The following is a 56,270-nucleotide window of genomic DNA, read 5'->3' as shown; positions in this document are numbered from 1 at the left end:
CCCTGGGCAACAACGACGATTTCATGGAGGCCTATCACTACTTCTTCGATCCCGAAGAGCTGGAAATCGAGGACGGCTACCTGTTGTTCCTCGAGGACGAGGAAGAGAAGTTCGTGTGGGGCTTCAAGCAGTCCCAGCTCGAGGTGCCGGATCCTATTGTCTACCGCCGCAACAACGCCAAGGGCAACTGGGTCAGCGAGGAGGGCACCTTCAGCGAATTCACCCTGGACATGTTCGCCTGGGTCTTCGAGGAATTAGCTGCCGAGCTGGAGGACTAGTGCTCTACCGTTCCCACGAACCGCACGGCTACCAGTGCCCGTTCTGCGAGCTGGTCAACAACCTGCCCTTCAGCGAGGACAACCTGTGCGCCCCGACGGACATGATCTACCAGACCGGCCAGGTCGCGGCGATCATGGCCTGCGACGGTTTCGGGAACTTCGGCGGGCACGTGATGATCATCCCGACAGCCCATCTTGAATCCCTGTACGACCTGGATGAGCAGATCGGCGCCGCGATCATGCGCGAGACCCGGCGTATCGCGCTGGCCATGAAGCTGGCGTGGAATCCGGACGGCACCAGCACCCGCCAGCACAACGAGCCTGCCGGGAACCAGCATGTCTGGCACTACCACCAGCATGTCTTCCCGCGGTACTGGGACGACGAGCTTTACCGCCAGCTGCGCCACCGGGTTCCTGTCGAGGACCGCGCCGCGAAGGCCGAGCAGCTGCGCGCGGCGCTCTTCAGCGACGAACACCCGCAGCGGCTCTACGAGTCCGACCTGCGGTGCTGAAAACCGCGGCTTAAACCAACGAAGTCCTGCACTTCCCTTCCGGGAGGTGCAGGACTTCATTGCTTGGACGGTTCGCCGGAGCTAGGCTTCGCGGGTCACCACGGCGTCCGCGAAGGAGATCAGCGCGCTCTTCACGGTGCCTTCAGGCAGCGGGGCCAGCACCTCGATAGCGTCGTCAGCCCAGCGGCGAGCCACGCTCCAGGCGTCCTGGATGGAGCGATGGGCGGCGACGGCTTCCACGGCCTTGGCCAGAGCCTCGTCGCTGGTCAGGTCCGAATCCACCAGCTCGACGGCCGCCTGCGCGGCGGCGTCGCCGTTCTCGGCGGCCTGGCGCAGCAGCAGCACCGGCAGGGTCGGCACGCCTTCGCGCAGGTCGGTGCCCGGGGTCTTGCCCGAGTCGGCTTCCTTGGAGGCGATGTCGATGACGTCGTCCGCGACCTGGAAGGCCACACCGACCTTCTCGCCGTACTCGCGCAGCACTTCGATGAATTCGGGGATGCCGCCGAAGCGGGCGCCGAAAGCGCCGGAGGTCGCCAGCAGGGAGGCGGTCTTGTCGCTGATCACCTGGATGTGGTGGGCGATGGCGTCGTCGCCCTCGCGCGGGCCGATGGATTCGTGCAGCTGGCCCAGACACAGGCGCTCGAAGGTGCGCGACTGCCATAGCACCGCTTCGGGGCCCAGGTCGGCGCCGAAGACTGAAGCGCGGGCGAAGATCAGGTCTCCGGCCAGGATGGCCACGGAGTTGCCCCAGACCTCATGGGCGGTGGGAGCGCCGCGGCGCATCGGCGCGGAGTCCATGACGTCATCGTGGTACAGGGTTGCCAGATGGGTCAGCTCGACCACGGCGGCGGCCTTGATGACCTCGTCGGTCACGCCGCCGCCCAGCAGGGAAGTCAGCAGCACCAGCAGCGGGCGCACGCGCTTGCCGCCGGCTTCCACCAGGTGTCGGCTTGAGGCATCAATCAACGGGTCGGAGTTGGCCAGCGCATCGCGCAGCAGCTTCTCCACCTTGGCCATGCCCATGGAGATGGCAGGTCCGAATTCGGGATCCTCGGCGATCAGTGCAAAGCCCGAGGGAAGATTGATGGCCGCAGCAAGCACTGCGGTTTCAGGATTCAGCTCAATCGAGTCGGACACCTCGTGTCCGGCTGCGGTCCAGTTGCTCTTGGAATCAGTCACTGTTTTACGGCTTACTATCTTTCATCGGCTTGGTCATCGCATTGAACGAGGACTGCTTGCCCGCGCTGGTGGCGCACAAACATCACTTCACTCTATCCGATGCGTTCCACTGAACGCTCGCAGACCGGCGCTTGCCGCGTTTTATGGCATGGCAATGGGCCGCGAAACTGGTCAACACCGAGTTTACCGGGTCGCGCGCGATGGCGCGGCGCAACCCGCTGAAAGTCACAGCTGCATCCGGCGTGGTGACAGCGGACACCTCCTCCAGTCGCCGGTGGTCATTGCGCGGTAGGCTTAGCCCTATCATGTCTGCAGATTCGTCCGTTCTCGGCGCCAGCGGCCTTCATGCCTCGGCACCAGCGTTAACCAGCATCACCTTCGAGTACGAAGGTGCCTCCGAGCATCTCATCTCCGATTCCCTGCGCCACGGCAGCATGGTCTGGACGCGGCGCGGACGCGGGCTGGTGGGATTCGGGACCGCCGCGCGGTTGACTACCCGCGGCGAACAGCGCTTCGTCGAGGCGCGCACCTGGTTCGCGCAGCTGCTCTCACAGGCGCAGATCACCGACCCGATCAACCGGCCCGGCAGCGGCTTGATCGCGTTCGGGTCCTTCGCCTTCTCCTTCACCAGCGCCTTCGACTCGCGCTTGGTGATCCCCCAGATCGTGCTGGGGCAGGATGACGAGAAGTCGTGGATCACGGTGACCGGTAGCGCCGAACAGCTGGCTGGCCTGACTCTCGACTCCGCGCTGGAACGCGCCCGGGCCGCTAAGGACGAAGCGGCACTGGCCCCGACGACCCAGGGCGAGATCGAATTGACCAGCGGACAGCTGACCGCCGGCGCCTACCTTGACGCGGTGCGCCAGGCGCTGGGCACGTTCAGCGAGTCAGGCATCTCCAAGCTGGTGCTCGCCCGGGACATCATGGCCCGCAGCACCACACCGATCGACCTGTCCCATGTCGTGACCGCGTTGACCGAACGCTACGGCAACTGCTGGACCTACTCGGTGGACGGGTTGGTGGGCGCCACCCCCGAGATGCTGGTGCGTGTCACCAACGGACTGGCCGAGGCCCGCGTGCTGGCCGGCACCCTGGACCGGGCCACCGAAGGGGCTGACGCCCCGGACTTTGCCAAGCGCCGGCTCTTCGACGACCCCAAGCAGCGCCACGAGCACCAGCTGGCCATCGATTCGCTGACCGAAGCGCTGAACCCGATTTCCCACGGCATGAAGTCCCCGGACGAGCCGTTCATCCTGCAGCTGCCCAATGTCTGGCACCTGGCCAGCGACGTGCGCGCCGAACTGCGCCCGGACGAGCGCGGGGCGCTGCCCTCAGCATTGGACATCGCGGAGATCTTCCACCCGACCGCCGCGGTGTGCGGCACTCCCACGAAGCAGGCCGGAGCGGTGCTGCGCCAGCTGGAAGGCCTGGACCGCGGACCCTACGCCGGCCCGGTGGGCTGGGTGGACTCGCGCGGCGACGGCGAATTCGGGATCGCGCTGCGCGGAGGCATCCTGGAGGATGCAAACCACATGCGCCTCTACGCCGGGTGCGGCATCGTTCCCGGCTCGGTGCCCGAAGACGAGCTGGCCGAGTCATGGGCAAAAATGCGCCCGATGCGCCAGGCGCTGGGCGCCGAGTAGTGCCCTAGCCGGCTTCCTCGTGCTGGTCAGGTAGTGGTCGGGATTTGAGCACAAGTTTTACTTATGCTCCCCGACACGTGTGTGAGGTGAATCTCATCCTCGTTGTAGCGTGGTTATGATTGTGCGTACGCAATGATCCACTCGCATTACCCGAAAGTAGGTTTTGATCCTATGCGTCTGACCAAAAAACGTTTTGCCACCACCCTGGCAGCAACTTCCGTGGCACTTCTGGCCCTGACCGCCTGCGGCTCCGATAGCGGTTCGGCCGAGCCTTCGGCAGACGCCGCAGGTGGGCCGACCTTCCTCAACGCAGGCAAGCTCACCGTTTGCTCCGACATCCCCTACGAGCCATTCGAGTTCGTCAAGGACGGCAAGAACGTCGGCTTCGACATGGACATCGCCGCGGAAATCGCCAAGGATGCCAAGGTTGAGCTGAACGTCATCGACGCAAGCTTCGACTCCATCGAATCCGGCCTGTTCAAGTCCCAGTGCGACATTGCCATTTCCTCGCTGTCCATCACCGATGCGCGCGCCAAGAAGATGAACTTCTCGACCCCGTACATGGATGACGACCTGGTGCTGATTTCCAAGGACGGTTCGGGCATCACCGATCTGGCCACGGCCAAGGACAAGAAGGTGGGTGTGCAGCAGGCCACCACCGGCGAGAAGTACGCCAAGGAACAGGGCCTGAGCAACATCGTGGGCTACGAGGACGCGGGCTTGCAGACCCAGGCCCTGCTGGCCGGCCAGGTTGACGCGCTGCTGGGCAACCAGTCGGTGCTCGGCTACGCGATCAAGGACAAGCCGGGCTACGCGGTGGTCGCCGACTTCAAGACCGGCGAGCAGCTGGGCGTCGGAGTGCCGCTGGAGCAGGCCGCCACCCTCGAGTTGGTCAACGGCACCCTGAAGCGCCTGACCGACTCGGGTGAAATGAAAGAGCTGACCGTGAAGTGGTTCGGCGAGAAGTAAGTCCTCGTCGCTAACGGACTATTTAGACGCGGGGGCCTAGCGACGCCCTGATCCGGGCGCTGCGGCGGCCCCCGCGACCTTTATGAGAGGTACACCATGGCAATGACCACGAGTCAGCGCGCCCGCCTGAGCAAAACCATCCAGATCATCCTGTTTGTTGCGATCATCGCCGCAGTGGTCTTGTCCCTGGACTGGGAAAAGACCCGCTATGCCTTCTTCTCCTTCGAGAAGCTGGGCCCGATGTTCCCGGACATGATCATTGTCGGCTTGAAGAACACCATCTTCTACACCGTTATCTCCTTCGCCTTCGGCCTGGTTGTCGGCCTGCTGCTGGCGTTGATGAAAATGGCGTCCTTCGCCCCGTACCGCTGGTTCGCCACCGCTTTTGTTGAATTCTTCCGCGGCATCCCCGCCATCCTGGTGCTGTTGGCCTTCGGCTTCGGCCTCCCCCAGGCCTTCGGCACCACCTGGCCGCAGCCGGTGAACATCATGCTGGCATTGGGGCTGGTATCTTCGGCCTACATCGCAGAGACACTGCGCGCGGGCCTGCAGGCAGTGCCCAAGGGGCAGACCGAAGCGGCACGTTCGCTGGGCATGCCTGCCTGGCGCGCCATGGTCACCATTGTGATCCCGCAGGCGTTTAAGATCGTCCTGCCTCCGATGACCAACGAAATCATCCTGCTGACCAAGGACTCCTCGCTGGCCTTCATCCTGGGCGCGTCGATGGCCCAGTACGAAATGACTAAATTCGGCCGCGATGGCATCCAGTCGCTGGACGCCGGCATCACCCCGCTGGTCGCCGCCGGCCTGTTCTACCTGGTCATCACGATCCCGTTGAGCCTGGTAGCCCGGAAGTTTGAATCCCGCTCGGCTCGGACCAAGCGCTAGAAAGGACCGAAAATGACCACGACCAACAACTCGATGGCAGAACGCGCCGCCGGCGTGGAGATCTCGGACCTGCGCAAGTCCTACGGCAGCAACGAGGTGCTCAAGGGCATCAGCCTGAACGTCAAGCCCGGCGAGGTAGTCTGCCTGATCGGCCCTTCGGGCTCGGGCAAGTCCACCCTGCTGCGCTGCGTGAACCTGTTGGAGAAGCCGAACGGCGGCACCATCCACGTGGGCGGCTTCGAGGCCACCGACCCCGAGGTCAACCTGGACAAGATGCGCCAGAACGTCGGCATGGTGTTCCAGCAGTTCAACCTGTTCCCGCACCTGACCGTGCTGGAGAACTGCACCGTAGCCCAGATCAAGGTGCTCAAGCGCGACAAGGCCAAGGCGCAGGCCACCGCGAAGCTGAACCTGGAACGTGTGGGTCTGGGCGACTTCGGCGGGCGCTACCCGGACGAGCTCTCCGGCGGCCAGCAACAGCGCGTGGCGATCGCCCGCGCGCTGTCCATGGAACCGACCCTGATGCTCTTCGACGAGCCGACCAGTGCGCTGGACCCGGAGACCGTGGGCGAAGTGCTGGCCATCATGAAGAAGCTGGCCCGCGAGGGCATGACCATGCTGGTGGTAACCCACGAGATGGCCTTCGCCAAGGAGGTCGCCGACCGCGTGGTTTTCATGGACGGCGGCGTCGTGGTGGAGGAGGGCGTTGCGGCCGAGGTCATCGGCAATCCGCAGCAGCCGCGAACGCAGGACTTCCTGCGCCGCGTGCTCGACCCTACCCACGTGGATATCTAGTCCTCCCCCGGAGATAGGAATCGCCGAAGCCCCGGCAGGCATCCTGGCCATCAGCCAGTTCGCCTGCCGGGGCTTCGCCGCGTCCGGGCGGTTCCGGGTCCAGATCAGGCCGCAGGCCAGGGCAGCTCGCCCAGGCGCTTATTCAGTTCCAGATGGTGCGCGCGCAGTGCCTGGCGGCTCGCCGGGATCTCGATCAGCCGCAAGTCCCCGGGGGTGCCGCTAGACAGCAGCGAGCCGAGTTCTGCGCGGGTGAGCACCCGGTGGTAGCTCCAGCCGTAGCCTTCGGCGAGCGCCCTCAGGTCCATCTGCTGGGGCGTGGCGAACAGCCGCTCCACGCTATTGCCGTAGCGCCGGGACTCGTCCACCTGGCCGTGCTCTAGTGTGGAGAAAATCGCTCCTCCCCCGTCGTTGTAGACAACAACGTCCACCGTGGGCTTCTGCTCGCCCAGGGTCCAGAGCATCGAGCTTGCGTCGTGGGCGAAGGTGATGTCCCCCATGACGGCCACGGTGCGCTGCCCGCTGCCTGCCGCCAGGCCCAGGGTCGTGGAGATGGTCCCGTCGATGCCGGCCAATCCGCGGTTCGCATGGCAGGTGCTGGCTTCCGCCACACTGGGATCCGCAGCCAGGTCGAAGTCGCGCACGATGTTCGAGGACCCCAGCAGCAGCTGCGGAATGCGGGCGTTCCAGATTTCCTCCGCCACTGCGGCCCCGTCCAGGGTTCCGGGTTCCTGCAGTGCTGCGCGGATCGGCTGGGCCTGCGCATCCAGTTGTTGCCAGCCTTCCAGCCAGCCCCGGGGTGCGGTGCCGGCGAAGTCAACGAGCTGCTGGGGATCTGCCACGGGTGTTTCGCGCCGGCGCCCGGCCTCGTACCAGGGGGCAGGAGCCGGTTCCCAGATCACCGAGTCGATGTGCGCTGCGGCGAGCAGCCGGCCGACCGGGCGGCTGAGCGTGGGACGCCCGAACAGCACCACGCGTTCGATGCGCTCAAGACCTACCGCGATCAGCGGGCGGTAGTGGCGGATGGCGTGGGCGGAGAAGCGCGCGTTGGAGGACGGCTCGGCGAAGAGCGGCAGCCCCAGGTGCTGGGCAAAAGCCTGCGCCTCGGGACCCGCAGCGTGTCCGGCGACAACCACTGTGCGCCGCACGGCGGCGTCGGTGGGCTGCGGCCAGGCGGCTCCGGACAGTTGGGTTCCTGCGCTTGCCCAGTCCCCCGGCTCAATGCCGGTCCAGGCTTGGGTCTCCACTCGGGAGTCGTCTTCAGGCGTCAGCGGGTCGCGGAACTGCAGGTTCAGCTGCACCGGGCCGGCAGGCATCTGCCCCCTGCCGCGCAGCGCGGCCAGGGCCATATCAAGCGCAGGTGCCGGACTATCCCCGGCGGGCACGTTCAGCGCCGCACGGACGTGCTCGCCGAACAACGTTTTCTGCCGGGTGCTCTGGCTGGCGCCGGTTCCGTGCAGCTCGTCCGGCCGGTCGGCCGAGAGCACCAGCAGCGGCGTGCCGGTGTGGTTGGCTTCCATGACGGCGGGCAGCATCTGGCCGATGGCCGAGCCGCTGGTGGCGGCGATGGCAGTGGGCGCGCCGGTGGCCTGGGTTAGTCCCAGCGCCATGAAAGAAGCCGAGCGTTCGTCGATGCGCACATGCACCCGAAGCTTCCCTGCGGCTTCGGCTTCGGCCGCGGCGTAGGCCAGCGGGGCGCTGCGGGAACCGGGAGAAATCACCAGGTCTCTGATTCCTGCGGCAATCAGTGCCGAGAGCACCTCGCGGGCCGTGGTGATGGCACGTTGTCCATCCTGCTGCGCACTCACGCGTTCAGTCACCTCTAGTCTTGGCCGGAAAGCATCTTTCCAAGTCTATCGAGTCGCCGGTTGCCCGGTACCCGGAGGTCCATCCCGGGACGCGGACCGCGGCGGGAAGCCTGTCGCTTCCCACCGCTGCCTGCCTGTCACCGGAAATGGCTAGTGCTTGCCGTGCCCGTTGCCGTGGCCATGCCCGTGACCGTTTCCGTTGTTGCCCTGGCGCTCGGTGAAGACTTGGACCACGCTGGGCCGCGGGCCGTAGAACTGGCCCTTCTTCACCTTGCCCGGAGCGGCTACGAAATCGGGGAACAGCGACGCCGGCTGGGCGAAGCTGCCGCCCTCGCCCGGATGCTGCACCGCAACGAACACCGAACCGTCCTTGTCATGGATCACCGGGCCGCAGGTCTCGGCCCCGGTGGGCACCGCGAGGAACTGCTCCACGCGGCCCCGGTCCTTGCCGGTCAACGTCACCTTGTGCAGCGCGTCGGAGTAGCCGATGGTGCCCGGGGCGCCGTCGGTGGAGATCCATAGGTTGCCCGCCGAGTCGAAGGCCAGGTTGTCCGGGCAGGAAATCGGGGAGACCTTCTGCGCCGGATAGCCGGAGAAGTAGGTGGAGGAGTTGACCTTCGGGTCGCCCGCCACCAGCAGGATGTTCCAGGTGAACTTGGTGGCCGTCGCGTCGTTGCCAGCTTCGGTCAGCTCCAGGACGTGCCCGTCGCGGTTTGCCACGCGCGGGTTCTGCTCGGTGGCGCCTTCCTTGCCTGCCTTGCCGCGGTCGGAGTTGTTGGTCAGCGCCACGTACAGCTTGCCGGAGACCGGGCTCGGCTCCACGTCTTCGGGGCGGTCCATCTTGGTGGCGCCGATCTTGTCGGCGGCCAGACGGGTATACACCAGCACTTCTTCCACGCTCATGCCGTCCACCATCGACTTGCCGCCGCGCACCAGCGGAAGCCAGGTGCCGGTGCCGTCGAAGGCACCGTCCGAGGGCAGCGCCCCGCTGCCGTCGATTTCAGCGGCCGGCGAGTTGCCGGCGAACTTCGCGACATACAGGTCGCCATCCGACAGCAGGGTCATGTTGTGGCGGCGGTCGTTCTTGCGGTAGGTCCCCGAGGAGACGAACTTGTAGATGTATTCGAAGCGCGAGTCGTCGCCCGAGTAGGCGACGGCCTTGCCGTTCTTGGCGATGCGCACATTCGCGCCCTCGTGCTTGAAGCGGCCCAGATTGGTGTGCTTGACCGGGATCGACTTCGGATTCTGCGGATCGATCTCGACAACCCAGCCGAAGCGGTTCGCCTCGTTCTCGAATCCTTCATGGTGCAGGCCGAAGCGCGGGTCGGTGTCTTCCCAGCCGCGTTCGGTGGCCTTGGCCGCGATGCCGTAGCGGGCTTCCTCGGCGGTTCCGCGGCCGCGGAAGTACTGGTCGATGTTCTCCTCGCCGGAGAGCACGGTGCCCCACGGAGTGGTGCCGCCGGCGCAGTTGTTCAAGGTGCCCAGGATCTTGGTGCCCGTGCGGTCCGCTGCGGTCTTGAGCAGGTCGCTGCCCGCAGCCGGCCCGTCCACGGTGAACTCAGTCTGCATGGTGATGCGGCGGTTGCGTTCGCCGCCTTGGACGTAGGTCCACTTCTTGTCGTTCTTCTTGCGAGAGACCTCGACAACGCTGAAGCCGTGGGCGTTCATGGCGATGCGGCGGGCTTCGTCCTTGTTCGCCTCGAACCAGTCGGCGTCGAACATCATGTCTTCGTTGGTGTATTCGTGGTTGGCGACCAGCACGCCGGTGCGGCCGGAGTACTTGTCCACGATGATGTCCAGGTAGTCGCAGTTGTATCCGAACTGCTCGGCCTGCTTGCGTGCGGTCTGATTCTGCGCGTCGAATTCCGGCGAGCGCTTGAACAGCGGGTCGCCCCAGCGGATGATGCTGTGCCAGCCGTAGCCTTCGGGCACGGTCATGGTGTCCACCGAGCGCGAGACCGGGTCGATGGCCTGGAAACCGAGCTTCCCGCCGTGGGAGCCGTGCTTGCCGGCGACGGCCACTTCAGCAGCGGATGCCGGCGGGGCGCCGAACAGCTGCGGGCCGACGACCAGTGCGGAGGCACCGATGGCACCGAGCCCAAGCATCTGGCGGCGGGAGAGCGCGGAGTCGGCGATGTCCCGGAAGTACGCGTTGGATGAGTTGTTGCAGTCCGGCTTGACGCAGGCATCCCCGCATTTGAAGTGGCAGGTCGCTGCGGAACGTCCGCCGCGGGTATGGCCAAGCATCGGCAGCAGGGTACGGGTGGGATTCATTGATCCGTCACTTCCTCGGTGTGGCTCGCTCGTCAGGGGGTGAAGCGATTCGAGGTTTTCATCCCGAAGTGGTCAAAAGCCGTACTGGAGGTTAACACGAGGATAATTCTGGGTGCGGCTCCCCTAGTTCTCCAACAGCTGCGCGTAGCAGTCGCGCACCCGCTGGTGCCACCAGGCCTCGCGTTCCTGTCCCGGATGCAGCTTGGCCAGCTTGTGCGGCTGCGGCTTCACGCGGCGCACCGGCAGGTACCCGGCGGTAGCCAGCAGCGGCTCGTCGGTCACGTCGTCCGCGAAAAGGGTTCCGGTGGACAGCCCGCAGGCATAGGGAAGCTCGGGCAGGGCGCTGGCCAGCGCGGCGGCCTGAGCCAGGCCCACAGAGGTGTCCAGGGCGCTGGAGACCACGACATCGAGTTCGGCCTGCGCAGCGATGTCGAGCACGGTCTGGATGCCTCCCAGCGGCTGAGCCTTGATGATCATCAGGTCGGCGGCCCCGAGCCGGGAGACTTCCAGCGGATCGGTGTGCTTGCGCACTGCTTCGTCCGCGGCGATCTTCAGGTCGATCCGCGCGGAACGCAGTCGCGCGCGGACCTCGGCCAGTCCGGTGATGCCGGGCACCGGCTGTTCCGCGTATTGCAGATCGAAGTCGCTGAGCCGGGTCAGCGCTGCCACCGCGGTGGGGATGTCCCATCCCATGTTCGCGTCCACGCGCAGCGCGGCCTGCGGGTACAAGCGCCGGGTTTCGGCCACCCGGGCAAGGTCCTCATCTACGCTCTGCCCCTGCTCGGCCACCTTGATCTTGATGGTGTGCGGCGCATCGTAGCGTTCAAGCACGCGGCCGACTTCGCCGACCGGAACGGCCGGCAGCGTGGCATTAACCGGGATGCTGGTGCGCAGCGGCTGCGGGAAGGGCTGGTAGGCGGCTTCGATGGCGGCGGCCAGCCAGCGGGATGCTTCCTGCGGACCGTATTCCAAGAAGGCGGAGAATTCTCCCCAGCCCGCCGGTCCTTCGATCAGCAGCGCTTCGCGCTGGGTCACCCCGCGGAATCTCACCTGCATGGGCAGCTGGACTACGTGGCTGTGGGCGAGGATTTCTTCCAGGGCAGGCAGGGGAAAGTTCATAGTCCCAGCCTAGCCATGGTGGCGATAGTTACATGCCCAAAGCATGCATTGAAGCACGTGAGTTATGACAGGCTAGAGATATGAGCCGCCATTCCGCCACCCTGAAGCCGCGCCACGTGCAGTGGTGGTCCGGCGGGTTGCTGTTGCTGGCGTTGTTCATTGTCGAGTACGTCTTTTTTGTCCAGATGCGCGCCGGCCAGTGGGCCGACCAGGTGGGCTTCACCGTGTGGTCCCAGTGGTGGCCGTCCACCAATTCGGGCAACCCGGTCCGCCAGTTCCTCGATTTCCTGCCGTTGATCTGCGGAGCCATTGCCACGGTGTTCCTGCTCTACCGCGTCATCCGCGACCGAAGATTCCTGCGGGCGGTGATTGCGGTTGCTGCTGCAGGTGCCGCCATGGCCACCACGCAGATCCTCAAGCACCTGATCCTGATCCGCCCAGATTTCAACTTCGGCACCTCGGGAAATTCATTCCCTTCGGGACACACCACGGCCGCCGCCGCGGCGATGGGACTGATGTACCTGGTCTCGCCGCCGACGCTGCGGCCTGTGGTTCAGCTGGTCGCGTGGGTTTTCGCCACGGCGGCCGGAGTGGCCACGTTGGTGTGCGGCTGGCACCGTCCCAGCGATATCGCCGCCGGTTTCCTGGTCGCAGCGTTCTGGATGGTCCTTGCCAGCGCGGTGCTGCAGCGCATCCAGCCGTTGAGCGGCGAGGTCAGCAAGACCAGCTGGTCGCGAAGCCTGGGCGTCCTAAGCCTGGTCGTCTGGGTGCTGGTGCTGCTGCTGTCCTATCTGCTGCCCCACCCGCACATCCAGAAGGTCCCGCAGGAGCTGCTGCTGGCCTATGCGGTACTGGGCATCGTGCATGTGGTGGCTGCGTCCCTGATCTCGGGGCTGGTGCTGCGCTCCGTTGTCATCGGCCCGGCCCGCATCTGATCCGCCGCAGTACCGGCTAGCGACCCTGGGCGATCAGGGCGTTCAGCTGGGCGGCGGCCTGTTCGGAACGAGGGATGGTGACCGCGAAGCGGCGTTTGTCCTTCAATTCAACGGCCAGCCCTTCATGGCGGCGCAGCACCACGGCGGATCCGCCGGGGAAGAAGCGCCATCCCCAGCCGCCCCATTCCATGGGCTGGATCTCCTCGGCGAGGACCGATTCCATGTCCTTGACCTCGATGGTGCGCAACGGGAACCCCAGAAGGGCGCTGGACACGCGTAGCCTTCCGCCGGCCACCGTCACGCGGATCCTCGCCAGCCCGAGGACCAGCGGGGTGAGCAGGACGATGAAGGCGATTCCCATGATGAAGCTGACGATGTCTCCACCTTCAGTGGTGCTCATGAAGATCATGAAGATACCCATGCCCGCCATGAAAAGTCCTAGCAGCCACAACCACCCGGGGGCGTTCATTGTCTCGCTGAATTCATCACCTAGTGCGATTTCAGCCGCCGGCGGGGCCTTCACTGTGGCTGCCTGCCGCTTCTCCTGTACCTTAGCCAAGCGGTCACGGCGCTTGTTCTGGCGATTGAGCTGGTACTGCTGGAATACCCCGCAGATCCAAACAGGAACAAGGCTGACCAAGGTCGCTGCGATGCTGGCGAAGATCCAGGGTCCCGCTACGGCTTGGGTCGGATCACCGGCGAGCGCCGTAGGCACAGAGCTGGAAACATAGACCCCTGCGGTGGTCCAAGCCATCAGGCTTCCCACAAAAAGAAGCCCGAGCAGCACCAGTGGCTTGCGGGTCAGGTATAACGATGCCCATGCGACCAAGCCTCCGAGGATCGCGAAGGTCATGGAGGCGGTGAAGAACACCGCGCTGTCGGCGAATCCGTCCGGCAGGGCGCTGTCGGACCAGTGGGTCGCTGTGATGCTGGGCAGCGACGCCCCCAGCAGCGTCCGGGTCAGCGCGATCACCGCAATGGGCAGGAAAAGCAGGATGATCAGTGGTGTACGGCTTCTGACCTCAACGCGTTCGCTGGAAATGATCTGCCCCTTTCGGCTTCGGCGCTCCGCCCCGTTCTCGGGCCGGTCGCCGGATAAGTCATCTTCAAGTCTAGGAAATGTGCCTTGACTTGCCAATTAATCCCCCGGGCTGCAGCCTCCCAAAGGGTACGGAAAAGGCCCCGTCACCCGGGAAAACTTCCCGGGTGGCGGGGCCTGATTCCTGCCGTCTACAGGGTAGACAGGGCCTTCTTCGGATCGGTCATCGCATCGGCGACGTAGCGCAGGAATCCTGCAGCGGTGCCGCCATCGCAGACACGGTGGTCGAAGCTCAGGGTCAGTTCGCAGATGGAACGGACCTTGATCTTGCCGTTGACAACCCATGGCTTCTCAACGATCCGGCCCAGGCCGAGGATGGCAGCTTCCGGGTAGTTGATGATCGCCGCGGAGCCGTCCACGTTGAACACCCCGTAGTTGTTGATGGTGAAGGTGCTGCCGGACAGGTCGGAGACCCCGGCCTTGCCTTCGCGGGCCACGCCGGCCAGTCGGGCGAACTCGGCCGACAGCTCGTTGGCGTTCAGCTTGTGGGCGTCGCGCACGTTCGGGACCACCAGACCGCGGTCGGTCTGGGCCGCGAAGCCCAGGTTGACCCCGTCGAAGATGGTGTGGCGCAGCGAGCCGTCGTCCTCCACGTCGATGCGGCTGTTCAGCTCAGGGAAGCGCTGCAGGCCGGCCACGGCGAAGCGAGAGATCAGCGCCATGATGCTTGGCGCCTGGCCCTCGGATTCCTTGATCTTTCCGCGCAGCTTCAGCAGCTTGGTGACATCCACGTCCACCCACACTGTCGCTTCCGGGATTTCCCGGCGCGAGGTGCTCATGGCGGCGGCAATGGTCTTGCGCACGCCGGAGAGCACCTGGCTGGAAGCGACCGGCAGGCCGGTGCGCTTGTCTGCGCCTGCGGCAGCGCCCTCGGACGGCTTCTGCGGTGCCGGCGCGGCGGCCGGAGCGGGAGCTGCCGCCGGGGCTGCCGGGACAGCGGCCGCTGCGGCTGGCTGGCCCTGGCTGATCAACGCCTCCACGTCGGCACGCAGGACCAGGCCCTCGGGGCCGGTGCCGCGCACTGCGTGGAGGTCGATGGAGTTCTCGCGGGCCAGCTTGCGCACCAGCGGGTTGATGACGCGCACGGCCTGCGTGGAGGTCTCGCTGGACGCGGCCGCGGTGGTGATGCCTGCGCGCGGGCGGCGACGGCGGCTGGTGCTCGGCTTGGAGGCGCCGGTGCCGTATCCGATCAGCACGTTGCCGCTGGCTTCGTCCTCTTCGGCCACCTCCGGCACCTGGGTGCCGGCCATTTCCTCTTCACGGTAGGACAGCGCGCCCTCGGCGGCAGGTTCGGCGGCCGCAGGGGCTGCGGCTTCCGGCTCGCCGCCTCCGGTGTTCACGGAGATGAACGGTTCGTCCACCAGCATCATCTGGCCGGCATCGCCGTGCAGGGTCGAGACCACGCCTTCGAACGGGCACGGGATCTCCACCAGCGACTTGGCGGTCTCCACCTCGGCGATGGGCTGATCGACGATGACCGAGTCGCCCTCGGCGATCATCCAGCGCACCAGTTCAGCCTCGGTCAGGCCTTCGCCCAGATCGGGCAGCAGGAACGTCTTAATGCTCAATTTAAGCCTCCCACTGGAGCTGGTCGACCGTATCAAGGATGCGCTCGACGCTTGGCAGGTTGTACTTCTCCAGCGTTGGCGCCGGGAACGGGATGTCGAAGCCGGTCACGCGCAGCACCGGAGCCGCCAGCGAGTGGAAGCAACGCTCCTGCACGCGGGCAACGATCTCGCTGGCCACGGAGGCGAAGCCCTGGGCTTCGGCCACCACGATGGCGCGGCCGGTCTTGCGCACCGAGGCTGCCACCGATTCGTCGTCGAACGGAACGATGGTGCGGATGTCGATGACTTCCAGGCTGATGCCCTCCTCCGCTGCGACCTTGGCGGCCTGCATGCAGGTGGAGACGCTCGGGCCGTAGGTGATCAGCGTGGCATCGGAGCCGGCGCGCGCAATACGTGCCTTGCCCTCGGTTTCCGCGGCCTTGCCGGCCTCGTACTGGGCGGCCAGCTCTTCGAGGTTGACCTGCTCCTTGGACCAGTACAGCTTCTTCGGCTCGAAGAAGACCACCGGGTCCTCGGAGTCGATGGCCTCGCGCAGCATCAGGTAGGCGTCGGCCACGGTGGCCGGGGTGAAGACCTTCAGGCCCGGGGTGTGGGCGTAGTAGGCCTCGGAGGAATCGCAGTGGTGCTCCACGCCGCCCACGCCGCCGGCGTAGGGGATGCGGATGACCATCGGCAGCGGCAGGCGGCCCTGGGTGCGGTTGCGCATCTTGGCCACGTGCGAGGCGATCTGCTCGAAGGCAGGGTACGCGAACGCGTCGAACTGCATCTCGATGACCGGGCGCATGCCGTTCATTGCCATGCCCACGGCCATACCCACGATGCCGGACTCGGCCAGCGGGGTGTCGAAGCAGCGTTCGTTGCCGAAGCGGGCGGTGAGCCCGTCGGTGATGCGGAAAACGCCGCCAAGCGTTCCCACGTCCTCGCCGAAGATGACCACGGACTGCTCTGCGGTCAGGGCATCGGCCAGCGCCGTGTTCAGCGCCTTGCCGAAGGTGACCGGCTGGTTCTCGGTGGCGGCCTTGGCCGCTGCACGGGCGGTAGCGTCGGAGACGTTCGGGTTCACCCGCGAAGTGGTGGTAGTCATGCTAGGCCTCCTCACGGGCTAGTTCGTCGGCGAGCATTGCCTGCTGCTCGGCCATCTGTGGGGTCTTGGAAGAGTAGACGTGCTCGAACAGCTCGCGCGGATCGGTGTCCGCGTCCTGGTTCATGCCGTCGCGCAGGGTCTTGGCCACTGCCTCGGCCTTCTCGGTGATCTCCGCGGTGGCCTGCTCGGTGAGCAGCCCGGCGTCGTCCAGGTAGGACTGGATGCGGATGACCGGATCCTTGGCCTTCCACTCGGCGACCTCGGCGTCCTCGCGGTAGCGCTTGTCGTCGTCCGCGTTGGTGTGGGCCTGCATGCGGTAGGTGTGGGCCTCGACCAGCAGCGGGCCGTTGCCCTCGCGGGCCAGGCGCACGGCGCGGGTCATGACTGCCATCAGCGCCATCAGGTCGTTGCCGTCCACGCGTTCGCCGGCCATGCCGTAGCCCACGGCCTTGTGGGCCAGGGACGGGGCGGCGGACTGCTGGGAGAACGGCACGGAGATCGCGTACTTGTTGTTCTGCACGAAGAAGACCACCGGCAGGTTGAACACCGCGGCGAAGTTCAGCGCTTCGTGGAAGTCGCCTTCACTGGTGGCGCCGTCGCCGCACATGGCGACCACAACGGTGTCCTCCCCGCGCAGCTTGGCCGCGTGGGCGACGCCCACCGCGTGCAGCAGCTGGGTGGTCAGCGGGGTGGCCATCGGCGCGCAGTTGTAGGCCTTCGGATCGTACCCGCAGTGCCATTCGCCGCGGAAGCTGGTCATGACTTCCATCGGGGCGACGCCCTTGGTCAGCACGGCCACGGTGTCGCGGTAGGTCGGGAACAGCCAGTCGCCTTCTTCGAGGCACAGCGCGGCGGCGACCTGGCAGGCTTCCTGGCCGTGGCTCGACGGGTAGACGGCCATGCGGCCCTGGCGCACCAGGGCGGAGTTCTGGTCGTTGACGCGGCGTCCGGTCACCAGGGCGGAGTAGGCCTCCATGAGACGAGCGGGGCTCGGCAACGGGTACTCATGGCCCGGTTCGGTGCCCTGCTTGTCCTGTGGACGGAGGGTTCCATCCGGGTCCAGAAGGTTGATCATGTGCCGTGCTGGCAGCATGTAGTCTTCCGGGGTGATACCGAATTTGTCGCTGACTTCAGTCATGCGACCCGCGTGTGCATCGGTGCTCATGTTCTCCCACCTTTCGTAGTGCTGCGAAGGTCCCCCGTCACGCATACCTGTGACTGGCTTCACCCAAACATCATTTGCAACTAATTATGCGTATCAGTGGCAATCTGTATCCACTCCGGGCGCTAATCATGGAAAGTTGAGCATGGGATGCGTATACTTGTAGACGATTCGTATCAAGAAAATGGGTTTGGCGATGACTCGTCCGACCCGCTCGCAAGGAGTACTAATGACCGCTGACGCGGAACTGAAACTGGATGATGTCGACCGCGCGATCTTGGCCGAACTCACCAGCGACGGCCGGCAGTCGGTCACCACGGTCGCACAGAAGGTCCATGTCTCCCGGGCCCATGCGTACTCGCGAATCGCCAAGCTCCAGGATGCAGGGGTGATCACCCGTTACACGGTGGTCATCGACCCTGTGAAAACCGGCCTGAAAGCCAGTGCCTACGTGACATTGAAGCTGCGCCAGCACTCCTGGCGGGAACTGCGCGACCATCTGGCCTCGATCCCGGAGGTGCACCATATCGGGTTGGTTGGCGGAAACTTCGACGTGATCCTGCTGGTGCGCGCTAAGGACAATCTGGACCTGCGCCGGGTGGTTTTCGAGGAGCTGCAATCGCTGCCCACCGTGCTGGATACCCAGACGCTGCTGATTTTTGAAGACACCGATACCCGTTAAACGGGCAAGCCCGCCCGAAGACAAAACGTCCGCCGGATCAGATCCAGCGGACGTTTTGTCGTTGCTCCGAAAATTCTCGCACGGCAGGCCGCTTCTCATTCAACATCCAAAGTCGCAGCCGTCCCCTGGCCAATACTTGCTATGCCGAACTGGAACAACAGCGTATTGAGGGGCCCAAGATGAGCACCGACCCATGGAAGAACGCAAAGCTGTCGACTGGTCCCCGCACGAGATCGATAGCATCGCTGTGCGGATTCCGTTGACCGGCCATGAAGTCTGTTGTTGTCATGCACAGTACATGCGCGGTCCAGCTGGGAAAACTGTGAAACAGGGTGCTTGGTTCTACGCAAGTTCAACCTGCGCGTCGGCAATTTCGTTGCCGGCTTGGCGGCGTTGGCCTGCAAGAAAAAACTTTACGGACGGCAGCCTCGGCGGCCCAGCCTGAAAGTCTATTGATGCACCAAGCGCCCGCCAGAATCAATCTGGCGGGCGCTTGGCTTCAAGTACTTACTTCTTGCCAGTGAACACCGGCGGGCGCTTCTCCTGGAAGGACTTGAAGCCCTCCGCGTAGTCCACGGTGTCGCACAGTGCCGCCTGCGCGCGGTTCTCGGTGCGCATGGAGTTCCACAGGCCCACACGCTGGTCGCGGATTTCCGCCACCAGCTGCTTGGACGCGACGAACGCCTGGGTAGCGCCCTGGGCGACCTTGGCGATGATCTCCTCGCCGCGCTCGGCGAGTTCCTCGGCCGGGAAGGCGCGGGAGAACAGGCCCGAACGCACGGCTTCGGCACCGGAAATCAGCTCTGCGGTGTAGATCATGTCAAGAGTGCGGTGGGCACCCAGGCGCTCGGTGAACAGCCAGTGTCCCCCGGAGTCCAGGGTCGCGCCCAGGTTGGCGAACGGCGAACCGATCTTCGCGTTTTCCGCCACGTACACCACGTCGGTGGCGACTGCCAGGCCAAGTCCAACACCCAGGCAGGCACCCTGCACCAGGGCGAAGGTCGGAGCCGGGAAGCTGGACATCTTCTCCAGCAGCGGCTGCACCTTGCCTTCGAGGTAGCCGATGACGTCGTCATCTGCCGGGTTAACCCCGGAGATGTCGCGTCCTGCGCAGAAGCCGCGGCCTTCGCCGGTCAGCACCAAGGCGCGGACTTCTCCGGTTTCCACGGCCGCCGCGGCCTTGTCATAGGCCTCGGACAATTCGGCAAGTGCCGCCTCGTCCAGCGAGTTCATCTTCCTCGGCGCATTCAGCACCACGCGGGCGATGGAGTCGGCAATCGTCAGTTCGATCATGAAGTCATCCCGTTTCTAGGCGTCGAAGTCGACGCTGAGCTTTTCGGTGGTCGGGTGCGACTGGCAGGTCAGCACGTAGCCGGCCTCGACCTCGTCAGGCTCCAGCGCGTAGTTCTCCGCCATGGTGACGGTGCCGCTGGTGACCTTGGCGCGGCAGGTGCCGCACACGCCGCCGGCGCAGGCGAACGGAACGTCCGGGCGGACGCGCAGCGCCGCGTTCAGCACGGTCTCGTTGGCGCGTACCGGCGACTTGACCTCGCCCTGCAGGCCGTCGAGGGTGAAGCTGATCTCGTAGCTGTCCTCGTCTTCTTCGACGTTGACCGGGCGGCCGATATGGCCCTGGGGCTTGGTCGGCTCGCCGGTGGAGAACAGCTCGAAGCGGACCTTCTCGGCCGGGATCTCCATGCCGGTCAGCTGGTCGCGGACCAGCTGCACCAGCTCGAACGGTCCGCACAGGAACCATTCGTCGACGCTCGGCGCCTGAACCACGGTCTCAAGCAGCGTGGACAGCTTGTCCGCGTCGATGCGCCCGGAGAGCAGCGGGGAGATGCGCTGTTCGCGGCTGAGCACGTGGTGCAGGGCCAGTCGGGACGGGTAGCGGTCCTTCAGGTCCGCCAACTCCTCCAGGAACATCACGTCCATGGCTGCCTTGTTCGCGTAGATCAGGTCGAAGCGGGTGTTCTCGTTCGCGGCCAGGATGGTGCGGGCGATGGCGAGCACCGGGGTGATGCCCGAGCCTGCGGCCACCGCGACGAAGCGGTCCTGGTCAGCGGTGTCGATCTTGGACGGATCATTGATCTCGGTCAGGCGGTGCTTGGAGATGAACGCGCCGGCAGGGCTCATCACGTCCATCTGGTCGCCTGCGGCCAGGTTTTCGTTGGCCCAGGTGGAGAACAAGCCGCCCAGGTCGCGCTTGATGGCGACCTTGATCTCGCTGCCAGTGGGCTCGGCGCAGATCGAGTAGGAACGGCGCAGCTCGTGCAGCTCGCCTTCCGCGTTCGGGATCTCCTTGCGCAGCGCCACGTACTGGCCCGCCACGTAGTCGTATTCCTCGCTCAGTTCCTCGGGAATCGCGAAGGTGACCTCGATGGAGTCCTTGGTCAGGCGGCGGACGTTGGAGACGGTCAGCCGGTGGAAGGAGGCACGGCGACGAGTTGGTGTGGTTTGGTCGGTCATGAGAGCACCTTGAAGTAGTCGAAGGGTTCCAGGCAGTCTTTGCAGGTGTAGAGCGCCTTGCAGGAAGTTGAGCCGAAGCGCGCCAGCTCGCGGGTGTTCAGCGAATGGCAGCGCGGGCACTTGACGCTCATGCCGAGCGTCACGCGTCCGGCATGGCCCCGCCCGGTGGGCGGGGCGATGCCGTAGGCTTCCAGCTTGGCCTTGCCGCTCTCGGTCATCCAGTCGGTCGACCAGGCGGGGGTGAGCACCAAACGGATGTCGACCTGTTCATGGCCTGCCTCCTGGAAGACCCTGTGCAGGTCCTCGGTGATGACGTCCATGGCCGGGCAGCCCGAATAGGTCGGGGTGATGACCACGTGGACCGCGCCGTCCTCGTCCTGCTGGACTTCACGCAGGATGCCGAGGTCGGCGATGGTCAGCACGGGAATCTCCGGATCCGTGACCTTCGAGGCGATGGCGAACAGATCTTCGGTGTTGGCGATCAGGTTGCTCAAGACTGCTCCCCCTTAGCGGGCGAAAGGGTTGGTGTGGTGGCTACCAGCTTGCACCGGGGTGCTTGCGGGCAAGGACTTGCATTTCAGCCAGGATGAATCCGAGGTGCTCGGAGTGCTCTCCGCCGCGGCCGTTGGCCATGGCCTGGCCGGTCTTCGGGATTTCCAGGCCGGAATCTGCCAGGACGGCGTTGATTTCCTTGTCCCAGGCTTCGCGCAGCGAGGACGGAAGCACTGCAATGCCGTCCAGCTTGCGGTGCAGCTCCAGGTCCTGGAACATCTCGTCGACGTATGGCCAGAGGATTTCCAGCGCGTGGCGCATCTTGGCAGCCGATTCCTCGGTGCCAAGGCCCAGGCGGATGGTCCACTGGATGGCGTGGTCGCGGTGGTAGTCGACTTCCTTGACTGCCTTGGCGCAGATCGCGGCCAGGGTCTCGTCGGCGGATTCGGTCAGCTTGGAGTACAGCAGGTGCTGGAAAACCGAGACGATCAGCTGGCGGATGATGGTCACGCCGAAGTGGCCGTTGGGCTGCTCGACGATCCACAGCGAGGTGAAGTCGTCTTCTTCGCGCCAGTAGGCCAGGTCGTCTTCGGTCTTGTCCCAGGCCAGGCCGGCGTAGGTCAGGAACGAACGGGCGTGTCCGAGCACGTCAAGGGCGATGTTGCCCAGGGCGATGTCCTCTTCCAGCTCAGGTGCGCGGGAGATCCAGTGCGACAGGCGCTGGGCCAGGATCAGTGCGTCGTCGCCCAGGGTCAGTGCGTAGCGTGCAACGTCTTCGCTCGGCTTGGCACCGCCCACGGCGATGTCTTCCGGACGCAGCGCGTTGCCCGGGGTGACGCGGGTGGCCGAGGCCAGCGCGTCGCCGAAGCTGTCGAGCTCGGCATCGAGTTCGTCGTGGTTCACAGGTGCTTCACTCCCTCGCTGGCCTTGTAATAGGTCGCGTGGCGGTAGTCCTTGCCCTGCGGGGATTCGAAGAAAGCGTCCTTCTCATCCGGATCGGAGCTGATGATGTCCTCGGACTTCACAACCCACAGGGACACGCCTTCATTGCGGCGGGTGTACAGGTCGCGGGCGTTGCGCACTGCCATCTGGGCATCCGGAGCGTGCAGCGAACCTGCGTGGACGTGCGAGAGTCCACGGGAGGAACGAACGAATACTTCCCACAGGGGCCAATTGTTCTGTTGGCTCATGTTAGGCAACCTCACTTTGTACTTGCTTGGCGGCGTATGCTGCGGCGGCTTCGCGAACCCAGGCACCCTCGCGGTGGGCTTCGCGGCGGCGCTCCATGCGCTGCGCGTTGACTGGGCCGTTGCCCTTGATTACTGCCATGAACTCATCCCAGTTCAGATCCTTGTGGATCCACTGCTTGGTCTCTTCGTCGTACCGCAGTTCGGGATCCGGCAGGGTCAGTCCGAGGACCTTGACCTGCTCGGCGATCATGCCGACGAAACGCTGGCGCAGTTCGTCATTGGAGAAACGCTTGATGTTCCAGGCCATGGACTGCTTGGAGTTCGGGGACTGCTCGTCCGGTGGGCCGAACATCATCAGCGCAGGCTCGTAGAAGCGGTTGACGGCATCCTGGGCCATCTTCTTCTGAGCTTCGCTGCCGCGGGACAGCGAGAGCAGGATCTCGAAGCCCTGGCGCTGGTGGAAGGACTCTTCCTTGCAGACGCGGACCATGGCGCGGCCGTACGGGCCATAGGATGCGCGGCACAGCGGCACCTGGTTGGCGATGGCCGCACCGTCCACGAGCCAGCCGATGGCGCCCATGTCGGCCCAGGAACGTGCCGGGTAGTTGAAGATCGAGGAGTACTTGGCGCGTCCGGTCAGCAGCTGGTCGTTCAGCTCGTCGCGGTCGGTGCCGAGGGTTTCGGCGGCGGAGTACAGGTACAGTCCGTGCCCTGCCTCGTCCTGGACCTTGGCCATGAGGATCGACTTGCGCTTCAGCGACGGCGCGCGGGTGATCCAGTTGGCCTCAGGCTGCATGCCGATGATCTCGGAGTGCGCGTGCTGGGAAACCTGGCGAGTCAAGGTCTTGCGGTAGGCATCCGGCATCCAGTCGCGTGGCTCAATACGCGAATCCTTGCCGATCAGGGCGTCAAAACGCGCCTGCGACTGCTCTTCTTCGTAGCTTGGGACGGCACTCAGTCCCGGCTCCTGCGGTGTGGTCGGGGCCATGGGTTCACCTCACTGAAAACTATTTACATACTGACCGTTCGTTCAGTATGTCAGAGTGGGTTCGGTCACGTCAACATCACCACCGAAACCGGCATCACGCAAGCACCCCAGGCCAGCCAATCGTCCGCTTAAATGCCCCGGCACCCGAAAGATGCTCTTTCGGGTGCCGGGCTTGACTATCTCCTAGGCGTTCGACATCGACCCGACCGGGGCCGTCCGGCCGAAGACCAGACGGTCCACCGAATAGGAGCCCGGGCCGGCCAAGGCCAGAGCCGCGGCAGCGGCAGCCAAGATGGCCACCAGCTCATATCCTCCGTTGTCGACAAAAATGCCGGCAGGAAGGTGGACCAGGAACAGCGCACCGAGCATATCCAAGGCCAGCAGCCCCGCGGCGACACGGGTCACCACCCCGAGGACCAACGCGATGCCGCCGGCGAGTTCAAGGGTGGCCACGGCGGGGGCCACCATCGAGGCCAGCGGGACGCCCATTTGCTCGAACGAGGCGGTAGCCCCATCGAGGGTGTACTGGAAAAACTTCTGCCAGCCATGGGCGGCCAGGATGATGCCGAGCACGACGCGCAGCACCAGCAGGGCGGCGGAGGTCATCGGCGGGTTGTTTCGGGTGGTCATGTCAATCTCCATCGGCGGATCTTCGGGGATGAGCGGCTTCGCAACAACTCGGGATCAACCCTATACTTAAAACTTGAAGCTTCAATGATAATTTTCTATGTCGTTCCTGTGGATTGACCCGCACATGGCAAAACCGCCCGGAAATGAACAATTTTTTTGTTCATTTCCGGGCGGCCTGCGGAATAAAGCGTCGCGACTACGGACGCTGCGTCGCTACAGCACCTTGGACAGGAAATCCTGGGTGCGGGCCTGCTGCGGGTTGCCGAAGAGGTCCTCCGGCTTGCCCTGCTCGCAGACCACGCCGTCGGCCATGAAGACCACGCGGTCGGCGACTTCACGGGCGAAGCCCATCTCGTGGGTCACCAGCACCATGGTCATGCCCGAGTCGGCCAACTCCTTGATCACCTGGAGCACCTCCCCGACCATTTCAGGGTCCAGCGCGCTGGTGGCCTCGTCGAAAAGCATGATGCCCGGGGACATGGCCAGCGCGCGGGCGATGGCCACTCGCTGCTTCTGGCCGCCGGAGAGCGAAGCCGGGCGGGCATCTGCCTTCTCCTTCAGCCCCACGCGCTCCAGCAGCTCCAGCGCCTTGGCGCGGGCCTCGGTGCGGTTCATCTTCTTCAGCTCCACCGGGGCCAGCATGATGTTCTCGGCCACCGACATGTGCGGGAAGAGGTTGAAGTGCTGGAAAACCATACCCACGTGGCGGCGAACCTCGTTGATGTCCACCTTCGGGTCGGTCACGTCGAAGCCGTCGACAACCACCGTGCCGGAGGTGATGTCCTCCAGCTTGTTCAGGCAGCGCAGCAGCGTGGACTTGCCCGAGCCCGACGGGCCGATCACGCACAACACCTCGCCCTCGCGGATCTCCAGGTCGATGCCCTGGAGCACGTTGTTGGATCCGAAGGACTTGTGCAGGTCGGTGACCTGGATCTTTACCTGCGAGTTCATCTCGCTTGCGGTGCTCACTTGTTGAACCTCTTATCGGCATAGTTGGCCAGCTTGGTCAGGGCCATGATGGCGACGAAGTAGATGACGCCCACGATCAGCAGGGTCTCGGTGACGCGGAAGTTCGCCGCGTAGATCTGCTGACCCTGGTAGAGCAGTTCGGCGAAGCCGATGGCCAGCAGCAGCGAGGAGTCCTTCAGGCTGATGATCAGCTGGTTGATCAGCGACGGGGTCATCATCTTGAAGGCCTGCGGGATCACGACCTTCTGCATGGACTTGCCGTAGCCCAGGCCCAGCGAGCGGGCGGCTTCCAGCTGTCCCGGATCCACCGACTGGATGCCGCCGCGCACGATCTCGGCCACGTAGGCGCCGGCGTTCAGCGACAGGGTGAGGATGCCGGCGGTCCAGACGCTGATGTCCCATCCGGTCAGCTGCGGCAGGCCGAAGTAGAACATGAACGCCCACAGCAGCAGGGGGGTGCCGCGGAAGATGTTCACGAAGGTGGTGGCGATGCCGCGCAGCACGATGTTGCCGGAGATCTTGAAGAAGCCGAAGATCAGGCCCAGCGCCATGGCGATCGCGAAGGAGATGGCGGTGACGCCCAGCGTATTGCCCAGACCGGTCATCAGCGCGGGGAACGACTTGACCGCCAGGTCGAAGAAGTTGCCAGGAGTGCTGGCGGTGGGGTCGGCCAGGTACTTGTCCAGGATCTTCTGGTATTCGCCGTTGGCCTTCAGCTCGGCCAGGCCGTCGTTGAAGGCGGCCAGCAGCGCGGTGTTCTCGCCCTTGTTCACGGCGAAGCCGTAGGAGCCGCCGGGCACCTTGTCGGTGACGGTCTTCAGGCCGTTGCCCTGCGCGATGCCGTAGGCCAGCACCGGGTAGTCGTCGAAGACGGCGACGGCGGAGCCGGCCTTGACCGACTCGTACATGGTGGCCGACTGGTCAAGGGACTTGACGGTGAAGCCGTATTGCTCGGCAATCGACTTCGCGTAGGTCTCGCCTTCGGAACCGGTCTTGGCGACAACGGTCTTGCCCTTGAGGTCCTCGTAGCCCTTGATGGCCTCGTCGTCCTTGGCCACCGCCATCTGCACGCCGGACTCGAAGTACGGCTCGGAGAAGTCGTAGATCTGCTTGCGTTCGTCGGTGATCGACATGCCGGCGATGACGCCGTCGACCTGGTTGGCGGACAGCGCGGCCAGCGCCGCGCTGAAGCCCAGCGAGCGGACTTCGACCTGGAAGCCCTCGTCCTCGGCGATGGCATGGAGGATGTCCATGTCGATGCCCGTCAGCTCGCCGTTCTGGCGGAACTCGAACGGGGCGAAGGTGGTGTCGGTGCCGATGACGTAGGTCTGGCCTTCGACGCTGTCGGCGCCCTGGGCCATGGACGCCGGGGCTCCGACCACCAGCGCCATCAGACCGATGGCCACGCCGGCGATCCACCGGGCAAGGCGACCTGTCCGGGTCGGTGTGTGTTTATTTTTCACTTATCTCAATCGCTTTCTCATGCTGTAGGGGCGAGTAACCCATGGGGCAGATTGATTCACTCTGCTTGCTAGCCTATGGCCAATGCGCGCATGTCGAAACCTTTTCCGCCCAACCGAGCGCGTCAGCGCACGAGGCCCTGAAGGCTGTCCGCGCTGAGCTTAGCGGCCTGCCAAACAGCGGACCGGTGGGATTGAATAGGTATATGACTCCAGAACCGCTTACCGCCAGCGCGCCGATCGCCGCGAAGAATCCAGTCACCCGCACCTTCCACGGGGACACCTTCACCGATGACTACGAATGGATGCGCGAGAAGACCAGCGAGCAGGTCCTGGACCACCTGAAGGCTGAAAACGCCTACACCGACGCGGTCACTGCCGACCAGGAGCCGCTGCGCCAGGCCATCTTCGACGAGATCAAGGCCCGCACCGTGGAGACCGACCTGTCGGTGCCCACCCGGCGCCGGGGCTGGTGGTACTTCACCCGCTCGGTCGAGGGCAAGCCCTACACCATCCAGTGCCGCGTCGCAGCGGAGCAGACCGGGGACCCGCGAGCCGACTGGACCCCGCCGGTCATCGACCCGGAAACCGCGCTGGAGGCCGAGCAGGTGCTGCTCGACGGCAACCAGCTGGCCGAGGGGCAGAGCTTCTTCGCGCTGGGCGGCATGGCCCTGAACGAGGAAAGCAACCTGCTGGCCTACTGCATCGACACCGCAGGCGACGAGCGCTTCACCCTCTACGTCAAGGACCTGGCCACCGGCCAGCTGCTGCCCGACGTCATCGAGGGCGTGTTCTACGGGTTGGCGTTCTCCCCCGATTCCTCGACGGTCTTCTACGTCGTGGTGGACGAGACCTGGCGCCCGCACCAGATCAAGGCCCACGTGCTGGGCACCGATCCCGCCACGGACACCGTCCTCTACCAGGAAGACGACCCGGGCATGTGGCTGGGCTTCGATTTGAGCACCGATCGGACCAAGCTGCTGATCTCCAGCGGCAACTCCGAATACTCGGAGACCAGCGTGCTGGATCTAACTGATCCGGCGGCCCAGGTCCGGCTGCTGGTGCCGCGCTCGCTGCGCCTGCTGCACGGGGTGGACCTGCTGCCCGGGACCGACGGCGCGGCAGTCATCACCCACGATTTCCAGGCGCCGAACAACATGGTGTCGATGGCCGGACTCGACCAGCTCGGCGAGCAGACCGAGCCCGCGCAGTGGCGCACGGTCATCGAGCACCAGCAGACCGTGAAGATCGAGGGCACCGTGCTGACCGGCACGCACCTGGTGCTCTCGGTGCGCCGCGACACCTGCGAGCGCGTCCAGCTCATCGCCCTGGACGGGCTGGGCACCGCCGCGCAGCAGGCGGCCTTGGAGCCGGCCTTCGAGGACGAGCTGTTCACCGCCTCCCCGACCTTCGCCTCGCTGGAAGCTCCGCTGATTCGCATCGGCTACACCGCGGACTTCACCCCCGCCCGCGTGTACGACCTGTGGCTCGAGGACCAGTCGCTGGTGCTGCGCAAGCAGACCCCGGTGAACAACTACGACGCCGCGGACTACCTGTCCACCCGCGAATGGGTCGTGGCGGCCGACGGCACGCGCATCCCGCTGACCATCATGCGCCGCGCGGACCTGGACACCTCGGTGCCCAACCCGGTGCTCATCTACGGCTACGGCTCCTACGAGGCGTCCATGGATCCGGGCTTCGGCATCCCGCGGCTGAGCGTGCTGGACCGCGGTGTCGTGTTCGTCATCGCCCATGTGCGCGGCGGCGGCGAGCTGGGCCGCGACTGGTACCTGCAGGGCAAGAAGCTGCACAAGAAGAACACCTTCACCGATTTCATCGACGCCACCAAGTACCTGCTGGACTCCGGGTGGGCCGACCCGCAGCGCCTGGTGGCGCTGGGCGGTTCGGCCGGCGGCCTGCTGATGGGCGCCATCGCGAACATGGCCCCGCAGCTGTACACCGCGATCGTGGCGCAGGTGCCGTTCGTGGACGCGCTGACCTCGATCCTGGATCCCGAGCTGCCGCTGTCCGCGCTGGAATGGGAGGAATGGGGCAACCCGATCGAGGACAAGGAAGTCTACGACTACATGAAGTCCTACTCCCCCTACGAGAACGTCACCGCGCAGTCCTACCCGAAGATCGCGGCGGTCACCTCGCTGAACGACACGCGTGTGCTCTACGTGGAGCCGGCCAAGTGGGTGGCCAAGCTGCGCGAGCTGAACACCGGAGAGCAGCCGATCGTGCTGAAGACCGAGATGGAAGGCGGCCACGGCGGCGCCTCGGGCCGCTACGAGTCGTGGAAGTCCCGCGCCTGGGACTACGCATTCATCTTGGACGCGCTGGGCTGCCGCGAGATCGTGAAGTAGACACCCACCACCGGAAAGACTGCCATGCGCCACATCCAGATCTCCGAGTACCGCCAGGATCCCGCCGTGCGCGAGCTGCTGGCGCTGGCCGCCGACCCGGTGGACGAGCCGGCCCTGCAGGAACTGATCGATGACTGCCGGCAGCTGCAGGTCCTGGCAGCCTTCGGCGCGGACGGCGGCCCGGTGGCGCTGGCAGCCTACCGGCTGGGCGACGAATACAGCCTGTGCATCGAGTACCTCGCCGTGCTCGGGACGCACCAGCGCCGGGGCCTGGCCTCGGCACTGGTGAGCCGGCTGCAGGAACTGCACGGCCGCTGCATCTGGGCCACCACCGACGCGGATGCGGTGGACTTCTACCGCGCGCTGGGCTTCCTCATCAGCGACAGCGCTGCGGATCCACGCTGGCCTGCGGCGCGCAGGCACCTGTGCACGCTGCCCTACGCTCCGCTGCTCGGCCTGCAGCCGACCTCGGACCCGGGCTACGAGGATGTCGATGGCGCACCCTCGCGCGGACTCATCGAGCTGGCCCCGGCGGATCCGCGCTGGCGTGGGGACTTCGAGAAGATCCGCGCGGCGCTGTCCGCAGCGCTGGGGTCCAGCGCCCTGGCCATCGAGCACACCGGCTCCACCTCGGTGCCGGGATTGCCGGCCAAGCCGCTGATCGACGTGGCCCTGCTGGTTCCCGATGCCGATGATGAAGGGCGGTACGTCCCGCAGCTGCGCGCGGCGGGCATGGTCTTCTGGCACCGGGAACCTGGCTGGTACAAGCACCGCATGTTCAAGCCCGGGGCCGGCACCGGGCTGGCGGCCGGCAACATCCATGTCTTCAGTCCCGGCAGCCCGGAGTTCCTGCGTATGGTCCTCTTCCGCGACCACCTGCGCGGCCACCGCGCGGACCGCGAGGCCTACGCCGCGGCCAAACGCGAGGCGGCCAGCCAGCTGGCGGCGACGCACGGGGCACAGGGGCTGGTGATGGACTACAACCGGATCAAGGAGCCTTTCATCCTTGACCTGCACCGACGGATTTTCGGCAGCTAAGACTTTTCCCCGCGATAGCCAGCCATTCGCAGACGATTCACCACCAGAACTTGACTTGCCTCACATTTTGTTATTACCTAATGATCGTTCGGTAAATAATTCGGCGAAGGAAGTCCATGAGCGAAACACAGGTCGAGAAACCTCTTCCGCACGCAATTCTCGAGAATGACTATGCCACGCAGTGGATGGGCATCGAGGTTGTCGAGGTCTCCGACGGCAAGGCCGTCATCACCATGGAGCTGAAGCGGGAGATGCTCAACGGCTTCGGCATCGCCCACGGCGGAATGATCTTCGCCCTTGCCGATACCGCCTTCGCACTGAGCTGCAACCCTCCCGAGGGGTCGGAGGACACGATCACAGTCGCCTCCGGAGTGGACATCAATTTCCTCAAGCCGGGCATCCCCGGACGCTTGTTGACCGCATCAGCACGCCGGGTCTCCCAGCAGGGCCGCAGCGGACTCTACGACATCACCGTCACCCAGCCGGGCCGCGACGGAGCCACCGAAACGGTGGCCGAGTTCCGCGGACGCTCACGAACCGTCCCGAAGCCCAAGAGCCGCTAGCCCTTTCCGCCACCACCACACGAAAGTACGAGCATGTCACAGAATATCGATCGCGACAGCCTGCCGAATCCGCTGGATGCAGAAGAGACCATGAGCCGTGATCAGATCGAATCGATCCAGCTCACCCGCCTGAAGGAAACCCTGCACCTGGCCTACGACAAGGTGCCGTACTACAAGGAAAAGTACGACGCAGCCGGTGTGCACCCGAACGACCTGAAGGAACTGGATGATCTGAAGATTTTCCCGTTCACCGAGAAGGAAGACCTGCGCAAGACCTACCCGTTCGGCATGTTCGCCGTGCCGCAGCACGAGGTCGCCCGCATCCACGCTTCCTCGGGCACCACAGGCCGCGCGACCGTGGTCGGCTACACCCAGCAGGACCTGGACGACTGGGCCAAGCTCGGTGCCCGCTGCCTGCGCCTGTCCGGCGTCAAGCCGGGCTGGAAGGTGCATAACGCCTACGGCTACGGCCTGTTCACCGGTGGCATGGGCGCCCACGCCGCGGCCGAGCGCCTGGGCACCACCGTGATCCCGATGTCCGGCGGCCAGACCGAGAAGCAGATCACCCTGATCAAGGACTTCGCCCCGGATGCCATCCTGTGCACCCCGACCTACCTGCTGACCATTGGCGACGCCATGCAGCGCCAGGGCCTCGACCCGCGCGACACCTCGCTGAAGGTCGCCGTGCTCGGCGCCGAGCCGTGGACCGAGGAAATGCGCCACGAGCTGGAAGAGATGTTCGGCATCGACGCCTGCGACATCTACGGCCTGTCCGAGGTCATGGGCCCAGGCGTGGCCGGCGAATCACGCGAGCGCAAGGACGGCAGCCACATCTGGGAGGACCATTTCCGCCCGGAGATCCTGGACGCCTACGACCCGACGAAGGTGCTGCCGGACGGCGAGCACGGCGAGCTGGTCTTCACCTCGCTGACCAAGCAGGCGCTGCCGATCATCCGCTACCGCACCCACGACCTGACCCGTCTGATGCCGGGCACCGCGCGTCCGGGCCACCGCCGCATGGGCCGCATCACCGGCCGCAGCGACGACATGATCATCCTGCGCGGCGTGAACCTGTTCCCGAGCCAGATCGAGGAACTGATCTTGAAGGTGCCGGCCCTCTCCGCGCATTTCCAGCTCGTGCTCACCCGTCCTGACCGCATGGACCAGCTGGCCGTCAAGGTCGAGCGCCGTTCGGATGCCTCGGCCGAGGACGCGGCCGACGCCGCCAAGACCCTGGCCAAGCTGATCAAGATCCATGTGGGTTCCTCCTGCGCCATCGACGTGGTGGATCCGGAGACTCTTGAACGCTCCATGGGCAAGCTCAAGCGCATTTACGACCTGCGCAACAACTAGCCGTCACGGAGACGTGAAATAATCGAGGAATTATGCAGACAACCCCAGCAGTGACCCCACCGGTCAAACGCGGCCGTCCCGGTTACGATCAGGAAACCGTGCTCCAGACCGCCGTCGAGGCGTTCAACGAGTACGGCTACGATGCAACCTCGATGGGCAAGCTCGCTGACCGGCTGGGCATCAGCAAGTCGGCGATCTACCACCACGTCCCCTCCAAGGAGGATCTGCTGCGCCTGGCGCTGGACGAGGCGCTGATCCCGCTGGAATCCATGATCGAGCAGGTGCACGGGCATGAGGGAAACGCCGACGAGCGCCTGGAATTCTTCCTGCGCTCCACGGTGCGCATCCTGATCGCCAAGCGTTCCTACGTGACCTTGCTGCTGCGCCTGCGCGGGAACACGGAGCTTGAGCGCGCCGCGCTGCAGCGCCGACGCCAGATGGACCGCGAACTCTCGCAGTTGGTGACCTTGGCGCAGCGCGAGGGTCAGCTGCGCGAGGACCTGGAGCCTCGCGCCACCGCCCGCCTGCTGTTCGGCATGATCAACTCGGTGGTGGATTGGTACCGCCTGGACGGCGTGATCGATGCGGTGACCTTGGAGAACCAGGCGATTTCGCTGCTGTTCAACGGCCTGCATGCGCTGCCCAAGGACCAGACCTCCTGAACCCCGGCGCTATCGGCCCCGGTTCGCCCTGCGGGGCGGGCCGGGGCCTTTGCCGTGCATCGAGGTGCACCGGGTTCCTGCGGACCGGACTGGCTGCCGCGCTTGTGTTCCTCACAGGATTCACAGCTAGCATCGTAGGGGTGCGTTTTGCGCCCGCGCAGCCGTATACAACTCAACACAAAGAAGCATCGTGGAATCAATTATTGATAGTCTCTTCCAGCTGTCCTTGAGCACCAGCTCTGGCGTGCAGATCCTGCTGTTTGCGATCAGCGCCCTGTTCGTGGTCATCGCCGCGTTGCTGCTGGCGCACCGCAACGACCTGGGCTGGTGGGCCCTGATCATGGCGGTATTCTCCGGACCGATCATCAGTGCCATGAAGTACGACCTGTACGCGCTGTTCTACGGCGTCCCGCTGCTTCTGCTGGCGATCTTCGGACTGTGGCGCTTCTCCCGATTCGAGCTCAAGGGCAAGTTCATCCGCATGGTGACCCGCACCCAGCTCACCGTGACCTCAGTGGTCGGCCTGCTGGCCGGCATCATCCTGCTGGTGGCCCTGCACTTCAACGTCTTCCTGTTCAACGGCAGCTACCTGAGCGCCACCCCGGAAGTCTGGGCCATGTACGTTTCCGACGCAGTGATCTTCGCGTCCTTCGTGCTGATCGCCCGCGGCGTGCGCAGTGGCTGGCTGCTGCTGGCCGCCGGCGCGATCTCCTATGTCGTGGTGTATTTCCTGGTCAGCCCGATGCTGGGCATGTTGGGCCTGTACGTGTTCACCGCCCTGGCGGCACTGTACGGCTGGTATCAGTGGCGCGCGCTGCCCGAGGCCTCGCAGCCGGAACCGACCCAGGAAGAGATCGCCCTGGAAGCAGCCGCCAAGGCCGCCTTGGACAAGCTGAACTCCGCAGACGACAAGTAAATACTTCCCGGAACAACACCACGCCGGCCTTCGAGAATTCTCGAAGGCCGGCGTGGTGTTTAAGGCGCTACCGCGGAGCGGGGCTCAGCCCTGCCAGTTGGCGTAGGTGGAATCGGTCTTCTCCACCAGGGTCAGCACGTCGTAGGTGGCCACGATCTCGTCGTTCTGGTTGTGAAGCACGGCGTCCCAGGCGACCTCTCCGTACTCGTCGGTCACGCGCGGGGTGATCTTCTTGGCGGTCAGGGTCACGCGGATCGAGTCCCCGGCACCGACCGGGGTGATGAAGCGCAGGCTCTCCAAGCCGTAGTTGGCCAGCACGGGTCCCGGAGCGGGCTCCACGAACAGCCCCGCGGCCCAGGAGACCAGCAAGTAGCCGTGGGCCACGATGCCCGGGAAGAACGGGTTGGCTTCGGCGGCCTTCGCGTCGGTGTGCGCGTAGAAGGTATCGCCGGTTTCATTCGCGAACGCGGTGATTTCCTCGAGGCTCACCTCGCGCAGGTCCGAAACGAAGCCGTCGCCGATCTTCAGCTCGGCCAGCGACTTGCGGAACGGGTGCACGTTCGAGGCCTGACCGCCGAACTTCTCGCAGCCGGCCAGCGACTGGGCCGCGCCGGTGTGCCACACGCCGGTCAGGGCAGTGAGCATGTTCGGGGAGCCCTGCACCGCGGTGCGCTGCATGTGGTGCTTGACCGAACGCACGCCGCCCAGTTCCTCGCCGCCGCCGGCGCGGCCCGGGCCGCCGTGGACCAGGTGCGGCACCGGCGAGCCGTGGCCCGTGGTGCTGCGCGCGGTTTCGCGGTTCAGGATGTGCACGCGGCCGTGGTGGCCTGCAATGCCCAGCGAGAGCTGGCGCATGGCTTCGGCGTCATTGGTGCAGACGGTGGCGACCAGCGAGCCGGCGCCCAGCGCGGCCAGGGCCACAGCCTCGTCCACGGTGTCGTAGCCGACCACGGAGCTGACCGGGCCGAAGGCTTCGCGGGAGTGCAGGATCGGGTTGCGGGCGTCCTCCCAGCGCAGCACCATCGGGGCCATGAAGGCGCCCTGCTCGGCCACTGCGTCGGTGTCCGGGGCCACGCGGACCTTTGGCGCGTCCAGCGCGCCGTAGGCCAGCTCGCCGCCGGCGGCCAGCATATCCTCGACCGCGGCGCGCACGTCGCGTAGCTGGTCAAGGGAGGCCAGCGCGCCCATGGTCACGCCTTCGACGCGCGGGTCGCCGACGACCACGCGCTCGTCGATGCGCTTGCCGATGGCTGCGATGACCGCGTCCACCTGGCCGGCCGGAACGATGTTGCGGCGGATGGCGGTGCACTTCTGGCCAGCCTTGGTAGTCATCTCGTTGACGACGACCTCGATGAAGGCGTCGAACTCCGGGGTGCCTTCCACTGCGTCAGGGCCAAGGATGGCGGCGTTCAGCGAGTCGGTCTCGGCGCTGAAGCGTACGCCACCGTCGATGACGTTCGGATGGGCCTTCAGCTTGCTGGCGGTGGCCGCCGAGCCGGTGAAGGCGAACATGTCGCGGTAGTCCAGGTGGTCCATCAGGTCGCGGGCCGAGCCGGAGAGCAGCTGCAGCGAGCCGTCCGGCAGCAGGCCGGAGTCGAGCATCAGGCGCACCACGGCTTCGGTCAGGTAGCCGGTCGGGGTGGCCGGCTTGACGATGGTCGGCACGCCGGCGATGAAGGCCGGGGCGAACTTCTCCAGCATTCCCCAGACCGGGAAGTTGAAGGCGTTGACCTGGACCACGACACCGGTCAGCGCGGTGTAGATGTGGGTGCCCAGGAACGAGCCGTCCTTGCTCAACGGCTCGGTCGGGCCGTCGAGGATGACATTGCTGTTGGGCAGTTCGCGGCGGCCCTTGCCGGAGAAGGTGAACAGCACGCCGATGCCGCCATCGATGTCCACCATGGAGTCGATTTTGGTGGCGCCGGTCTTGTAGGAGATCTCGTAGAGGTCCTTGCGGTGCTCGTTGAGGTAGAGCGCCAGCTCCTTGAGCTTCAGCGCGCGCTCGTGCAGCGAGAGCTTGGCCAGCTCGCGCTGGCCGGTGGTGCGGCCGTAGGCTACGGCACCGGCAACATCAAGGCGTTCCTTGGTGACGGTGGCGAGCAGCTCACCGGTGTTGGCATCGAGTACTTCGGTGCCTCCCTCGGCTGCTGGGGTCTGCCATTGACCGGCAATGAAACTTGGGACTACACCAATCTGGGCTGTCGTCATCGACGCAATTCCTTCCTGAACGGTCGGTCAGTATTAGTGTTAACCATAACAGCAATGACGTGATCGACGACACCCGTAAAGGACCGCAAAAATGACCGACATGCAGCACCAGGCCCGGAACCTCGAACCATGGACGATTGAGCTGGGCGAATTGGACCACAAGATGGGTGTGCGCATCATCGAGGAATCTGTGGACAAGGTGGTGGCCACCATGCCGGTGGAGGGCAACACCCAGTCGTTCGGCCTGCTGCACGGCGGCGCCTCGCTGGCCGTGGGTGAAGCGGTGGGCTCCTGGGCCGCCGTGAAATTCGCCTCGACCTTCGGCAAGGTCGTGGTGGGAGTCGACGTCAACGCGACGCACCACCGCTCGGCCACCGAAGGGCTGGTCACCATCACGGCCACGCCGATCAAGCTGGGCCGGCGCATGACCAGCCACGAAGTGCTCATCACCGACGAGCAGCAGCGCCGCATCTGCACCCTGCGCATCACCAACCTGGTGGTGGACAAGCCCAAGCACTAGGCTCCTGCGCTCGGTTTACGCCGAGACAAGGAAAGAACGGCTGGCTACTCCGGGAAACGGAATCCCACGAATAAGCGGGCTCGCCATCGGCGGGCCCGCTTTCAGATGAAATCCGCATGGAGTCCCAACACCTCAAGTTTTCCGAAGAGCAACAAGATCACCTAGGAATGGCGCGGAATATTTCCGCGGAGACTCTGGATGTCATCCCTTCTGCAAACCGCGGTGGAAACTACCCATCCACAACTCGGCCGAGGTGCTCGGGCAAGCGAATTTGGGAAAGCTCAATGACTGACTCGGACGTCTTGCGACCCAATCGGCGATCAAGCGCAACCTTAAGCTTGGCTGCTTCGATTTCCTCGCCCAGCACCCTGAAGACTTCTTCGGCGTTATTGGGGTCGTAAGTCCGCGCCCTAGGTGCGGTTGCCGGCTCCGACATGTTTTCCTCCTTTCACTCTTGGTCCCCATTGTCCCGCTCGGTTGATTTCTGGTCTACAGTTTCTTCCGACGCGGGATCCCCACCCCCGAGAAAACCAAACCTATTGGCATCCTGCAAAAGTAGCTGAATCTTGGATTCAACCAAACCCGTGTTGCCACCCTTCCAAACGGCATCAAGCAATATCTTGTCTGAATCGCTGGTAAGGGGACTGTCTACAAGTTGCTCCAGTACTTCCTTCCCGAACTTTTTCATCGAAGGGTCCCGAGATGTGCTGGCTTCCAGCGCCCATTGGGTTCGCCGCCACCATTCGGAGCGGGACTCATTGGCATTGGACGAGGCGAGAACTTTTCGTTGATGCGCAAGATTCAGCAAAGCAACCACCGCAACTACGGCCGCAGCAAGGAATGCGGCCCACGGAGCCAAGGCTTGCACGACAGTCCAGAAATTCGGCCCACCCGGTTCAAGTGCTTCCAAAGCGTCCACGCCTCTGTCAGCGATATCTCTCCAGAATGCCTCGTCGTCTTGGCCCAGAGACACGACCAGATCATCACCGCCGCGCGGGATTGAGTCACCAATGCCCATTTCCCGTGCTCCTTTTCTTTACGATCATCCGCCGGTCAGCGAAGCTGATGGATCGAAATAGTGCCATTGATCGTGCTGGATCAAGGCCATGGGTGCCACGTTCCTATGCGGAGGCCCAAACTCCCAGCTCGTTTCCGGAAGGATCGGTGAAATGCAGCCGGCGGCCTCCGGGGAACGGATAGGCAGGCTGGTCGATCCAGCCTCCGGCGGCCTCGATGGCGCGCGCCGTGGCGTCCAGGTTTTCGGAATACAGCAGCACGAAGGGCCCGCCGACGGGCCGCGGCTTGTCGGCCAACAGCAGTCCCCCGGACTCCTCCGCAGTAGCTTCCGGCATGAGGATGCCGGCGTATTGGTCGCCGTAGTCGACGAACTTCCAGCCGAAGGCGGCCGCGTAGAAGTCCTTGGCCGCCTGCAGGTCGGTGACGGTCAGTTCAACATAGTTCAAGGCATGATGCCGCAGCTTTCCATCCATGCCCCGAGCCTACAGTTCGATTGCGGCTCTGTCATGGGTTTTCGCGACGTGCCAGCTGTCGCAATGCAGCCAAGCTGCTTTCGCCCACGCCCTGCCCGCGCAAGTAGTCCTCGGCATAGCCGAGCCAGTCGAGGAACTTCTCCAGTTCGGCGGCGCGGCCGCGGATGATCGAGTCCAGCTCGCCGTCCGCCTGGTGGGACTCATAGGGGTGCTTGCGCGGCGAGACCCGATGCCATTCGTTGATGCCGCGCACCGCCGCTTCGTCGTGGGCCAGGATCTCGTCGCGCCGCCCGGCCAAATCCAGCAGCAGCGTTGCCACAAGTCCGGAGCGGTCCCGTCCGGCGGAACAGTGGATCACCGCGCCGCTACGCGTTGCGGCCAGGTTCTCGAAGACCGAGGCCAGATGCCCGCCGAATTCCTCGCAGACCAGCCGGAACATTCCGGTGTGGTTCATGTACGGCACCGCGATCGCCTCGAAGCGCTTGTTGCCCGGGGATTCCAGCGGGAGATTGAACAGCTCGATGCCCTGCATGCTCAACTCATCCACCACCGGGTCGTGCTCGCGGCGGCTGATCTCCCCCGGGTTGCGCAGGTCGATCACCCGGTCGATGCAGTCCGCCTGCAGCTGCCGCCAGCCTTGGGCGGTGAGCCATTCGTGGCGGCCCATGCGGTAGAAGACTCCGCAGATGTGGCGGGCATTGATCGCGCCGTCCCAGTGGACGTCCATCGACTGCTTGCGGTACTCGGGGGCGTGGCTCATGAGTCCATTGCAACACATTCGCCATCTGCTGTAGGGTATTAGTCATTGGCAAATGCCAATGAGTCTATCTAAGGAGGGGTACCGATGAATGTCCGTGACCTTGCTATGCCATCTCCCCTTCTCACCAAGGACTCATTGTGTCTCATTACCCCGGCGGCAACACCGCCTTTTCTCCCCTAGCGCGCAACGGCTACGACGAGGCCGACACCCAGCTGAAAACCCGCCGCGGCCAGCCGACCTGGGACGAAACCACCCAGGACGATCTAATCGAGGGCCAGCGCTACTCCACCTGGCCATCCATCGAAAAGGGCTGTCGCGGACCGCAGCCCTACCCCTCGTGGCTCATCGAGGACGCCGCGGCCTTGGATACCGAGCTCGGAATCCTCAAGACCGGCAAGGAAGGCGATGTCTTCCTCGTGGAGCGGGCCACCGAAACACGCAGCACGCTGCTGGCGGCCAAACGCTACCGCGGCCGGGAGCACCTGCAGTTCAGCCGTTCGCAGGCCTACAGCGAGGGCCGCTCCGCCCGGCGCTCGCGCGATAACCGCGCGGTGAAAAACAACTCCAGCTACGGCCGCGAGGTGGCGGCCCTGCAGTGGGCGAGCGCCGAGTGGTCCTATCTGCGGCGCTGCCACGAAGCGGGGATCCCGGTCCCCTATCCCGTGCAGATCGACGGCACTGAAATCCTCATGGAATTCATTGCGGACCCGGAGATCCCCCGGGCCGCCGCGCCCCGGCTGCAGCAGATCTCCCGCAACGATCCTCGGCTTCCGGCCCTCTGGGACCAGCTGGCCGACGCCATGGAGAAGTTCGCCGCGCTGGGCATCGCGCACGGCGACCTGTCGGCCTACAACCTGCTGGTTGCGGGCGCCCGGCTGGTGGTCATCGATGTGCCGCAATGCGTGGATCTGGCCGGCAACGTGCAGGGCCTGGATTACCTGCACCGCGACTGCGTCAACATGTGCGACTGGTTTACCGCCAAGGGCCTGCCGCGCGACGCCGAGGCGCTTTTCACCTCGCTGCTGGCCAGCATGTTCGCTTAGCCCTAGACGGACGGCAGCCCGCCGACCCGGGATCCTCCGGGTCGGCGGACTGTCGTCGTTTGCGCTCTGCTCAGCTGCGGGCTACTTGGCCCACATCGGCAGCACCTCGCGCTTCCAAGTGGCGTTGGTGACGACGGCGCAGGAACCGTACGCGGCCAATGCCGCGGTGACCAGGCCCAGCCAGCCGCCGAGCTCGTGGATCAGCTGGTTGCCGGTGAACGCGCCGATGGTCAGCGCGACGAAGGCGGTGCACAGCACGGTGAACACGGTAACCAGGACCCCATTGGTTTTCAGCGAGGCGATGGTCATGTAGATGGTGAAGAGGGTCCACCCCAGCAGGTAGACGCCCATGCCGACGGATCCCACGGCGGCGGCGATTTCAGGGTTGCTCTCGATCCACCAGAAGCCCATCCAGAACATTCCGTAGGAGGTGAAGGCGGTGGCCCCGAAGACGTTGCCCTTGAAGAATTCAATGACGCCGGCAATGATCTGTGCAATGCCGCCGTAGAAGAACGCCAGCGCCAGGACCGCGAAACCGGCCTCGGGAATCAGCCCGGCATTGGCCAGGCTCAGCACGAAGGTGGTCATGGCGAAGGCGCCCAGGCCGAGGGCCGCCGGATCGGCAATAGCGGTCCTGGCGGCTGGCTGTTCGCGCAGCGGCAACTCCAGGTCCGGGCGGGTCAGGGTTGCAGTCATGGGGCACACTCCGATGCGTAGTTGTACGGAATAATCGTCGGGCGGTGACCTGCGTCACCAACTCTCCTGCAGGTATCCTAGGGAGGCAGTGAGACGCGTCACTACCATCTAAAGGAGGTAGCAGTTGACCACCGATTCCTTGCCCCAGGTGGCCCTGCTGGAGCGTACGCTGAACACCCTGGCCGCCCGCACCGGCTTCCCCGTGGCCTTCGGCGGCTTCGCGGAATCCGGCGGCACGGTGCTGACAAGTTTCGCCGGCACCCGCACCGGCGCGTTGCGCGGATTGGTGATCCAGCCCGGACAGGGGCTGGGCGGGCTTGCCCTGGCCCGCCGGGAGCTGACGGCCACCGGGGCTTACCACCAGTCCCCCGACATCATCCACAGCTACGACCGGGAGATCGGAGTGGAAGGGATCATCACCCTGCTGGCGATCCCCGTGGTGGTCGACAACCAAGTGCGCGCATTGATCTACGCCGGGCTGCGCGACCGTTCCCAGCTCACGGATGAAACGCTGGCCGCCGCGGCCGGCGAGGCGCGGCGCCTGGCCTGGGAACTGTCGGTCCACGAGGAGACCGAACGTCGTCTGGCGGTGCTGTCCGCCTCGGAGGCCCACGCCACCCACGCCTCGGATCTGGCGTTGAGCCAGGAGGACCTGACAGTGCTGTACACCGAGCTGCGCGACATCGCCCGGCTGATCGAGGATCCGGAATTGGCGCAGCGATTGAGCACCGCGGGATCCATGCTGCGCGCCAGGCAGCCGCGCGAGGTCGCCGGTTCACGCGGCGCGGGCCCGCTGTCGACCCGGGAGCTGGATGTCCTCACCCACTTGGCGCTGGGCAAGCGCAACGCGCTGATCGGTGCGCACCTTGACCTGGCCGAGAGCACGGTCAAGAGCTATATCGCCTCGGTGATGCGCAAGCTGGAGGCGGCCAACCGCTTCGATTTGGTGCTGCGGGCCCGAAGCCGCGGCCTGATTCCCTGAAACGCCCGCCGGATATGCGAAAAGGGCCGCTTGCGCAGCCCTTTCCATCGGTTGTCGTGCTCTTGGGTTCCTACCAGGTGTAGAAGCCCTGTCCGGTCTTGCGGCCCAGCTTGCCCTCGGCCACCAGGTCCTTGAGGATCTGCGGCGGAGCGAAGCGGTCGCCAAGGGTTTCGTGAAGGTATTCGGCAATGCCCAGGCGCACATCCAAGCCCACGATGTCGGTGGTCTTCAGCGGGCCAGTCGGGTGCTTGTAACCCAGCACCATCGCGTTGTCGATGTCCTCGGCGCTGGCCACGCCCTCTTCGACCATGCGCATGGCTTCCAGCGCGATGGCCACGCCCAGGCGGGAGGAGGCGAAGCCCGGGGCGTCGTTGACCACCACTGCGGTCTTGCCCAGCGCGGAGACCCAGCCGCGCGAGGCGTCAACCAGCTGCGGGTTGGTCTGCTTGCCGATGACGACCTCGATCAGCGTGGACGCCGGGACCGGGTTGAAGAAGTGCAGGCCCAGGAAGTTCTGCGGGCGCGCCAGTTTCTCGGCCATGCCGGACACGGACAGCGAGGAGGTGTTGGAGGCCAGCACGGCGTCCTGGGACAGCTCGGCTTCCACCGCCTGCAGCGAGGAGATCTTCAGGTCCCAGATTTCCGGGACGGCTTCGATGACCAGCTGTGCCGAGGCGAAGTCGGCGTAGTTGGTGCTCACGGCGAAGCGCGCCAGCAGCTGCTCGCGGGTTTCGCTGACCGCGCCGCGGGCGATGGATTTGTCCACGGACTCCACCACGCGCTCGTAGGCGCCCTTGGCGGATTCCTCGTCGCGCTCAACCACGGTCACGGCGCTGCCGCTGACCAAAAAGCCGTGGGCGATGCCAGCGCCCATGCGCCCGCCGCCGAGCACGCCCATGGTGGCAGGCAGTGCGCCGTCGATAAAGTTTGTCGCTTCACTCATGCTTACTTCTTCTTTCGGTCTAGGAATGCCTGCATGCGGTCGAACTTGGCATGGGACTCGAAGAGCATGCCCTGGGCCAGGTTGTCGATGATTGGGTGCACCTCGCGCGGGGTGTGGAAGACCGACTTGCTGATGCGCACTGCCAGCGGGTCCTGCGCGGCGATGCGGTCGGCCAGCGCGTCGGCGGCGGCGTCCAGCTCGGCGGCCGGGTGCAGCTCGGTGATCAGCTGGACTTCCAGGCACTGCGCTCCGGTGAGCACCTTGCCGGCCAGCAGGATCTCCTTGGCCAGCGGCTCGCCGACCAGTTCCTTCAGGCGCCAGGTCGCGCCGGCGGCGGCCATGATGCCCAAGTTGGTTTCAGGGTTGCCCATGCGCAGATCCTCGGTGCCGATGCGGAAGTCTGCCGCGTAGGCCAGTTCCGCGCCGCCGCCCAGGGCGAAGCCGTCAAGCGCGGCCACCACGGGCATCGGCAGCTTGGCGATGCGGTCGAAGATGCCGGAGTTGATGCCTGCCAGCGCGTCGTCGCGGCGGCGCTCGCGCAGCTGCGCGATGTCGGCGCCGGAGGCGAATATGCCCTTGGAGCCGCGCGGTTTTTCCTCGGTCGGCGCGGTGCCGGGGGTGCCGGCCAGGATCATGATCTTCGGGGTGCGCTCAAGGTAGGCGCAGACCGCGTGCAGTTCGTCGACCATGACCTGGTCGATCGCGTTGCGGACCTCGGGGCGGTGCAGGCGCACCCACACGCGGTCATCGGTCTCGGTGATCTGCAAGGTGGTGAAGTCTTCGGGAGTCAGGCTCATGGAGTTAGACGCCCTCCACCAGCAGGGCGGTGCCCTGGCCGACTCCCACGCACATGGTGGCCACCCCGAGCTTGCGCTGCGCTCCGGCCAGTTCGCGCTCCATGCGGCCCAGCAGGGTGATCACGATGCGCGAGCCAGAGGAGCCCAGCGGGTGGCCCAGGGCGATGGCGCCGCCGTCGCGGTTCACGATGGACGGGTCCACGCCCAGCTCGTTCATGCTGGCCAGCGACTGGCTGGCGAAGGCCTCGTTGATCTCCATGGCGCCGATGTCCGAGATGGACAGGCCCGCGCGGGAAAGCACCTTGTTGGTGGCCGGGACCGGGCCCATGCCCATGATCTCCTGTGCCAGGCCGGCGGCCTGGCCGTCGACGATGCGGGCGCGCGGGGTCAGCCCGTACTTCTGGATGGCACGTTCGGAAACCACCAGGATGGCCGAAGCGCCGTCGTTCAGGGTCGAGGCGTTGCCGGCGGTGACCACCGAGCCGCCCTTGACGACCGGGCGCAGACCGGCCAGCACCTCGGCGGTGGTGCCCGGGCGCGGGCCCTCGTCGGTGTCGACGATCGTGTCGCTCTTGCGGCCCTTGACGGTCACCGGGACGATCTCGTCCTTGAAGCGTCCGGCCTCGATGGCGGCGATGGACTTGGCGTGCGATTCCACCGCGAACTGGTCGGCGTCCTCGCGGGAGATGTTGTAGACGCGGGCGACTTCCTCGGCCGTCTCCGGCATGGAGTAGGTGGCCTTGCCGTCGCGGGAAAGCTCCCCGGACAGGAAGGCGGGGTTGGTGAAGCGCCAGCCGATGGAGGTGTCGAAGGTGGCGCCCGGCTTGGCGAAGGCCTTGGCAGGCTTCTCCATGACCCATGGGGCGCGGGACATGGATTCCACGCCGCCGGCTACCACGATGTCCGCGGCGCCGGACTTGACCATGTGGCTTGCCATGGTGATGGCGCTCATGCCAGAGGCACATAGGCGGTTCACGGTGATGCCCGGAACCGTGTTCGGCAGGCCGGCCAGCAGCCATGCCATGCGGGCCACGTTGCGGTTTTCTTCGCCGGCGCCGTTGGCGTTGCCGAAGATGACTTCGTCAACCAGCTCCGGATCGATGCCTGCGTCGTCGATGACGCGGCGGATCGTCAACGCCGCTAGGTCGTCCGGACGCACGCTGCTCAGCGCTCCGCCGTACCGTCCAACTGGGGTACGTGCTCCGCCTACGAGAAATGCCTCGGCCATGATTGCTCCTTGCGACAAAAAGTAGTGATGCTCAGCACTCTAACTTACCGACCATTCGTTCAATAATACAAGCTCGGCTCGACACAAACTGTACGTGAAACCCGCGGCTGTTTAGGAGCTCCGTCTGTTGATCACGTGATACCCGATCGAATATGTCCGTGGGGAGTTCCAATGAATTCCATGTCAAACATTGAATTTCGATTGATGACGGCGTAGCCTCGGTCACTTGACCGACTCCGGGCCTGCCCGGATCGTGGACCGTAACCGGGACGGCAAAGTTTTCCATTGCCAGCCCGGGCATCCGGTCGACGGAAAGCTGAGACGCATCGGAGCAGTTGTGCAACCGGAAAACAGCCAACCACAAGACAATTCGAATACCGCCTCCTTCTCCCCGGACCTGACCCAGGACATCGGCCCGGACATGTCCACCGTGGAAGGCCGGCAGGAAGTCCGCAAGGCCACCGCCGCCTCGGCCATGGGCAACATGACCGAATGGTTCGACTACGGCGTCTACGCGGTCGCCGTCACTTATATCACCACCCATTTCTTCCCCACCGAGGGCGGCACCGTGATGGCGCTGGCCACCTTCGCCCTGTCCTTCCTGGTTCGCCCCTTGGGCGGATTCGTCTGGGGCCCGCTGGGCGACAAGCTCGGACGCAAGAAGATCCTGGCCCTGACGATCCTCATGATGTCCGGCGCGACGTTCCTGATCGGCGTGCTGCCGACCTATCAAATGGTCGGCGTGCTGGCCCCGGTGCTGCTGGTGCTGCTGCGCATGATCCAGGGCTTCTCCACCGGCGGCGAATACGGCGGCGCGGCGACCTTCATGGCCGAATACGCCCCTGACCGCAAACGCGGATTCTTCGGCTCCTTCCTTGAATTCGGCACCCTGGGCGGTTTCGCGCTGGGTACCGCGGTCATGCTGTTCCTGCAGCTGGGCCTTGGCGAGGAAGCCATGATGGCCTACGGCTGGCGCATCCCGTTCTTCCTGGCGCTTCCCATGGGCCTGATCGGCCTGTACCTGCGAAGCAAGCTGGAGGACACCCCGGTCTTTCAGGAGCTGGAGGAATCCGGCGAAAACCAGCAGGGCGGCTCGCTGAAGGAACTGCTCACCACCTACTGGCGCCCCATCCTGACCATGGGCGGACTGGTCATCGCGCTGAACGTCGTGAACTACACGTTGCTCAGCTACATGCCGACCTACCTGGAAACCCAGCTGGGCCTGGATTCCACCGCTTCGCTGGCGACCATCCTGATCGGCGAGGTGGCCATGATGGCGGTCATCCCCTTCGCCGGATCGCTCTCTGACAAGATCGGGCGAAAACCCATGTGGTACACCTCGGTGATCGGATTGTTCGTCCTGGCGCTGCCGATGTTCTGGCTCATGGGCCAGTCCTTCGCCTGGGCCATCGTGGGCTTCGCGGTGCTGGGCCTGCTCTACATCCCGCAGCTGGCCACCATCACCGCGACGTTCCCGGCGATGTTCCCCTCGCATGTGCGCTTCGCCGGCTTCGCCATCACCTACAACGTGGCCACCGCGATCTTCGGCGGCACCGCGGCCATGGTCAACGAGGCGGCCATCAACTCCACCGGCTTCCTGCTGTTCCCCGCCGTGTACATGATGGCCTCCTGCGTGATCGGCGTGATCGCCGTCAAGTTCATGCCGGAGACCGCCGGCGCCTCGCTGCGTGGCACCGAGATCCCTGATGCCCACGACACCGGCATCCTGGCCACGGTCCCTCCGGCGGGCGACAGCCCGCGTTCCTAGCGCCTGAGCCAATGTCCCGGCCACGGCGGCGGTGCTTCCCATTGGGGAAGCGCCGCCGCCGTTGTTTGCGCCGAACGGGCAACAAAGCCGGCCCGGCGGCCGAAGTGCTGAAGAACGCGCGGCAAACGGCTAGCATTTACAGGGTGAGTAGCCAGAATAATTCCGCATTGCCCCGCAAGGTTTCCGATATCTTCGACCCGACCCGGTGGCGGGTCATCGAGGGATTCGACTTCACCGACATCACCTACCACCGCCAGGTCGAGCGCGACGCCTCCGGTGCGATCCTGCGCGACCTGCCCACCGTGCGCATCGCCTTCGACCGGCCCGAGGTGCGCAACGCGTTCCGCCCGCATACCGTGGACGAGCTCTACCGCGCCATGGACCACGCGCGCATGACCGGGGACGTGGCCACCGTGCTGCTCACCGGCAACGGCCCCTCCCCCAAGGACGGCGGCCACGCCTTCTGCTCGGGCGGCGACCAGCGCATCCGCGGGCGCGACGGCTACCGCTACGCCGAGGGCGAGACCCGCGAGACCATCGACCCGGCCCGCGCCGGCCGCCTGCACATCCTGGAGGTGCAGCGCCTGATGCGCACCATGCCAAAGGTCGTGGTGTGCGTGGTCAACGGCTGGGCCGCCGGCGGAGGGCACTCGCTGCACGTGGTCTCCGATCTGACCATCGCCTCCAAGCAGCACGGCAAGTTCAAGCAGACCGACGCGACCGTGGGCTCCTTCGACGCCGGCTACGGCTCGGCGCTGCTGGCCCGCCAGGTCGGGCAGAAGACCGCCCGCGAAATCTTCTTCCTGGCCCGCGAATACTCGGCCGACGACATGGTGCGCATGGGCGCTGTCAACGAGTCGGTGGAGCATGAGCGCCTCGAGGAAGTGGCCCTGGAATACGCGGCGGACATCGCCGCCCAGTCCCCGCAGGCCATCCGCATGCTCAAGTTCGCCTTCAACCTGGCCGACGACGGCCTGGCCGGCCAGCAGGTCTTCGCCGGCGAGGCCACCCGCATGGCCTACATGACCGACGAAGCGGTGGAGGGGCGCGACGCGTTCCTGGGCAAGCGCGACCCTGACTGGTCCAACTACCCGTACTACTTCTAGCCGCGCACCGCACCACCACCGATCCACCCATCGACCCGAGCTAGGAGACGGCTTTGGACGCACCCCATCTGGCACTGTTGGAGGCGCTGGCCGCCGCCGTGAACGAGGACGGCCCGGCCGTGGAGGTCGTGGCGGATCCCGGCGCCCCGGAGGGCTGGGTCCTGAACCGGCTGGATCGCTCCGAGCTCGCGGGCTTCGAGGAGCCGATGGTGGTGGTACGCACCTCCGGGTCCACCGGGCGCGCCAAGCGCACGGTGCTCAGCGTCTCGGCGATGGCCTCCAGCGCGCAGGCCACCGCCGAGTTCCTGGGCTTCGAGGGCCAATGGCTGCTGGCCCTGCCGGTGCACTACGTCGCCGGGCTCAGCGTGCTCACCCGCTCGCTGTTCGCCGGCACCAAGCCGGTTCTCATGAAGCAGAACGGCAGCTTCTCCGCCGAGGAGTTCACCGCGGCGGCCGAGCAGATGGTGGACACCCGCCGGCTGACCTCGCTGGTCCCCACCCAGCTGGCCCGGCTGCTGGACCACCCCAGCGAGCGGACCGCCGCCGCGCTCAAGCGCTTCGACGCGATCCTGCTGGGCGGGGCGCGCGCCAGCAAGGACCTGCTGGCCAGCGCCCGGCACCACGGGCTGAAGATCTTCCAGACCTACGGCTCGGCGGAGACCTCCGGCGGCCTGGTCTACAACGGCACCGCCCTGCCCGGGGTGAAGCTGCGCGAGCAGGACGGGCGCATCCTGGTTTCCGGCCCCATGCTGGCCGACGGCTACGCCAACGACCCGCAGGCCACCGCCGAGCACTTCGTGGAGCACGACGGGCAGCGCTGGTACCTGACCGACGACCTGGGCAGCGTGGACGGCTCCCGGCTGCGCATCGCCGGACGCATCGACGACGTGATCAACACCGGAGGCGTGAAACTCTCCGCGGCGAAGATCGAGGGACTGCTGGAGGAGTTCTTCACCCAGGCCCTCGTGGTAGCAGTTCCGGACGCGCAGTGGGGCCAAGCCGTGGGGCTTGCCTACTCCGGGCCCACCCGGACCGAGGACGCCTTCGAAGCGGTGCGCCGCACCCTGGGCAAGGAAGCGGTGCCGAAATACGTGCTGCACTACCCGCAGGGGCTGCCGTTGCTGGCCAACGGCAAGTTCGACCGCCGGCTGGTCGTGACCCGGCTGGCCGAGGCCCGCTAGCCGCCCGATTCGCCTTGCCCGCCGATTCGCGGGAAACTAGAGGGTACGGATTTTTGTGTTCGCCCGAAAGGACTGAAAGTGGCCACACTTTCCCAATGGGTTGCCGGCGCGCGCCTGCGCACCCTTCCCATCGTCATTGCCCCGGTCGTCATCGGAACCGCCGCAGCAGTGGGCGAAACCGGTCTCTTCCACTGGTTCCGCTTCCTTTTGGCGCTGTGCGTCGGGCTGCTGCTGCAGATCGGCGTGAACTATTCCAACGACTACTCGGACGGCATCCGCGGCACGGACGACGAGCGCGTCGGGCCGCTGCGCCTGACCGGCTCGAAGCTGACCGATCCGAAGAACGTGCGCAACGCCGCGTTCACCTGCTTCGGCCTGGCCGCCGTGCTGGGCCTGGTCCTGGTGATCCTCTCCCAAGCCTGGCCGCTGCTGCTGATCGGCGTGGCGGCGATCTTCGCCGCTTGGGGCTACACCGGCGGCAAGAACCCCTACGGCTACCGAGGCTGGGGCGATGTCTACGTGTTCATCTTCTTCGGCCTGGTGGCCACCTTGGGCACCACCTTCACCCAGAGCGGCACGTTGACCCTGACGGCGCTGCTCGGCGCGGTGGGCACCGGCCTGATCGGCTGCGCGCTGCTGATGGCCAACAACGTGCGCGACATCCCCACGGACACCGAGGTCGGCAAGATCACCCTCGCCGTGCGCCTGGGCGAGCACAACGCCCGGCTGAGCTACGTGCTGATGCTCGCCGTGGCGATCCTGCTGCCGCTGCTGGTCACCGGAACCTTCCCGTGGATGTGGCTGATCCTGGTCACGTTCCTGCCGGCGGTGGCCCCGAGCCTGACCATGCTGCGCCAAGCCGAGCTGTCCAAGCTGGTCATCGTGCTCAAGCAGACCGGCATCGTGAACATGGTCTATGCGGTGCTCTTCGCCGGCGCCATCCTGGTCCCCATGTGGCTGCGCTGAGCCCGGCACACCACACTTAAAACCCAACGCCCCATCCGCCAGCATGCTGGCGGATGGGGCGTTGGGTTTCCCCGGCGGTCAGGTACCGGGTTACGCGCTGGGATCCTGCGGGCGGCGCTGGGATTCGTCGTAGGAATCCTCGGCGGCCTCGTCCGCCAGCTGCTTTTCGGACTTGCTGGCGGTCGTCTTGTTGAACGCCTTGCCCACGTCCTGGTTCGCACGCAGGCGCAGGTCGTTGAAGAACAGGTAGGACACCGCGAAGGCGATGGCCAGGCCCACGAGGCCCGCCACAAATATCGGCCATTTCAGGCCCCACCAGAGGCCAAGGAAAACGACCAGGAAAATTCCCAGTCGAAGCACGGTATATTTCAGAAGCTGCATAGCTTAAAGTCTACCGATGAACCTGTGAAGAGAGTTTGCCGATGAACCAGCGGGGAAAAAAGTCACTAGACTGGAGTCATGGTCCGCTTCATTATTTTCGCCGCATTGATTTCGGTAGCGCTGATGATCTACACGGTCATCGAATGCGCTCGGTCCGAGGCACATCAGGTGCGCTCGCTGCCCAAGCCTGCCTGGTTTGCAGTGATCGTCTTCCTTCCGCTGATCGGAGCCGCTTTGTGGTTCACCCTGGGCCGCCCGCTGAGTGCCGAGACGAGCACCGCCCAAACCTCGCGGGCCCCGGACGATGACGAGGACTTCCTGCGCCAGCTGGAGGTGTGGCGCCGCCAGCAGCAGCGTGATGCCGAGCTGACCGCACGTGAGGAAGAACTCAAGCGCCGCGAGGCAGATCAGCAGAAGAACCAGTCCACGGAGCGTCCTTCCAAGGAAACCAAGGACCATAAGAACAAGTCCGACGGAAACGGCACCGCCGCTCCCGAAAGCTAGCGGAAAACGCTGCACAACCTGCAGCCGACAGCCCTTCAACCCTCGCCAGATCACAGCTGGCGGGGGTCTTGTTTTGCCTTGGCCAGGGCGGGCCGGACAATGCGCTCCGCACCTCGTGCTCAAAGCTTCAATGGGCCACGGAGGGAAAGCCTTCGTTCCGGTTCGCGCCAGCGGGCATGCGGCAGTTGGATTGCTGGCGCTCCCGCGGATCCGCAGACAGCGTCCTGGAACTTCCAGAGGCACTGTCCAACGCATGTCAGGCCCTGGGAAGCCGTGGAAGCCCCGTCAAGGCGCATAAAACAGGGATCCGGCGGCCCACCAGTTGGCGGGCCGCCGGATCCCTGTTGACGCCTTTGCGCTGTTTAGACGCCAGCGTAGGAGTGCAGGCCGTTGAAGAAGATGTTCACGATGGTGAAGTTGAAGACCACGCACAGGAAGCCGATGATCGACAGCCATGCAGAGCGCGGGCCGGTCCAGCCGCCGGTGGCGCGGGCGTGCAGGTAGCCTGCGTAGACAACCCAGATCACGAACGACCAGACTTCCTTCGGGTCCCAGCCCCAGTAGCGGCCCCAGGCGGCTTCAGCCCAGATCGCGCCGGCGATCACGGTGAAGGTCCACATGGCGAAGCCGATGGTGTTCAGGCGGTAGGCGAAGTTCTCCAGCGCGCCGGCGCCCGGCACCACGCGCATGAACGGCATCTTGTCCGGCTGGCCGTCGGCAATGCGCTTCATGCGGGAGTGCTGCATCAGCTGCAGGACGTTCATGGCGAAGCTGATGGCGAACAGGGCCGAGGCGAAGACCGCGATGGACACGTGGATGACGATCCACGGCGACTGCAGGGCAGGCACCAAGTGGCCGACCGGGGTCGGGAAGCCGATGGTGGCGCCGCAGAGCATCAGGGTCACCAAACCTGAGATGAACGCACCCATGAAACGCAGGTCCTTGAAGAACAGCGCGACGAGGTACACCACGGAAACCACCAGCGCGCCGGTGGACATGAACTCGTACATGTTGCCCCACGGCACGCGGTTCGCGGCGAACGCGCGGGCGAAGACGGCGAAGCCGTGCAGCGCGACGGCCAGGCACATCAGGACCACGGCGATGCGTGCCATCTTGCGGTTCGACGAGAGCTTGGTGTACTCCATCTTGTCAGTCACGATGTGCTCGCCGACGTTGTCCGCGCGGACCTCCTGGCCACGGCGGCCGCGGGCCGGACGGGTCACCGCGCCGGCGGAGACCAGGAGCTTCTCGTCTTCCTTCAGCGCCGCGGCGTCCATCTCGCTGATGGACTTGTTGGTCTTGGCCAGGTCCAGCGCGAAGAAGATGAAGACGACCATGTAGACCATGGCTGCCAGCAGCATGAACAGCTGGCTGTAAACGCCCAGCGTTTCATTGATTGGCTCAAGTGCAGCGTTGCTACCCATTTACGGCTCCTAGGTCCTGTTCCTGGCTTGCCAGCGGCCAAGCCTTGTCAAAGATTTTCTGCAATTCATCGGATTCACGTTCAAGCCTCGGATCCTCGCCACGGGCCAAGAGCGCGTATTCGATACTACGCCTGCCGTCCTCGTTGCGGAGCTTCACCCAGACGCGGCGGCGCGGAGTGAACATCGAGATGATCAAGCCCAGCAGCGCCAAGCCGGAGAAGATCGCGATCGGCATCTTGCCCGGATCGTAGTTCACGTCCAGGGCAATATAGCGCTTGAGGTCGTCGAAGGTGATGCTGCCCATGTTGTTGGGCAGCTCGTAGGTGTCTCCCGCACCGAGCACGATGCCGCCGGCATCGAGATTTCGGTTGTTCAGCTCCGTCATCTTTTCGGTGTCCAGCACGTACACGTTCTGCGGCTCGCCCGAGTCAAGTCCCAGGTCGCCGTAGTAGGAGTTCAGCTGGAGCTGCGGGTTGATGGCGTTCGGGTCTCCGGAGAATGCCACGTTGTCCTCGCCGACCAGGGCGGTCGGCAGCAGGAAGCCCTGGAAGCCCAGCTGCTCGGGCTTGGCGTCGGGGACCTTGATGACCATCAGCGAGGTGTATACGGAGTCCTGAGGGACGGCTACCAGCGGGCCCGAGTAGGACACGTTGCCGTCGCCGTCGCGCACGGTGACCACCGGCGCATAGCCGTTGCCCACGAGATAGACGTCCGCGCCGTCGATGCGCAGCGGGTGGTTGACCTTCAGCTCCTGCTTGACCGGTTCGGCGTCGGGATTCTCGCGGACTTGGACATGCGCGGTGAAGTCCAGCGGCTGGCCGAAGTAGTCCTTCGAATCGCGGTCGAAGATGATGTCGAACTTGTCCAGCTTCACCGAGTAGCCTTGGAGGTCGTCGGCGGAGAAATTGCTGCCGGGGCTGAAGGAGTCGTAGGAGACCAGCGAGTTCACGAAGGTCTCGCCTTCGACAACCACGCGCTGGCCTCCGTAGCCGTAGGCCTGGCCGAGGCCGGCGGACGCGAGGATGCCCAGCAGCGAGATGTGGAAGAGCAGGTTGCCGATCTCACGGGTGTAGCCGCGTTCGGCGGCGACCGAGCGGCCGGTCGCGTCTTCACGGCGTTCCACGCGGTAGCCGCGCTTCTTCAGGATCTTGTAGGCGTCGTCGATCAGCTCGTCGTCGGTAGGCGTATCCGGCTGGCCCTCCATGACGTCCATGGAATGGTACTGCGGCAGCCGCTGCAGCCGGGCAGGGGTGCGCGGAGGCGGGGTGCGCAGGGCCTTGGCATGCTTCTTGATGCGCGGGGTGATGCAGCCGACCAGCGAGATGAACAGCAAGATGTAGATGGCTGAGAACCAGGCCGAGGAGTACACCTCGAACATCTGGAAGCGGTCAAGCCACGGGCCGGCTACCGGGTGCTGGTCCAGGTACTGTGCGACGAGTTCGGGGTTGACCGAACGCTGGGGGAAAATCGATCCCGGCACGGCGGCGACCGCCAGCATCAGCAACAGGAACAGCGCCGTCGGCATCGACGTCAGCTGCGTCCAAATCCACCGCAGGGATCCGACAAGGCCAAGGGCCGGGGCGTCGCCCCGGTTCTTGGCCTTCTGCTTGTTCTTCGCCATTAGATTGGCAACCTCACTTCATTGGCAAACCAGTTTTGCAGTTCAGTTACCCAGGTGCCCCACAAGCCGGTAACCATGACAAGACCCAAAAGAATCAGGAGTCCACCGCCCAGCCGCATGATCAGCAGCTGGTGGCGGCGGAAGAAGTTCAACGCCTGCATGCCGCGCTGCAGACCCAGCGCGATCAGGATGAACGGCAGCCCCAGGCCCAGGCAGTAGAACGCGGTCAGCAGCGTTCCGCGCCCGACGTTCGCATCCACGCCGGTGGACATGATCAGCACGGCGCTCAGGGTCGGGCCGATGCACGGAGCCCAGCCCAGCCCGAAGGTCAGGCCCAGCACCGGTGCGCCCCACAGGCCTGCCGGCGGCTTCCGGTGGATCTTGCGGTCGCGTTGCATGAAGGAGAATCCGCCCATGAACACGACGCCCATGAACATCACCACCAGACCCAGGACCTGGGTGACCCAGCCGCCGTTGAAGCGAAGCCATGCGGTCGCTTGGCTGAACAGCACTCCCACGGCAATGAACACCACCGAGAAGCCCAAGACGAACAGCAGCACGCCTGCCAGCACGCGTCCGCGGCGGTGGTCCTTTAGATCGGCGCCGGTCAGTCCGGTGACATAGCCCAGGTACCCGGGCACCAGCGGAAGCACGCAGGGCGAAAGGAAGGAGACCAGACCGGCCAGCAGCGCTACCGGCGCAGCCAGCAGCAGCGAACCGTCCAGAACGATGTCCGCGAATGGATTAGAGGTCAATGCTCAGCTCACAACTCTTCGGTCAGAGCGGTGCCGATCAGCGATTTCAGGGTGCTCGGCTCGACGGCCCCGATGACGCGGGCACGGACCCGGCCCTTGCGGTCCAGGATCAGCGTGGACGGGACGGCCTGCAATGGGACGTACTTGGTCATGGCCAGCTGGATGTCGCCGCTGGTGTCCTGGACTGATTCGTACGGGATCTCGAAGGTGCGTTCGAAAGCCTTGGCAGCTTCCGCTTCGTCTCGGACGTTGACGCCGAGGAAATTGACCTTGCCCTTGAATTCCTCGGCCAGTTCCTTTAGGTGAGGTGCTTCGATACGGCATGGTGCGCACGCGGCGTACCAGAAGTTCAAGACCACCGGCTGGCCCTGCCAGTCAGCGGTAGCCACCGCAGTTCCCTGATAGGTCTTGGCTTCGATTTTCACTGGATCCGTGCGCAGGTCAGGGGTGTATTCCTGCACTGCCCCGTCGCCTGCGATGTAGTTCTTGCCGTCGCCGCTGTTGGCCTGAGCGGTGAGATTATCCTCCTTGGCCGAACACGCCGCCAACGGCACCACAGCCGCCGCCACTATCAACGTACGCAACATGGTGCGCCGAGACAGCGGACGAGAATTCTGCACGGGATCAATCATTTTGCTTCAGGCTCCAGGGATGTTTGCCGCGCCCGCAAGAAGCTCGGGGCTCGGTTCGGTGTAACGCACGGAGAGGATGTCATCTCCATCGAATTCAAAGCTGGTAATTGAGGTCAGCGTGCACTCGCGCTTGCGCGGATCGTGCCACAGCGGCTTGCCTTCGGCGGCGCGCCGGGTGACCCAGATGGGAAGCTGGTGGCTGACAATCACGATTTCGACACCGTCGCCGTGCTCTTCGAGCGCGGCCTTGCGGTGGAAGTCCATGGCCTCGCGCATGCGGGCGACCTGCTCGACGTAGGGTTCGCCCCAGGACGGCTTGAGGGGGTTGACCAGCAGCGGCCAGTAGCGAGGGCTCTTCAGATGTTGCGCGACCTTGGACAGTCCCTGCAGTTGGTTGTCTGCCTCGATGACCCGGTCATCGGTGAGAATCGGCAGCTCCAGCGCCTGCGCCGTGGGGGCTGCGGTCTGCTGGGCCCGGACTAGTGGCGAGGCGACGATCCGGACGATGTTTCCACCGGAGGCCTGGTGCTTGGCGAAGTAGTCGCCGGCCCCATCGGCCATCTTGAATCCCAGCTCTGACAGGCCGAAACCGGGGATTCGTCCATAAAGAACGCGATCCGGGTTGAAAACTTCCCCGTGGCGCAGCAAATGAACAGTCGAGATTGGCATGTTTCCAGTGTCTCAAAGAATCAACCTAAAAGATGAATAATGTGCTCACCGTCAACGATTCACAGGGCTTGCATGGGAATCGCAAATGGAAAACCATCCTTTCGGATAGGGTGTATCACAAAGCTCGGCGACTAGTCTTGAGAGTACGAGAATGCACACGGAATCAGGCATGTGGAACCTTCGTGATTTCCTGCCGGTTCAACCTTTGAGGACACAGATGAGCAACTACGATCCGAACCAGCCGGGCCAGCCCTACGACCCCAATTCCGGGTCCAACGCTTCGAACCCGAATCCCTATGGACAAAACCCCTACGGCCAGAACCAGCCAGGCGGGAATCCCTATGGCCAGAACCCGTACGGGCAGCCGCAATCCCCTGAGCCGTCGTTCGACCCCTACGGCCAGCAACAGGGAGGCTACACGCCGGTCCAGCCTCCGGCGCAGCGTCCCAAGACCCTGCAGTGGGCCTTCTTGCTGATCCTGCTCTCGGGAATCGTCAATGCCATTGCCACCTGGTTCATGTTCAATTCGAACATGTTCGCCAACATGATCACCTCGCAGTGGTCGCTGTTGCAGGAGCAGATGCAGAACGACCTGCAGGCGAATCCGCAGTTGGCCGATGACCCGTTCCTCGAGCAGATGCTCAGCAGCCCCGAAGCATTCATGGCCGAGTTCAACTCCGTGATGTCCGGCTTCATGATCACCTCCGCTGTCGTCAGCATTGCCCTGTACTTCCTGGTGGGCTTCTTCGTGGGCCGCGGCGTGAGCACCATGCGCATCATCGCCACCGTGCTGGCAGTGCTTTCGCTGCTGGGACTGTCGATGTCCATTGCCACGGTGTCCATGTTCGGTGATGCCCAGGCAGGCTTGCTGAACGCGCTGATCGTGCTGGCAGTCGGTCTCGGCGTAGCCGGCGTGGTCTTCTCCTGGTTGCGTCCATCCTCGGAATACATCGTTGCCCGACGCATGTCGCGTCGGGCCGGCTACCGCTAAAAGCGGCAGCGCAGACAACGCAGAGGCGGCCTGAACCCGGAAGGGTTCAGGCCGCCTCTGCGTTTGCCCAAAAAATTGTTATGGCTGAACGGCCAGATACGCCAAGATCTGAAGCTCGGTGGACAGGTCCACCCGGCGCAGGTTCATGCCGCGCGGAACAACCAGTGGTTTGGGCGCAAAGGACAGCACGGAATTCACGCCCAGCTCCCCCAGCTCATAGATTAGGTCCTGGGCGGCATCGCCGGGGACCGCCAGCACCGCGATATTGATCTCTTCGCGGCGTACCACCTCGGCCAGGTCATTGCGCGACTCGACATGCAGGTTCCCGACGTCCGTGCCTACCAGGTCGGGCGAGACGTCGAGGATAGCCCTGACCTTGAAGCCGCGGGTGGTGAAGCCTGCATAGCCGCTGAGCGCTCGGCCCAGGTTGCCGGCGCCGAGGATCAGCACGCGCCAGTCCCGGTTCAGGCCCAGCGTGTTGTTGATGTGCTCCGAGAGCTCACGTACGACATAGCCC

At 65.0% G+C, this 56,270-nt stretch carries 56 protein-coding genes (2 of these 56 only partly in view); 23 read left to right on the top strand and 33 right to left on the bottom strand.

Translation table 11 applies throughout. The features are described from left to right. Positions 1–278: the 3' portion of a hypothetical protein gene (locus DFO58_RS01225; RefSeq protein WP_053798558.1), read on the top strand. 157 nt of this gene lie to the left of the window's left edge; the window shows 278 of its 435 coding nt (coding positions 158–435); the start codon falls outside the window, past its left edge; its stop codon occupies positions 276–278. Beyond that, a complete protein-coding gene (locus DFO58_RS01220; protein WP_047119774.1) occupies positions 278–790 on the top strand; it encodes an HIT family protein in 513 nt (170 codons plus the stop codon). Before DFO58_RS01225 ends, DFO58_RS01220 begins: the two co-directional genes overlap by 1 nt. An 81-nt stretch (positions 791–871) precedes the next feature. Here the strand turns inward: DFO58_RS01220 and DFO58_RS01215 are convergent, their stop codons facing one another. Beyond that, positions 872–1,969: a polyprenyl synthetase family protein gene (locus DFO58_RS01215; protein ID WP_053798560.1), complete on the bottom strand. Its 1,098-nt coding sequence runs from the start codon at positions 1,967–1,969 to the stop codon at positions 872–874. Positions 1,970–2,274: 305 nt separating this feature from the next. On the opposite strand from DFO58_RS01215, the gene DFO58_RS01210 reads away from it, so the two are divergent. From DFO58_RS01210 to DFO58_RS01195, 4 genes are all read left to right on the top strand, one after another. After that, a complete protein-coding gene (locus tag DFO58_RS01210; RefSeq protein ID WP_052772449.1) occupies positions 2,275–3,612 on the top strand; it encodes an isochorismate synthase in 1,338 nt (445 codons plus the stop codon). Between the two features lie 171 nt (positions 3,613–3,783). Then, positions 3,784–4,581 (top strand): ABC transporter substrate-binding protein, encoded by a 798-nt coding sequence (locus DFO58_RS01205; RefSeq protein ID WP_120989118.1) that lies wholly within the window; start codon positions 3,784–3,786, stop codon positions 4,579–4,581. A 96-nt stretch (positions 4,582–4,677) separates the two neighbouring features. Continuing rightward, a complete protein-coding gene (locus tag DFO58_RS01200) occupies positions 4,678–5,469 on the top strand; it encodes an amino acid ABC transporter permease (RefSeq protein WP_047119777.1) in 792 nt (263 codons plus the stop codon). A 12-nt stretch (positions 5,470–5,481) separates the two neighbouring features. Then, positions 5,482–6,264, top strand: coding sequence for an amino acid ABC transporter ATP-binding protein (locus DFO58_RS01195; protein ID WP_053798563.1), 783 nt, complete (start codon positions 5,482–5,484; stop codon positions 6,262–6,264). Positions 6,265–6,368: 104 nt separating this feature from the next. On the opposite strand, the gene menD is transcribed toward DFO58_RS01195, so the two are convergent. From menD to DFO58_RS01180, 3 genes are all read right to left on the bottom strand, one after another. After that, entirely contained in the window at positions 6,369–8,069 is a 1,701-nt protein-coding gene (gene menD / locus DFO58_RS01190; RefSeq protein WP_183043077.1) for a 2-succinyl-5-enolpyruvyl-6-hydroxy-3-cyclohexene-1-carboxylic-acid synthase, read from the bottom strand. 150 nt (positions 8,070–8,219) lie between these two features. Then, positions 8,220–10,343: a PhoX family phosphatase gene (locus tag DFO58_RS01185; RefSeq protein WP_120989116.1), complete on the bottom strand. Its 2,124-nt coding sequence runs from the start codon at positions 10,341–10,343 to the stop codon at positions 8,220–8,222. 123 nt (positions 10,344–10,466) lie between these two features. Next, positions 10,467–11,462: an o-succinylbenzoate synthase gene (locus DFO58_RS01180; protein ID WP_120989115.1), complete on the bottom strand. Its 996-nt coding sequence runs from the start codon at positions 11,460–11,462 to the stop codon at positions 10,467–10,469. Positions 11,463–11,542: 80 nt separating this feature from the next. On the opposite strand from DFO58_RS01180, the gene DFO58_RS01175 reads away from it, so the two are divergent. Beyond that, a complete protein-coding gene (locus DFO58_RS01175) occupies positions 11,543–12,397 on the top strand; it encodes a phosphatase PAP2 family protein (RefSeq protein WP_053798566.1) in 855 nt (284 codons plus the stop codon). Positions 12,398–12,413: 16 nt separating this feature from the next. Here DFO58_RS01175 and DFO58_RS01170 read toward each other — a convergent pair whose 3' ends face one another. The 4 genes from DFO58_RS01170 to pdhA all read right to left on the bottom strand — a co-directional run bounded on the left by DFO58_RS01170 (position 12,414) and on the right by pdhA (position 17,313). Further along, positions 12,414–13,370 (bottom strand): DUF3093 family protein, encoded by a 957-nt coding sequence (locus DFO58_RS01170; RefSeq protein ID WP_120989114.1) that lies wholly within the window; start codon positions 13,368–13,370, stop codon positions 12,414–12,416. A 257-nt stretch (positions 13,371–13,627) separates the two neighbouring features. After that, on the bottom strand, positions 13,628–15,064 hold the full coding sequence (locus tag DFO58_RS01165; RefSeq protein ID WP_120989113.1) for a dihydrolipoamide acetyltransferase family protein: 1,437 nt from the start codon (positions 15,062–15,064) through the stop codon (positions 13,628–13,630). 1 nt (position 15,065) lies between these two features. Continuing rightward, complete coding sequence (locus DFO58_RS01160; protein ID WP_047119782.1) at positions 15,066–16,148, bottom strand: alpha-ketoacid dehydrogenase subunit beta; 1,083 nt, start codon at positions 16,146–16,148, stop codon at positions 15,066–15,068. A gap of 1 nt (position 16,149) precedes the next feature. Beyond that, entirely contained in the window at positions 16,150–17,313 is a 1,164-nt protein-coding gene (gene pdhA, locus DFO58_RS01155) for a pyruvate dehydrogenase (acetyl-transferring) E1 component subunit alpha (protein WP_053798569.1), read from the bottom strand. Positions 17,314–17,539: 226 nt separating this feature from the next. Between pdhA and DFO58_RS01150 the strand changes: the two genes are divergently transcribed. Beyond that, positions 17,540–17,992, top strand: a complete 453-nt coding sequence (locus tag DFO58_RS01150; RefSeq protein WP_047119784.1) for an Lrp/AsnC family transcriptional regulator — start codon at positions 17,540–17,542, stop codon at positions 17,990–17,992. A 507-nt stretch (positions 17,993–18,499) separates the two neighbouring features. Here the strand turns inward: DFO58_RS01150 and DFO58_RS01145 are convergent. From DFO58_RS01145 to DFO58_RS01105, 9 genes are all read right to left on the bottom strand, one after another. Then, complete coding sequence (locus DFO58_RS01145) at positions 18,500–19,285, bottom strand: enoyl-CoA hydratase/isomerase family protein (protein ID WP_120989112.1); 786 nt, start codon at positions 19,283–19,285, stop codon at positions 18,500–18,502. A 15-nt stretch (positions 19,286–19,300) separates the two neighbouring features. Then, a complete protein-coding gene (paaE, locus tag DFO58_RS01140; RefSeq protein WP_047119786.1) occupies positions 19,301–20,461 on the bottom strand; it encodes a 1,2-phenylacetyl-CoA epoxidase subunit PaaE in 1,161 nt (386 codons plus the stop codon). Continuing rightward, positions 20,458–20,955, bottom strand: a complete 498-nt coding sequence (gene paaD, locus DFO58_RS01135; RefSeq protein ID WP_047119787.1) for a 1,2-phenylacetyl-CoA epoxidase subunit PaaD — start codon at positions 20,953–20,955, stop codon at positions 20,458–20,460. Before paaD ends, paaE begins: the two co-directional genes overlap by 4 nt. A 40-nt stretch (positions 20,956–20,995) precedes the next feature. Then, positions 20,996–21,856, bottom strand: coding sequence for a 1,2-phenylacetyl-CoA epoxidase subunit PaaC (gene paaC, locus DFO58_RS01130; protein ID WP_047119788.1), 861 nt, complete (start codon positions 21,854–21,856; stop codon positions 20,996–20,998). After that, positions 21,853–22,143: a 1,2-phenylacetyl-CoA epoxidase subunit PaaB gene (paaB, locus tag DFO58_RS01125; RefSeq protein ID WP_047119789.1), complete on the bottom strand. Its 291-nt coding sequence runs from the start codon at positions 22,141–22,143 to the stop codon at positions 21,853–21,855. The genes paaC and paaB overlap by 4 nt, the downstream gene beginning before the upstream one ends. 1 nt (position 22,144) lies before the next feature. Continuing rightward, positions 22,145–23,131, bottom strand: coding sequence for a 1,2-phenylacetyl-CoA epoxidase subunit PaaA (paaA, locus tag DFO58_RS01120; RefSeq protein WP_047119790.1), 987 nt, complete (start codon positions 23,129–23,131; stop codon positions 22,145–22,147). A 183-nt stretch (positions 23,132–23,314) separates the two neighbouring features. Then, positions 23,315–23,761, bottom strand: coding sequence for a DoxX family protein (locus tag DFO58_RS01115; protein ID WP_082123954.1), 447 nt, complete (start codon positions 23,759–23,761; stop codon positions 23,315–23,317). A 213-nt stretch (positions 23,762–23,974) separates the two neighbouring features. Further along, positions 23,975–24,712 (bottom strand): amino acid ABC transporter ATP-binding protein, encoded by a 738-nt coding sequence (locus DFO58_RS01110; protein WP_047120861.1) that lies wholly within the window; start codon positions 24,710–24,712, stop codon positions 23,975–23,977. 14 nt (positions 24,713–24,726) lie between these two features. Then, positions 24,727–26,121 (bottom strand): amino acid ABC transporter substrate-binding protein/permease, encoded by a 1,395-nt coding sequence (locus DFO58_RS01105; RefSeq protein WP_082124069.1) that lies wholly within the window; start codon positions 26,119–26,121, stop codon positions 24,727–24,729. Positions 26,122–26,396: 275 nt separating this feature from the next. Here DFO58_RS01105 and DFO58_RS01100 point away from each other — a divergent pair, with 275 nt between their 5' ends. The 6 genes from DFO58_RS01100 (at position 26,397) to DFO58_RS01075 (ending at position 33,088) form a co-directional block, all read left to right on the top strand. Next, entirely contained in the window at positions 26,397–28,556 is a 2,160-nt protein-coding gene (locus DFO58_RS01100) for a S9 family peptidase (protein ID WP_120989111.1), read from the top strand. A 24-nt stretch (positions 28,557–28,580) separates the two neighbouring features. Then, on the top strand, positions 28,581–29,594 hold the full coding sequence (locus tag DFO58_RS01095) for a bifunctional GNAT family N-acetyltransferase/GrpB family protein (RefSeq protein ID WP_120989110.1): 1,014 nt from the start codon (positions 28,581–28,583) through the stop codon (positions 29,592–29,594). A 116-nt stretch (positions 29,595–29,710) separates the two neighbouring features. Beyond that, the gene (gene paaI / locus DFO58_RS01090; RefSeq protein ID WP_047119792.1) at positions 29,711–30,157 is read left to right on the top strand and encodes a hydroxyphenylacetyl-CoA thioesterase PaaI; all 447 of its coding nucleotides are present in this window, start codon (positions 29,711–29,713) and stop codon (positions 30,155–30,157) included. A gap of 33 nt (positions 30,158–30,190) precedes the next feature. After that, positions 30,191–31,510, top strand: a complete 1,320-nt coding sequence (locus DFO58_RS01085) for an AMP-binding protein (protein WP_120989109.1) — start codon at positions 30,191–30,193, stop codon at positions 31,508–31,510. A 32-nt stretch (positions 31,511–31,542) separates the two neighbouring features. Further along, complete coding sequence (locus tag DFO58_RS01080; RefSeq protein WP_053798574.1) at positions 31,543–32,172, top strand: TetR/AcrR family transcriptional regulator; 630 nt, start codon at positions 31,543–31,545, stop codon at positions 32,170–32,172. A 190-nt stretch (positions 32,173–32,362) separates the two neighbouring features. After that, on the top strand, positions 32,363–33,088 hold the full coding sequence (locus DFO58_RS01075) for a nicotinamide mononucleotide transporter (protein WP_183043075.1): 726 nt from the start codon (positions 32,363–32,365) through the stop codon (positions 33,086–33,088). Between the two features lie 84 nt (positions 33,089–33,172). Here DFO58_RS01075 and paaZ read toward each other — a convergent pair whose 3' ends face one another. After that, entirely contained in the window at positions 33,173–35,296 is a 2,124-nt protein-coding gene (paaZ, locus tag DFO58_RS01070; RefSeq protein ID WP_120989108.1) for a phenylacetic acid degradation bifunctional protein PaaZ, read from the bottom strand. Between the two features lie 91 nt (positions 35,297–35,387). On the opposite strand from paaZ, the gene DFO58_RS01065 reads away from it, so the two are divergent. Further along, entirely contained in the window at positions 35,388–35,816 is a 429-nt protein-coding gene (locus DFO58_RS01065; RefSeq protein WP_047119797.1) for a hotdog fold thioesterase, read from the top strand. Positions 35,817–36,045: 229 nt separating this feature from the next. On the opposite strand, the gene DFO58_RS01060 is transcribed toward DFO58_RS01065, so the two are convergent. The 4 genes from DFO58_RS01060 to DFO58_RS01045 all read right to left on the bottom strand — a co-directional run bounded on the left by DFO58_RS01060 (position 36,046) and on the right by DFO58_RS01045 (position 38,066). After that, positions 36,046–36,252 carry a hypothetical protein gene (locus DFO58_RS01060; RefSeq protein WP_047119798.1) on the bottom strand — a complete coding sequence of 69 codons (207 nt, stop codon included), beginning with the start codon at positions 36,250–36,252 and terminating at the stop codon, positions 36,046–36,048. A 12-nt stretch (positions 36,253–36,264) separates the two neighbouring features. After that, positions 36,265–36,834: a hypothetical protein gene (locus DFO58_RS01055; protein ID WP_120989107.1), complete on the bottom strand. Its 570-nt coding sequence runs from the start codon at positions 36,832–36,834 to the stop codon at positions 36,265–36,267. 103 nt (positions 36,835–36,937) lie between these two features. Further along, positions 36,938–37,306: a VOC family protein gene (locus DFO58_RS01050; RefSeq protein ID WP_047119800.1), complete on the bottom strand. Its 369-nt coding sequence runs from the start codon at positions 37,304–37,306 to the stop codon at positions 36,938–36,940. A 31-nt stretch (positions 37,307–37,337) separates the two neighbouring features. Further along, positions 37,338–38,066 (bottom strand): tyrosine-protein phosphatase, encoded by a 729-nt coding sequence (locus tag DFO58_RS01045; RefSeq protein WP_183043074.1) that lies wholly within the window; start codon positions 38,064–38,066, stop codon positions 37,338–37,340. Positions 38,067–38,203: 137 nt separating this feature from the next. On the opposite strand from DFO58_RS01045, the gene DFO58_RS01040 reads away from it, so the two are divergent. Further along, positions 38,204–39,109: an RIO1 family regulatory kinase/ATPase gene (locus DFO58_RS01040; RefSeq protein ID WP_052772453.1), complete on the top strand. Its 906-nt coding sequence runs from the start codon at positions 38,204–38,206 to the stop codon at positions 39,107–39,109. An 81-nt stretch (positions 39,110–39,190) separates the two neighbouring features. On the opposite strand, the gene DFO58_RS01035 is transcribed toward DFO58_RS01040, so the two are convergent. Then, positions 39,191–39,805, bottom strand: a complete 615-nt coding sequence (locus DFO58_RS01035) for a GPR1/FUN34/YaaH family transporter (protein WP_120989105.1) — start codon at positions 39,803–39,805, stop codon at positions 39,191–39,193. 124 nt (positions 39,806–39,929) lie between these two features. On the opposite strand from DFO58_RS01035, the gene DFO58_RS01030 reads away from it, so the two are divergent. Continuing rightward, positions 39,930–40,787, top strand: a complete 858-nt coding sequence (locus tag DFO58_RS01030) for a LuxR C-terminal-related transcriptional regulator (RefSeq protein ID WP_120989104.1) — start codon at positions 39,930–39,932, stop codon at positions 40,785–40,787. A gap of 70 nt (positions 40,788–40,857) precedes the next feature. On the opposite strand, the gene DFO58_RS01025 is transcribed toward DFO58_RS01030, so the two are convergent. From DFO58_RS01025 to DFO58_RS01015, 3 genes are read right to left on the bottom strand one after another with little or no spacing between them, the layout of a single operon-like run. Further along, the gene (locus tag DFO58_RS01025) at positions 40,858–41,730 is read right to left on the bottom strand and encodes a 3-hydroxyacyl-CoA dehydrogenase family protein (protein ID WP_047119802.1); all 873 of its coding nucleotides are present in this window, start codon (positions 41,728–41,730) and stop codon (positions 40,858–40,860) included. Positions 41,731–41,732: 2 nt separating this feature from the next. Beyond that, entirely contained in the window at positions 41,733–42,527 is a 795-nt protein-coding gene (locus tag DFO58_RS01020) for an enoyl-CoA hydratase/isomerase family protein (RefSeq protein WP_120989103.1), read from the bottom strand. A 4-nt stretch (positions 42,528–42,531) separates the two neighbouring features. After that, complete coding sequence (locus DFO58_RS01015; protein ID WP_047119804.1) at positions 42,532–43,755, bottom strand: thiolase family protein; 1,224 nt, start codon at positions 43,753–43,755, stop codon at positions 42,532–42,534. Positions 43,756–44,092: 337 nt separating this feature from the next. Here DFO58_RS01015 and DFO58_RS01010 point away from each other — a divergent pair, with 337 nt between their 5' ends. The 4 genes from DFO58_RS01010 to DFO58_RS00995 all read left to right on the top strand — a co-directional run bounded on the left by DFO58_RS01010 (position 44,093) and on the right by DFO58_RS00995 (position 48,776). Continuing rightward, positions 44,093–45,523, top strand: coding sequence for an MFS transporter (locus DFO58_RS01010; RefSeq protein WP_286163395.1), 1,431 nt, complete (start codon positions 44,093–44,095; stop codon positions 45,521–45,523). A 143-nt stretch (positions 45,524–45,666) separates the two neighbouring features. Continuing rightward, entirely contained in the window at positions 45,667–46,629 is a 963-nt protein-coding gene (locus tag DFO58_RS01005) for a 1,4-dihydroxy-2-naphthoyl-CoA synthase (protein WP_047120868.1), read from the top strand. A 53-nt stretch (positions 46,630–46,682) separates the two neighbouring features. Beyond that, positions 46,683–47,810: an AMP-binding protein gene (locus DFO58_RS01000; protein ID WP_053798584.1), complete on the top strand. Its 1,128-nt coding sequence runs from the start codon at positions 46,683–46,685 to the stop codon at positions 47,808–47,810. A 78-nt stretch (positions 47,811–47,888) separates the two neighbouring features. After that, positions 47,889–48,776, top strand: coding sequence for a 1,4-dihydroxy-2-naphthoate polyprenyltransferase (locus DFO58_RS00995; protein WP_120989102.1), 888 nt, complete (start codon positions 47,889–47,891; stop codon positions 48,774–48,776). Positions 48,777–48,866: 90 nt separating this feature from the next. On the opposite strand, the gene DFO58_RS00990 is transcribed toward DFO58_RS00995, so the two are convergent. Then, on the bottom strand, positions 48,867–49,157 hold the full coding sequence (locus DFO58_RS00990) for a DUF4229 domain-containing protein (protein WP_047119807.1): 291 nt from the start codon (positions 49,155–49,157) through the stop codon (positions 48,867–48,869). A gap of 78 nt (positions 49,158–49,235) precedes the next feature. Here DFO58_RS00990 and DFO58_RS00985 point away from each other — a divergent pair, with 78 nt between their 5' ends. After that, positions 49,236–49,661: a PLD nuclease N-terminal domain-containing protein gene (locus DFO58_RS00985; protein WP_052772455.1), complete on the top strand. Its 426-nt coding sequence runs from the start codon at positions 49,236–49,238 to the stop codon at positions 49,659–49,661. 362 nt (positions 49,662–50,023) lie between these two features. On the opposite strand, the gene ccsB is transcribed toward DFO58_RS00985, so the two are convergent. Genes ccsB through DFO58_RS00960 form a run of 5 tightly spaced genes read right to left on the bottom strand, consistent with a single transcriptional unit; the run spans position 50,024 to position 54,762 of the window. After that, the gene (ccsB, locus tag DFO58_RS00980) at positions 50,024–51,085 is read right to left on the bottom strand and encodes a c-type cytochrome biogenesis protein CcsB (RefSeq protein ID WP_047119808.1); all 1,062 of its coding nucleotides are present in this window, start codon (positions 51,083–51,085) and stop codon (positions 50,024–50,026) included. Further along, positions 51,078–52,706: a cytochrome c biogenesis protein ResB gene (locus DFO58_RS00975; protein WP_047119809.1), complete on the bottom strand. Its 1,629-nt coding sequence runs from the start codon at positions 52,704–52,706 to the stop codon at positions 51,078–51,080. Before DFO58_RS00975 ends, ccsB begins: the two co-directional genes overlap by 8 nt. Beyond that, positions 52,706–53,461 carry a cytochrome c biogenesis protein CcdA gene (locus DFO58_RS00970; protein WP_047119810.1) on the bottom strand — a complete coding sequence of 252 codons (756 nt, stop codon included), beginning with the start codon at positions 53,459–53,461 and terminating at the stop codon, positions 52,706–52,708. The genes DFO58_RS00975 and DFO58_RS00970 overlap by 1 nt, the downstream gene beginning before the upstream one ends. Positions 53,462–53,469: 8 nt before the next feature. Beyond that, positions 53,470–54,093, bottom strand: coding sequence for a TlpA disulfide reductase family protein (locus DFO58_RS00965; protein ID WP_183043073.1), 624 nt, complete (start codon positions 54,091–54,093; stop codon positions 53,470–53,472). 6 nt (positions 54,094–54,099) lie between these two features. After that, positions 54,100–54,762 (bottom strand): histidine phosphatase family protein, encoded by a 663-nt coding sequence (locus DFO58_RS00960; RefSeq protein ID WP_053798587.1) that lies wholly within the window; start codon positions 54,760–54,762, stop codon positions 54,100–54,102. 217 nt (positions 54,763–54,979) lie between these two features. Here DFO58_RS00960 and DFO58_RS00955 point away from each other — a divergent pair, with 217 nt between their 5' ends. After that, positions 54,980–55,753 (top strand): proline-rich domain-containing protein, encoded by a 774-nt coding sequence (locus DFO58_RS00955; RefSeq protein ID WP_120989101.1) that lies wholly within the window; start codon positions 54,980–54,982, stop codon positions 55,751–55,753. A gap of 78 nt (positions 55,754–55,831) precedes the next feature. Here the strand turns inward: DFO58_RS00955 and DFO58_RS00950 are convergent, their stop codons facing one another. After that, positions 55,832–56,270, bottom strand: partial view of a redox-sensing transcriptional repressor Rex gene (locus DFO58_RS00950; RefSeq protein ID WP_082124070.1) — the 3' portion only. Its footprint extends 197 nt past the window's final position; only the last 439 of its 636 coding nucleotides appear in the window; the start codon falls outside the window, past its right edge; the stop codon is at positions 55,832–55,834.

It is taken from the genome of Arthrobacter sp. AG1021 (assembly GCF_003633665.1).
GTDB classification, from domain to species: Bacteria; Actinomycetota; Actinomycetes; order Actinomycetales; family Micrococcaceae; genus Glutamicibacter; species Glutamicibacter soli.
Note: the sequence above shows the minus strand (reverse complement) of the source record. Positions and strands in the feature narration are given on the sequence as shown.

Coding starts and splice junctions, on each gene's coding strand:
- paaE (WP_047119786.1), bottom strand. CDS start 20,461: ATGACCGACCAAACCACACCAACTCGTCGCCGTGCCTCCTTCCACCGG.
- DFO58_RS00985 (WP_052772455.1), top strand. CDS start 49,236: ATGGTCCGCTTCATTATTTTCGCCGCATTGATTTCGGTAGCGCTGATG.
- DFO58_RS01015 (WP_047119804.1), bottom strand. CDS start 43,755: ATGGCCGAGGCATTTCTCGTAGGCGGAGCACGTACCCCAGTTGGACGG.
- DFO58_RS00955 (WP_120989101.1), top strand. CDS start 54,980: ATGAGCAACTACGATCCGAACCAGCCGGGCCAGCCCTACGACCCCAAT.
- DFO58_RS01050 (WP_047119800.1), bottom strand. CDS start 37,306: ATGGATGGAAAGCTGCGGCATCATGCCTTGAACTATGTTGAACTGACC.
- DFO58_RS01105 (WP_082124069.1), bottom strand. CDS start 26,121: ATGGCGCTGGTGGTCGGAGCCCCGGCGTCCATGGCCCAGGGCGCCGAC.
- DFO58_RS01115 (WP_082123954.1), bottom strand. CDS start 23,761: ATGACCACCCGAAACAACCCGCCGATGACCTCCGCCGCCCTGCTGGTG.
- DFO58_RS01150 (WP_047119784.1), top strand. CDS start 17,540: ATGACCGCTGACGCGGAACTGAAACTGGATGATGTCGACCGCGCGATC.
- DFO58_RS00960 (WP_053798587.1), bottom strand. CDS start 54,762: ATGCCAATCTCGACTGTTCATTTGCTGCGCCACGGGGAAGTTTTCAAC.
- DFO58_RS00990 (WP_047119807.1), bottom strand. CDS start 49,157: ATGCAGCTTCTGAAATATACCGTGCTTCGACTGGGAATTTTCCTGGTC.
- DFO58_RS01045 (WP_183043074.1), bottom strand. CDS start 38,066: ATGAGCCACGCCCCCGAGTACCGCAAGCAGTCGATGGACGTCCACTGG.
- DFO58_RS01200 (WP_047119777.1), top strand. CDS start 4,678: ATGGCAATGACCACGAGTCAGCGCGCCCGCCTGAGCAAAACCATCCAG.
- DFO58_RS00975 (WP_047119809.1), bottom strand. CDS start 52,706: ATGGCGAAGAACAAGCAGAAGGCCAAGAACCGGGGCGACGCCCCGGCC.
- paaZ (WP_120989108.1), bottom strand. CDS start 35,296: ATGACGACAGCCCAGATTGGTGTAGTCCCAAGTTTCATTGCCGGTCAA.
- DFO58_RS01110 (WP_047120861.1), bottom strand. CDS start 24,712: ATGAACTCGCAGGTAAAGATCCAGGTCACCGACCTGCACAAGTCCTTC.
- paaA (WP_047119790.1), bottom strand. CDS start 23,131: ATGGCCCCGACCACACCGCAGGAGCCGGGACTGAGTGCCGTCCCAAGC.
- DFO58_RS01085 (WP_120989109.1), top strand. CDS start 30,191: ATGTCACAGAATATCGATCGCGACAGCCTGCCGAATCCGCTGGATGCA.
- DFO58_RS01060 (WP_047119798.1), bottom strand. CDS start 36,252: ATGTCGGAGCCGGCAACCGCACCTAGGGCGCGGACTTACGACCCCAAT.
- ccsB (WP_047119808.1), bottom strand. CDS start 51,085: ATGGGTAGCAACGCTGCACTTGAGCCAATCAATGAAACGCTGGGCGTT.
- DFO58_RS01160 (WP_047119782.1), bottom strand. CDS start 16,148: ATGACTACCACCACTTCGCGGGTGAACCCGAACGTCTCCGACGCTACC.
- DFO58_RS01175 (WP_053798566.1), top strand. CDS start 11,543: ATGAGCCGCCATTCCGCCACCCTGAAGCCGCGCCACGTGCAGTGGTGG.
- DFO58_RS01080 (WP_053798574.1), top strand. CDS start 31,543: ATGCAGACAACCCCAGCAGTGACCCCACCGGTCAAACGCGGCCGTCCC.
- DFO58_RS01180 (WP_120989115.1), bottom strand. CDS start 11,462: ATGAACTTTCCCCTGCCTGCCCTGGAAGAAATCCTCGCCCACAGCCAC.
- pdhA (WP_053798569.1), bottom strand. CDS start 17,313: ATGAGCACCGATGCACACGCGGGTCGCATGACTGAAGTCAGCGACAAA.
- paaI (WP_047119792.1), top strand. CDS start 29,711: ATGAGCGAAACACAGGTCGAGAAACCTCTTCCGCACGCAATTCTCGAG.
- DFO58_RS01195 (WP_053798563.1), top strand. CDS start 5,482: ATGACCACGACCAACAACTCGATGGCAGAACGCGCCGCCGGCGTGGAG.
- DFO58_RS01065 (WP_047119797.1), top strand. CDS start 35,388: ATGACCGACATGCAGCACCAGGCCCGGAACCTCGAACCATGGACGATT.
- DFO58_RS01025 (WP_047119802.1), bottom strand. CDS start 41,730: ATGAGTGAAGCGACAAACTTTATCGACGGCGCACTGCCTGCCACCATG.
- DFO58_RS01145 (WP_120989112.1), bottom strand. CDS start 19,285: ATGATCGAACTGACGATTGCCGACTCCATCGCCCGCGTGGTGCTGAAT.
- paaB (WP_047119789.1), bottom strand. CDS start 22,143: ATGAGCCAACAGAACAATTGGCCCCTGTGGGAAGTATTCGTTCGTTCC.
- DFO58_RS01210 (WP_052772449.1), top strand. CDS start 2,275: ATGTCTGCAGATTCGTCCGTTCTCGGCGCCAGCGGCCTTCATGCCTCG.
- DFO58_RS01095 (WP_120989110.1), top strand. CDS start 28,581: ATGCGCCACATCCAGATCTCCGAGTACCGCCAGGATCCCGCCGTGCGC.
- DFO58_RS01185 (WP_120989116.1), bottom strand. CDS start 10,343: ATGAATCCCACCCGTACCCTGCTGCCGATGCTTGGCCATACCCGCGGC.
- DFO58_RS01035 (WP_120989105.1), bottom strand. CDS start 39,805: ATGACTGCAACCCTGACCCGCCCGGACCTGGAGTTGCCGCTGCGCGAA.
- DFO58_RS01020 (WP_120989103.1), bottom strand. CDS start 42,527: ATGAGCCTGACTCCCGAAGACTTCACCACCTTGCAGATCACCGAGACC.
- DFO58_RS01205 (WP_120989118.1), top strand. CDS start 3,784: ATGCGTCTGACCAAAAAACGTTTTGCCACCACCCTGGCAGCAACTTCC.
- DFO58_RS01100 (WP_120989111.1), top strand. CDS start 26,397: ATGACTCCAGAACCGCTTACCGCCAGCGCGCCGATCGCCGCGAAGAAT.
- DFO58_RS01055 (WP_120989107.1), bottom strand. CDS start 36,834: ATGGGCATTGGTGACTCAATCCCGCGCGGCGGTGATGATCTGGTCGTG.
- DFO58_RS00965 (WP_183043073.1), bottom strand. CDS start 54,093: ATGATTGATCCCGTGCAGAATTCTCGTCCGCTGTCTCGGCGCACCATG.